General features: G+C 65.0%; 56 protein-coding genes and 1 other RNA gene (1 of these 57 only partly in view). 41 read left to right on the top strand and 16 right to left on the bottom strand.

The window, feature by feature from the left end:
* Window positions 1-39 precede the first annotated feature (39 nt).
* The 3 genes from fumC to ssrA all read right to left on the bottom strand — a co-directional run bounded on the left by fumC (window position 40) and on the right by ssrA (window position 2,661).
* Window positions 40-1,455: a class II fumarate hydratase gene (gene fumC / locus CK489_RS37235; RefSeq protein WP_245350692.1), complete on the bottom strand. Its 1,416-nt coding sequence runs from the start codon at window positions 1,453-1,455 to the stop codon at window positions 40-42.
* Between the two features lie 177 nt (window positions 1,456-1,632).
* Window positions 1,633-2,154: an SspB family protein gene (locus CK489_RS37230; protein WP_050628406.1), complete on the bottom strand. Its 522-nt coding sequence runs from the start codon at window positions 2,152-2,154 to the stop codon at window positions 1,633-1,635.
* 144 nt (window positions 2,155-2,298) lie between these two features.
* Window positions 2,299-2,661: a transfer-messenger RNA gene (gene ssrA, locus CK489_RS37225) on the bottom strand.
* 77 nt (window positions 2,662-2,738) lie between these two features.
* On the opposite strand from ssrA, the gene CK489_RS37220 reads away from it, so the two are divergent.
* The 12 genes from CK489_RS37220 (at window position 2,739) to CK489_RS37165 (ending at window position 13,264) form a co-directional block, all read left to right on the top strand.
* On the top strand, window positions 2,739-3,350 hold the full coding sequence (locus tag CK489_RS37220; protein ID WP_050628407.1) for a chromate transporter: 612 nt from the start codon (window positions 2,739-2,741) through the stop codon (window positions 3,348-3,350).
* A complete protein-coding gene (locus tag CK489_RS37215; RefSeq protein ID WP_095735829.1) occupies window positions 3,347-3,880 on the top strand; it encodes a chromate transporter in 534 nt (177 codons plus the stop codon). The genes CK489_RS37220 and CK489_RS37215 overlap by 4 nt, the downstream gene beginning before the upstream one ends.
* An 88-nt stretch (window positions 3,881-3,968) precedes the next feature.
* Window positions 3,969-4,469 (top strand): tripartite tricarboxylate transporter TctB family protein, encoded by a 501-nt coding sequence (locus CK489_RS37210; RefSeq protein WP_050628409.1) that lies wholly within the window; start codon window positions 3,969-3,971, stop codon window positions 4,467-4,469.
* Window positions 4,470-4,476: 7 nt separating this feature from the next.
* Window positions 4,477-5,991 carry a tripartite tricarboxylate transporter permease gene (locus CK489_RS37205; protein WP_050628410.1) on the top strand — a complete coding sequence of 505 codons (1,515 nt, stop codon included), beginning with the start codon at window positions 4,477-4,479 and terminating at the stop codon, window positions 5,989-5,991.
* A 135-nt stretch (window positions 5,992-6,126) separates the two neighbouring features.
* Window positions 6,127-7,107: a tripartite tricarboxylate transporter substrate binding protein BugD gene (locus tag CK489_RS37200; RefSeq protein ID WP_095735828.1), complete on the top strand. Its 981-nt coding sequence runs from the start codon at window positions 6,127-6,129 to the stop codon at window positions 7,105-7,107.
* Between the two features lie 175 nt (window positions 7,108-7,282).
* Window positions 7,283-8,077, top strand: coding sequence for a thymidylate synthase (locus CK489_RS37195; RefSeq protein WP_095735827.1), 795 nt, complete (start codon window positions 7,283-7,285; stop codon window positions 8,075-8,077).
* Entirely contained in the window at window positions 8,077-8,562 is a 486-nt protein-coding gene (locus CK489_RS37190) for a GNAT family N-acetyltransferase (protein WP_095735826.1), read from the top strand. Before CK489_RS37195 ends, CK489_RS37190 begins: the two co-directional genes overlap by 1 nt.
* Window positions 8,562-9,074 carry a dihydrofolate reductase gene (locus CK489_RS37185; RefSeq protein ID WP_050628414.1) on the top strand — a complete coding sequence of 171 codons (513 nt, stop codon included), beginning with the start codon at window positions 8,562-8,564 and terminating at the stop codon, window positions 9,072-9,074. The genes CK489_RS37190 and CK489_RS37185 overlap by 1 nt, the downstream gene beginning before the upstream one ends.
* Before the next feature lie 144 nt (window positions 9,075-9,218).
* A complete protein-coding gene (gene hflK, locus CK489_RS37180; RefSeq protein ID WP_095735825.1) occupies window positions 9,219-10,358 on the top strand; it encodes an FtsH protease activity modulator HflK in 1,140 nt (379 codons plus the stop codon).
* Window positions 10,355-11,254, top strand: coding sequence for a protease modulator HflC (gene hflC, locus CK489_RS37175; RefSeq protein WP_095735824.1), 900 nt, complete (start codon window positions 10,355-10,357; stop codon window positions 11,252-11,254). The genes hflK and hflC overlap by 4 nt, the downstream gene beginning before the upstream one ends.
* An 81-nt stretch (window positions 11,255-11,335) precedes the next feature.
* Window positions 11,336-11,536: a DUF2065 domain-containing protein gene (locus CK489_RS37170; RefSeq protein ID WP_050628416.1), complete on the top strand. Its 201-nt coding sequence runs from the start codon at window positions 11,336-11,338 to the stop codon at window positions 11,534-11,536.
* 225 nt (window positions 11,537-11,761) lie between these two features.
* Window positions 11,762-13,264 (top strand): Do family serine endopeptidase, encoded by a 1,503-nt coding sequence (locus CK489_RS37165; RefSeq protein WP_050628417.1) that lies wholly within the window; start codon window positions 11,762-11,764, stop codon window positions 13,262-13,264.
* A gap of 225 nt (window positions 13,265-13,489) precedes the next feature.
* On the opposite strand, the gene serB is transcribed toward CK489_RS37165, so the two are convergent.
* Window positions 13,490-14,395: a phosphoserine phosphatase SerB gene (gene serB, locus CK489_RS37160; protein ID WP_095735823.1), complete on the bottom strand. Its 906-nt coding sequence runs from the start codon at window positions 14,393-14,395 to the stop codon at window positions 13,490-13,492.
* Between serB and miaA the strand changes: the two genes are divergently transcribed.
* The 8 genes from miaA to ilvC all read left to right on the top strand — a co-directional run bounded on the left by miaA (window position 14,394) and on the right by ilvC (window position 22,495).
* A complete protein-coding gene (gene miaA / locus CK489_RS37155) occupies window positions 14,394-15,323 on the top strand; it encodes a tRNA (adenosine(37)-N6)-dimethylallyltransferase MiaA (RefSeq protein WP_095735822.1) in 930 nt (309 codons plus the stop codon). The two genes, serB and miaA, sit on opposite strands and share 2 nt — an antisense overlap.
* A 374-nt stretch (window positions 15,324-15,697) precedes the next feature.
* On the top strand, window positions 15,698-17,473 hold the full coding sequence (locus tag CK489_RS37150; protein WP_095735821.1) for an acetolactate synthase 3 large subunit: 1,776 nt from the start codon (window positions 15,698-15,700) through the stop codon (window positions 17,471-17,473).
* A 14-nt stretch (window positions 17,474-17,487) separates the two neighbouring features.
* Window positions 17,488-18,474 carry a threonine dehydratase gene (locus tag CK489_RS37145; protein WP_050628420.1) on the top strand — a complete coding sequence of 329 codons (987 nt, stop codon included), beginning with the start codon at window positions 17,488-17,490 and terminating at the stop codon, window positions 18,472-18,474.
* Window positions 18,475-18,495: 21 nt separating this feature from the next.
* Entirely contained in the window at window positions 18,496-19,038 is a 543-nt protein-coding gene (ilvN, locus tag CK489_RS37140) for an acetolactate synthase small subunit (protein WP_016841057.1), read from the top strand.
* A 3-nt stretch (window positions 19,039-19,041) separates the two neighbouring features.
* Window positions 19,042-19,737, top strand: coding sequence for a class I SAM-dependent methyltransferase (locus tag CK489_RS37135; protein WP_050628421.1), 696 nt, complete (start codon window positions 19,042-19,044; stop codon window positions 19,735-19,737).
* Between the two features lie 97 nt (window positions 19,738-19,834).
* Window positions 19,835-20,710: an EamA family transporter gene (locus tag CK489_RS37130; RefSeq protein WP_050628422.1), complete on the top strand. Its 876-nt coding sequence runs from the start codon at window positions 19,835-19,837 to the stop codon at window positions 20,708-20,710.
* Between the two features lie 6 nt (window positions 20,711-20,716).
* Window positions 20,717-21,325, top strand: a complete 609-nt coding sequence (locus CK489_RS37125; protein ID WP_095735820.1) for a LysE family translocator — start codon at window positions 20,717-20,719, stop codon at window positions 21,323-21,325.
* A gap of 150 nt (window positions 21,326-21,475) precedes the next feature.
* Window positions 21,476-22,495: a ketol-acid reductoisomerase gene (gene ilvC, locus CK489_RS37120; RefSeq protein ID WP_028342350.1), complete on the top strand. Its 1,020-nt coding sequence runs from the start codon at window positions 21,476-21,478 to the stop codon at window positions 22,493-22,495.
* A 121-nt stretch (window positions 22,496-22,616) separates the two neighbouring features.
* On the opposite strand, the gene CK489_RS37115 is transcribed toward ilvC, so the two are convergent.
* Window positions 22,617-23,723: a DUF2336 domain-containing protein gene (locus CK489_RS37115; RefSeq protein ID WP_050628424.1), complete on the bottom strand. Its 1,107-nt coding sequence runs from the start codon at window positions 23,721-23,723 to the stop codon at window positions 22,617-22,619.
* A gap of 58 nt (window positions 23,724-23,781) precedes the next feature.
* Window positions 23,782-24,933, bottom strand: coding sequence for an adenylate/guanylate cyclase domain-containing protein (locus CK489_RS37110; protein WP_245350689.1), 1,152 nt, complete (start codon window positions 24,931-24,933; stop codon window positions 23,782-23,784).
* A 127-nt stretch (window positions 24,934-25,060) separates the two neighbouring features.
* Here CK489_RS37110 and CK489_RS37105 point away from each other — a divergent pair, with 127 nt between their 5' ends.
* Together CK489_RS37105 and CK489_RS37100 are read left to right on the top strand one after the other, a co-directional pair.
* On the top strand, window positions 25,061-25,459 hold the full coding sequence (locus CK489_RS37105) for a lysozyme inhibitor LprI family protein (protein ID WP_244486132.1): 399 nt from the start codon (window positions 25,061-25,063) through the stop codon (window positions 25,457-25,459).
* Between the two features lie 28 nt (window positions 25,460-25,487).
* Window positions 25,488-25,721, top strand: a complete 234-nt coding sequence (locus CK489_RS37100) for a hypothetical protein (protein WP_050628426.1) — start codon at window positions 25,488-25,490, stop codon at window positions 25,719-25,721.
* A 12-nt stretch (window positions 25,722-25,733) separates the two neighbouring features.
* On the opposite strand, the gene CK489_RS37095 is transcribed toward CK489_RS37100, so the two are convergent.
* Complete coding sequence (locus tag CK489_RS37095) at window positions 25,734-26,354, bottom strand: hypothetical protein (RefSeq protein WP_095735819.1); 621 nt, start codon at window positions 26,352-26,354, stop codon at window positions 25,734-25,736.
* 172 nt (window positions 26,355-26,526) lie between these two features.
* On the opposite strand from CK489_RS37095, the gene CK489_RS37090 reads away from it, so the two are divergent.
* Both CK489_RS37090 and CK489_RS37085 read left to right on the top strand, forming a co-directional pair.
* Entirely contained in the window at window positions 26,527-27,228 is a 702-nt protein-coding gene (locus CK489_RS37090) for a TetR/AcrR family transcriptional regulator (RefSeq protein ID WP_095735818.1), read from the top strand.
* Window positions 27,229-27,385: 157 nt separating this feature from the next.
* On the top strand, window positions 27,386-29,098 hold the full coding sequence (locus CK489_RS37085; protein WP_095735817.1) for a sulfatase-like hydrolase/transferase: 1,713 nt from the start codon (window positions 27,386-27,388) through the stop codon (window positions 29,096-29,098).
* Window positions 29,099-29,108: 10 nt separating this feature from the next.
* Here the strand turns inward: CK489_RS37085 and CK489_RS41600 are convergent, their stop codons facing one another.
* Window positions 29,109-29,246 (bottom strand): hypothetical protein, encoded by a 138-nt coding sequence (locus tag CK489_RS41600; protein ID WP_157860913.1) that lies wholly within the window; start codon window positions 29,244-29,246, stop codon window positions 29,109-29,111.
* Window positions 29,247-29,275: 29 nt separating this feature from the next.
* Here CK489_RS41600 and CK489_RS37080 point away from each other — a divergent pair, with 29 nt between their 5' ends.
* Genes CK489_RS37080 through CK489_RS37070 form a run of 3 tightly spaced genes read left to right on the top strand, consistent with a single transcriptional unit; the run spans window position 29,276 to window position 32,389 of the window.
* Entirely contained in the window at window positions 29,276-30,454 is a 1,179-nt protein-coding gene (locus CK489_RS37080; protein WP_050628429.1) for a COG1470 family protein, read from the top strand.
* Complete coding sequence (locus CK489_RS37075) at window positions 30,451-31,437, top strand: ABC transporter ATP-binding protein (protein WP_050628430.1); 987 nt, start codon at window positions 30,451-30,453, stop codon at window positions 31,435-31,437. The genes CK489_RS37080 and CK489_RS37075 overlap by 4 nt, the downstream gene beginning before the upstream one ends.
* Window positions 31,427-32,389 (top strand): ABC transporter permease, encoded by a 963-nt coding sequence (locus CK489_RS37070; RefSeq protein ID WP_050628431.1) that lies wholly within the window; start codon window positions 31,427-31,429, stop codon window positions 32,387-32,389. The genes CK489_RS37075 and CK489_RS37070 overlap by 11 nt, the downstream gene beginning before the upstream one ends.
* Before the next feature lie 13 nt (window positions 32,390-32,402).
* Here the strand turns inward: CK489_RS37070 and CK489_RS37065 are convergent, their stop codons facing one another.
* The 3 genes from CK489_RS37065 to CK489_RS37055 all read right to left on the bottom strand — a co-directional run bounded on the left by CK489_RS37065 (window position 32,403) and on the right by CK489_RS37055 (window position 35,124).
* Window positions 32,403-33,953, bottom strand: coding sequence for an ABC transporter permease/substrate-binding protein (locus CK489_RS37065; RefSeq protein WP_095735816.1), 1,551 nt, complete (start codon window positions 33,951-33,953; stop codon window positions 32,403-32,405).
* Window positions 33,950-34,738 (bottom strand): ATP-binding cassette domain-containing protein, encoded by a 789-nt coding sequence (locus CK489_RS37060; RefSeq protein ID WP_095735815.1) that lies wholly within the window; start codon window positions 34,736-34,738, stop codon window positions 33,950-33,952. The genes CK489_RS37065 and CK489_RS37060 overlap by 4 nt, the downstream gene beginning before the upstream one ends.
* 170 nt (window positions 34,739-34,908) lie before the next feature.
* Window positions 34,909-35,124 (bottom strand): hypothetical protein, encoded by a 216-nt coding sequence (locus CK489_RS37055; RefSeq protein ID WP_021077148.1) that lies wholly within the window; start codon window positions 35,122-35,124, stop codon window positions 34,909-34,911.
* 228 nt (window positions 35,125-35,352) lie between these two features.
* Here CK489_RS37055 and CK489_RS37050 point away from each other — a divergent pair, with 228 nt between their 5' ends.
* The 5 genes from CK489_RS37050 (at window position 35,353) to CK489_RS37030 (ending at window position 41,795) form a co-directional block, all read left to right on the top strand.
* Window positions 35,353-36,189 carry a hypothetical protein gene (locus tag CK489_RS37050; RefSeq protein ID WP_050628434.1) on the top strand — a complete coding sequence of 279 codons (837 nt, stop codon included), beginning with the start codon at window positions 35,353-35,355 and terminating at the stop codon, window positions 36,187-36,189.
* A 165-nt stretch (window positions 36,190-36,354) separates the two neighbouring features.
* Window positions 36,355-37,026, top strand: coding sequence for a hypothetical protein (locus CK489_RS37045; protein ID WP_245350687.1), 672 nt, complete (start codon window positions 36,355-36,357; stop codon window positions 37,024-37,026).
* A gap of 39 nt (window positions 37,027-37,065) precedes the next feature.
* Window positions 37,066-37,338: a DUF3551 domain-containing protein gene (locus tag CK489_RS37040; RefSeq protein WP_050628436.1), complete on the top strand. Its 273-nt coding sequence runs from the start codon at window positions 37,066-37,068 to the stop codon at window positions 37,336-37,338.
* Between the two features lie 114 nt (window positions 37,339-37,452).
* Window positions 37,453-37,722: a DUF3551 domain-containing protein gene (locus tag CK489_RS37035; RefSeq protein ID WP_050628437.1), complete on the top strand. Its 270-nt coding sequence runs from the start codon at window positions 37,453-37,455 to the stop codon at window positions 37,720-37,722.
* 305 nt (window positions 37,723-38,027) lie between these two features.
* A complete protein-coding gene (locus CK489_RS37030; protein WP_095735814.1) occupies window positions 38,028-41,795 on the top strand; it encodes a C2 family cysteine protease in 3,768 nt (1,255 codons plus the stop codon).
* 33 nt (window positions 41,796-41,828) lie between these two features.
* Here the strand turns inward: CK489_RS37030 and CK489_RS37025 are convergent, their stop codons facing one another.
* Window positions 41,829-42,752, bottom strand: a complete 924-nt coding sequence (locus tag CK489_RS37025) for a ketopantoate reductase family protein (protein WP_245350686.1) — start codon at window positions 42,750-42,752, stop codon at window positions 41,829-41,831.
* A 170-nt stretch (window positions 42,753-42,922) separates the two neighbouring features.
* Here CK489_RS37025 and CK489_RS37020 point away from each other — a divergent pair, with 170 nt between their 5' ends.
* Window positions 42,923-43,738 carry an ABC transporter ATP-binding protein gene (locus tag CK489_RS37020; protein WP_050628441.1) on the top strand — a complete coding sequence of 272 codons (816 nt, stop codon included), beginning with the start codon at window positions 42,923-42,925 and terminating at the stop codon, window positions 43,736-43,738.
* Window positions 43,738-44,523, top strand: coding sequence for an ABC transporter permease (locus tag CK489_RS37015; RefSeq protein WP_095735812.1), 786 nt, complete (start codon window positions 43,738-43,740; stop codon window positions 44,521-44,523). The genes CK489_RS37020 and CK489_RS37015 overlap by 1 nt, the downstream gene beginning before the upstream one ends.
* Here CK489_RS37015 and CK489_RS37010 read toward each other — a convergent pair.
* Entirely contained in the window at window positions 44,520-45,362 is an 843-nt protein-coding gene (locus CK489_RS37010; protein ID WP_095735811.1) for a helix-turn-helix transcriptional regulator, read from the bottom strand. The genes CK489_RS37015 and CK489_RS37010 overlap by 4 nt on opposite strands.
* A 92-nt stretch (window positions 45,363-45,454) precedes the next feature.
* Here CK489_RS37010 and CK489_RS37005 point away from each other — a divergent pair, with 92 nt between their 5' ends.
* Window positions 45,455-46,345, top strand: coding sequence for an SDR family oxidoreductase (locus tag CK489_RS37005; RefSeq protein WP_095735810.1), 891 nt, complete (start codon window positions 45,455-45,457; stop codon window positions 46,343-46,345).
* A 19-nt stretch (window positions 46,346-46,364) separates the two neighbouring features.
* Window positions 46,365-47,090: an SDR family oxidoreductase gene (locus CK489_RS37000; RefSeq protein ID WP_095735884.1), complete on the top strand. Its 726-nt coding sequence runs from the start codon at window positions 46,365-46,367 to the stop codon at window positions 47,088-47,090.
* A gap of 9 nt (window positions 47,091-47,099) precedes the next feature.
* Here the strand turns inward: CK489_RS37000 and CK489_RS36995 are convergent, their stop codons facing one another.
* Both CK489_RS36995 and CK489_RS36990 read right to left on the bottom strand, forming a co-directional pair.
* Window positions 47,100-48,425, bottom strand: a complete 1,326-nt coding sequence (locus CK489_RS36995) for a 4Fe-4S binding protein (RefSeq protein WP_095735809.1) — start codon at window positions 48,423-48,425, stop codon at window positions 47,100-47,102.
* A 250-nt stretch (window positions 48,426-48,675) separates the two neighbouring features.
* Window positions 48,676-49,125 (bottom strand): cupin domain-containing protein, encoded by a 450-nt coding sequence (locus CK489_RS36990; protein ID WP_050628446.1) that lies wholly within the window; start codon window positions 49,123-49,125, stop codon window positions 48,676-48,678.
* A 181-nt stretch (window positions 49,126-49,306) separates the two neighbouring features.
* Here CK489_RS36990 and CK489_RS36985 point away from each other — a divergent pair, with 181 nt between their 5' ends.
* The gene (locus tag CK489_RS36985) at window positions 49,307-50,332 is read left to right on the top strand and encodes an ABC transporter substrate-binding protein (protein ID WP_095735808.1); all 1,026 of its coding nucleotides are present in this window, start codon (window positions 49,307-49,309) and stop codon (window positions 50,330-50,332) included.
* A 15-nt stretch (window positions 50,333-50,347) separates the two neighbouring features.
* Entirely contained in the window at window positions 50,348-51,049 is a 702-nt protein-coding gene (locus CK489_RS36980) for an NUDIX hydrolase (protein WP_050628448.1), read from the top strand.
* 43 nt (window positions 51,050-51,092) lie between these two features.
* Here CK489_RS36980 and CK489_RS36975 read toward each other — a convergent pair whose 3' ends face one another.
* Complete coding sequence (locus CK489_RS36975) at window positions 51,093-51,527, bottom strand: hypothetical protein (protein WP_095735807.1); 435 nt, start codon at window positions 51,525-51,527, stop codon at window positions 51,093-51,095.
* 321 nt (window positions 51,528-51,848) lie between these two features.
* Between CK489_RS36975 and CK489_RS36970 the strand changes: the two genes are divergently transcribed.
* From CK489_RS36970 to CK489_RS36960, 3 genes are all read left to right on the top strand, one after another.
* A complete protein-coding gene (locus tag CK489_RS36970; protein WP_050628450.1) occupies window positions 51,849-53,159 on the top strand; it encodes an ABC transporter substrate-binding protein in 1,311 nt (436 codons plus the stop codon).
* A gap of 242 nt (window positions 53,160-53,401) precedes the next feature.
* Complete coding sequence (locus tag CK489_RS36965) at window positions 53,402-54,175, top strand: ABC transporter ATP-binding protein (protein WP_050631584.1); 774 nt, start codon at window positions 53,402-53,404, stop codon at window positions 54,173-54,175.
* A 4-nt stretch (window positions 54,176-54,179) separates the two neighbouring features.
* Window positions 54,180-54,788, top strand: the 5' portion of a protein-coding gene (locus CK489_RS36960) for an ABC transporter ATP-binding protein (protein WP_050631621.1). It continues 96 nt past the right edge of the window; the window shows 609 of its 705 coding nt (coding positions 1-609); the start codon lies at window positions 54,180-54,182; its stop codon lies beyond the right edge, outside the window.

Here is a 54,788-nt window from a genome sequence, read left to right as displayed (position 1 = left end):
GCGCTGACCGTAATTATCCGGACATTGCGCGCGCGTGGCTCAGCCTGGGTGTGTCATTTTGTCCGGCTGCACGAGGCGGTCAAATTCGTCGGCCGTTACGAATCCGAGCCGCAAAGCCTCTTCCTTCAACGTCGTTCCGTGCGCGTGCGCCGACTTCGCGACCTTGGCTGCGTTGTCGTAACCGATCTTCGGCGCGAGCGCCGTCACCAGCATCAGCGAGCGCTGCATCAGCTCGTTGATGCGCTTTTCGTCGGCGCGTATGCCGACAACGCAATGCTCAGTAAATGAGCGGACAACATCAGACAGCAACTGAATGGAATTTATCATACAATATGCCAACATGGGCTTGTACACGTTCAGCTCGAAATGGCCCTGGCTGCCGGCGACGGTGATCGTGGTCTGATTGCCGAACACCTGGCAGCAGACCATCGTCATGGCCTCGCACTGGGTCGGATTGACCTTGCCCGGCATGATCGACGAGCCCGGCTCGTTCTCGGGCAGGATCAATTCGCCGAGGCCAGAGCGCGGGCCCGAGCCGAGGAAGCGGATGTCGTTGGCGATCTTGAACAGGCCGGTCGCCACCGAATTGATCGCGCCGTGCACCAACACATAGGCGTCGTTCGAAGCCAGCGCTTCGAACTTGTTCGCAGCGCTGGTGAACGGCAGCCTGGTGAGCTCGGCGACATGCTTGGCGAAGAGGTTGGCGAATTCCGGCTTCGAGTTGAGGCCGGTGCCGACGGCGGTGCCGCCCTGCGCCAGCGGGAACAGCTCCTTCACCGCGACGCGCAGCCGCGCGACGCCGCTCTCGACCTGCGCGGCGTAGCCGGAGAATTCCTGGCCGAGCGTCAGCGGTGTCGCGTCCTGGGTGTGCGTGCGTCCGATCTTCACGATCTTGGCGAACGCCTCCTGCTTCTGGTGCAACGCCTGATGCAACTCGGTGAGGGCAGGGATCAGGTCGGCGATGATGCGGCCCGCCGCCGCGATGTGCATCGCGGTCGGAAACGAGTCGTTCGACGATTGGCTCATGTTGACGTGGTCATTCGGATGGATCGGCTGCTTGGCGCCGAGTTCGCCGCCGAGCATCTGGTTGGCGCGGTTGGCGATCACCTCGTTGACGTTCATGTTGGTCTGCGTGCCCGAGCCGGTCTGAAACACGACCAGCGGGAAATGATCGTCGAGCTTGCCTTCGATCACTTCCCTCGCGGCGCTGACGATGGCGTCGGCGCGGCGTGCATCGAGCTGGCCGAGTTCGCGATTGGTCTCGGCCGCCGCGAGCTTGACCATGGCGAGCGCGTGGATGATCGCAATCGGCATCCGGTCGTGGCCGATCTTGAAATTCTGCCGCGAGCGTTCGGTCTGCGCGCCCCAGTAGCGGTCGGCGGCAACTTCGATCGGACCGAAGCTGTCGGTCTCGCTGCGGGTAGCGGCGCTGGATGGTGTGGTCGATTGAGCCATGGATGCTCTCCGTTGCGTCATCAGCACGTGATCCGGCATGGCGCCGGGCTCTCCGCCGCGGCAACGCGAAAGCGGCCGCGCGAAGACACGTTCATGCAGAAGATAGTCCGGGATGACGATCTGTCATCCCGACCCTCGCATGCATCCTACAAGGTCGAGGAGTGATCCGTGTTTAGATTATTTCTTGCGGAAGCGATCCAGCCGCACGACCTCGGCGCCCTCGCTGGGCTTCGCCGGTTCTTGGTCGGTCTCGGCCGTCTCGGTCTCGACCGCCGCGCGGGCGGCGGGAGCGGGAACGGGAGCCGCCGGTGCCGTCGCGGGAGGAGCTTCCTCGGACAGCGCGTCCGAGACGTCGAACCGCAGGTCGAACGGTGCGGAGGGATCGAGGAAACGCGTCACCGCGGCAAACGGCACGTGGAGCCGCTCGGGAATCCCGCCGAACGACAGGCCGACCTCGAAGTGATCCTCGGTCACCACCAGATCCCAGAACTGGTGCTGCAGGATGATGGTCATCTCCTCCGGATACTGCGCGAGCAGTCGCGGCGACAGCTTCACGCCGTCGCCGTGCGAGAGGAAGGTGATGTAGAAATGGTGCTCACCCGGCAGGCCATGCTCGGCGGCGTCGGACAACACCCGGCGCAGCACCCCGCGCAGCGCATCGCGCGCCAGCACGTCATATCGGATGTGATCGGTCGCCATGGTGATCCTGTCGCTTCGAAAATAGCCGGTGAGGCTCGCCGGATGATCCGACTCGCCCGCTTTGGCCCCATGCTACCTCGCCGGGAGCCGGAAATCAGCAGGGCCGATGGCTGAAATGCGGGCGGACGCCCGATCGATGAATAAAGTGGAGGCTTCTGTTGCCAGGTGCCTCCGAACCCCGCCTAGCGGAGCTTAACCCGCTAGGACTTTAAGATGGTCTTTCAAACTGCGTTACGCAGCCTGAGCAACCGGAGCAAAGTTGTCGTTGGCAACTATTGCATTAGCCCGATAACGGCGGAACCATACCGAGAAAAAACACGCCCTTTACGCCCTCGTCGATCCTATTTCGCCCCCGCCAAAAGCCACCGAAGCACGGGCTGGATGGGTTTTGGTGGAGGCGCCGGGTACCGCCCCCGGGTCCGAATGGTTTATTGCGACGGCCATTTATTTCCATAGCCGGCGAACCGGCACCCCCAATATAGCGGCAAAGCCGTAGAAAAACAGAGCCGATTCAGGCCCTTTCGGTTGTGAAAACACACCAATTTGGCTTGGCTGGCGTCCTGACGCCGTTCTAGATTTTGGCCATGCCCCCGGAATCCCCGCCGGTAGCCGCCCCGGCGCCGGATGCCTCCGCACCGTCTCCGCCCCACCAGCCCGGGCTGCTCGAGCTGTTCCTGGCCTTTGCCAAGATGTCGCTGGCCGGCTTTGGCGGGGTCCTGGTCTGGGCCCGGCGGGCGATCGTCGAGCAGCACCGCTGGATGACGGCGGAGGAGTTCAACGAGACCTTCGCGCTGTGCCATTTCCTGCCAGGTCCGAACATAGTCAACCTGTCGGTCGTATTCGGTTCGCGCTTTCGCGGCATCGCCGGCGGGTTCGCGGCCTTCGCCGGGCTGGTCGGGCCGCCGATGGTGATCGCGACCATTCTTGCCGCGCTCTACGCCCGCTACGGCGATGTCGACGTGCTGCGCCGGACCCTTGCCGGCGTGGCCTGTGCCGCGGTCGGGCTGCTGTTCGCCGTCGTCTTCAAGATGATGCTGCCGCTGTTGAAGCGGCGTGATGTCACAGGCCTCGTCATCCTCGCCGCGGTTTTCGTCGCGATCGGACTGATCCGCTGGCCGCTGCAGATCGTGCTGCTGGTGGCGATCCCGCTCAGCCTCGCGATCACGATCCTGACCCGCCGCATGGTGAAGGCATGAATTCGGAGTCCAACCCGATCGCGGCGCTGGTCTGGACCTTCGGCCTGATGTCACTGTTTGCAGTCGGCGGGGCCAATTCGGCGATCCCCGAAATCCACCGCGCCGCCGTCGACGTGCACCACTGGTTGACCGACAAGCAGTTCGCCGACGTGTTCGCGATTTCGCAGCTCTCGCCGGGACCGAACGTACTGATCGTGACCCTGATAGGCTATTCTGTCGCAGGCGTCGCCGGGGCGTTGGCCGCGACGGTTGCGATGTGCGGACCGACCGCGCTGCTTGCCTATTATGTCAGCCGTTTCCTCGATCGCTCGCGCGGTGCGCGCTGGCCGGCGATCATTCAGGCGGCATTGGTTCCGCTGTCGATCGGCCTGATGGCTGCCTCCGGCCTGATCGTGGCGCAGACATCAGACCAAAGTTGGATCGCGGTCCTGATCACCATTGTCGCGGCCGCGCTTGCTTTTGCGACGCGGATCAATCCCTTGTGGATGTTGCTTGCCGGAGGTCTCTTGGGTTTTGCTGGCGTTGTCTGACGAAAATCGCTAGCAAGGCTTTCGGTCAACGCACCACAAGCCATTCAATCAATACGGGCGGGACAGCCCTGACGGGGGAAGCGAAGTCATGAGCGATACGCCGAGCGACGCGCCGGTCAAATCGAACTTGCCGAAATGGGTGCGCGGCCCGCAGGACTTTGTCGGCGGGCTCGCCATGATGGCGGTTGCGCTGTTTGCGTTGTGGGCCTCCAGCGATTTGCAGGGCATGCACGGATTTTCGTTCGGCGCCGGAACCGCGCCGCGGATGTTCGCCGTGCTGCTGCTGTTGCTCGGCGCCGCCGTGGCGCTGGTGGGAATTCTGAAGGACGGCCCGCAGATCGCGGCCTATTCCTGGCGCGGACCGTTGTTCGTGTCGGCGGCGATCTTGTTCTTTGCGGTCGCGATCCGTCCGCTCGGGCTCGTCGTCTCCGCCTTTGCCGCCTTCATGATCGCGGCGCTCGGCTCGCATGAGACGAGGTGGCTCGAAGCCGTTATCGTCGGTGCCTGCCTGACGCTCGGCTGCGCGCTGTTGTTTCCTTATGTGCTGGGACTTCCGATGCCGATGTTCCCGCGTTTCCTGATCCAGTGAGGGCGTGATGGAACTGTTTGCCAATCTCGCCCACGGTTTCGCAGTCGCATTCTCGCCGATCAACCTTCTGATGTGCCTGATCGGTGCGCTGGTCGGCACGCTGGTCGGCGTGCTGCCGGGCATCGGCACCATTGCTACCGTCGCGATGCTGCTGCCAATCACCTTCGGCCTGCCGCCGGTCGGCGCGCTGATCATGCTCGCCGGCATCTATTACGGTGCGCAGTACGGCGGCTCGACCACCTCAATCCTGGTCAATATCCCGGGTGAGGCGACGTCTGTCGTCACCGCGCTCGACGGCCACCAGATGGCCAAGCAGGGCCGCGCCGGTCCGGCGCTCGCGATTGCCGCGATCGGCTCGTTCTTTGCCGGCTGCGTCGCCACCGTGCTGATCGCGGTGCTCGGCGCGCCGCTGACCAAGCTCGCCCTGGCGTTCGGTCCGGCAGAGTATTTCTCGTTGATGGTGCTTGGCCTGATCTTCGCGGTGGTGCTCGCCAAAGGCTCGGTGCTGAAGGCGATCGCGATGATCGTGTTCGGCCTGTTGCTGTCGATGGTCGGCTCCGACATCGAGACCGGGGCCTCGCGCATGGCCTTCAACATCCCCGAGCTTGCCGACGGCCTCGGCTTTGCCACCGTCGCGATGGGCGTGTTCGGCTTCGCCGAGATCATCCGCAACCTCGACCATGGCGCGGAGATGGACCGCAACCTGGTGCAGCAGAAGATCACCGGCCTGATGCCGACCAGGAAGGACCTGGTGGACTCCACGCCGGCGATCCTGCGCGGCACCGTGCTCGGCTCGATCCTCGGCATCCTGCCCGGCGGCGGCGCGGTGATCGCCTCGTTCGCGGCCTATACGCTGGAGAAGAAGCTGGCGAAGGATCCGTCGCGGTTCGGCCGCGGCGCGATCGAGGGCGTGGCGTCGCCGGAAAGCGCCAACAACGCCGCGGCGCAGACCTCGTTCATCCCGTTGCTGACGCTCGGCATCCCGCCGAATGCGGTGATGGCGCTGATGGTCGGCGCGATGACCATTCACGGCATCGTGCCGGGCCCGCAGGTGATGCAGAAGCAGCCCGACCTGGTCTGGGGCATGATCGCCTCGATGTGGATCGGCAATCTCATGCTGATCATCATCAACCTGCCGCTGGTCGGCATCTGGGTCCGTCTGCTGCGTGTGCCGTACCGGCTGATGTTCCCCTCGATCGTGGTGTTCTGCGCGATCGGCATCTACTCGGTGAACAACGCACCGGTCGATGTCGTGCTCGCAGGCGTGTTTGGCCTCGTCGGCTACTGGCTGATCAAGCACGATTTCGAGCCGGCGCCGCTGCTGCTCGGCATGGTGCTCGGCCCGCTGATGGAAGAGAACCTGCGTCGTGCACTCTTGATCTCGCGCGGCGACTGGAGCGTGTTCGTCTCGCGGCCGCTGTCGGCGGTGCTGCTGGCGATCGCGGCCGGTCTGCTGGTGCTTGCCGTGCTGCCGACCTTGCGGGCGAAGCGCGACGAAGTGTTCGTGGAGTCGGAGGGCTGATCACTCCTGAGCGCCTGCGTCGGCGCGCCGCAGGCGGAAGTCGAATCGACTCGTGCTGTCGTCTCATGAAATGAAAATGCCGGCCGATTTGGCCGGCATTTTTACTTGGTCAAAACGTTCCCGGGAGGAATTGAGATGATGTCCATTCGCTCGCTTGCGAGCGCATGCCTTTCGGCATGTGTCGCGTTCGGCGCATTCGCCGTGCCGGCGTCGGCGCAAACCTATCCGACCCGCACCATCACCATGATTGTGCCGTTCGCAGCCGGTGGTCCGACCGACGTCATCTCGCGCATCGTCACCGCGCATATGGCGCAGACGCTGGGCCAGAGCATCGTCATCGAGAACGTGGTCGGCGCCGGCGGCACGACAGCGACGACGCGCGCGGCACGCGCCGCCAATGACGGCTACACGCTGATCACCGGACACATGGGCACGCACGCTGCGTCCGTGCCGCTCTATCCGAAGCTTGCCTATCATCCGGAAAAGGATTTCGAACCGGTGGCGCTGCTCGCGGGCACGCCGATCCTGATCCTGGCCCGCAAGGATTTCCCGCCGAAGGATCTGAAGGAGTTCGTCGCCTACGTGAAGGCCAATGCCGAGAAGGTCAACGCCGCCCATGCCGGCATCGGCTCGGTTTCGCACGCCTCCTGCGAGTTGTTGAACTCCATCCTCGACATCAAGCCGGTCGGCGTTCCCTTCAACGGCACCGGCCCCGCCATGAACGCGCTGGTCGCCGGCCAGGTCGACTACATGTGCGACCAGATCGTCAACGCGGTGCCGCAGATCAAGGCCGGCACCATCAAGGCCTATGCAGTCGCGACCCCCGAGCGCAATCCGTCGCTGCCCGAGGTGCCGACCACGACCGAGGCCGGCCTGCCGGCGTTCCAGGCCCAGGCCTGGAACGCGATCTTCGCGCCGAAGGGAACTTCGCCCGCCATCATCGCCACGCTGAACGCTGCCGCGAACAAGGCGCTGGACGACGAGAACGTCCGCAAGCGCCTGCTCGAGCTTGGCAGCGTGATCCCGGCGCCCGCCAACCGGACGACGGAGGCGCTCGCGACCCTCGTCAAGAATGAGATCGCGAAATGGACCCCGGTGCTCAAGCCGGCAAGTTAATCCAGCGCGATCAAGCGGATAGGCGAGGGGCGGAACGCAAGTTCCGCCTCTTGTCGTTTGCCGGGGGAGTGTTCATTTTTCAGGGTATAATCGGTGCGTTCAGCCGAATCAGCGTGTCGACCGGCGGCCCTGGCCGCTACATTCGCCGTTCTCTCGAAGCTCCGAAAAGACCACCATGAACCAGTATCACGACCTGCTCGAACGCATCCTCGCCGACGGCGCCGAGAAGCATGACCGCACCGGCACCGGCACGCTGTCGACCTTCGGCCATCAGATGCGCTTCAACCTTTCGGCCGGCTTCCCGATGCTGACCACCAAGCGGCTGCCGCTGAAGGCGATCGTGCACGAGCTGCTCTGGTTCCTCGCGGGCGACACCAACATCAAATATCTCAACGACAATGGCGTCACGATCTGGGACGAATGGGCCGACGCCAATGGCGATCTCGGCCCGGTCTATGGTTCGCAGTGGCGCTCCTGGCCCGCGCCGGATGGCCGCAGCATCGACCAGATCAGCAACGTGATCGAGATGATCAAGCGCAATCCGGACTCGCGACGCCTGATCGTCAGCGCCTGGAATCCAGCCGAAGTCGACAAGATGGCGCTGCCGCCGTGCCATTGCCTGTTCCAGTTCTATGTCGCGAACGGCAAATTGTCCTGCCAGCTCTATCAGCGCTCCGGCGACGTCTTCCTCGGCGTGCCCTTCAACATCGCCTCCTACGCGCTGCTGACCATGATGGTCGCGCAGGTGACGGGGTTGAAGCCCGGCGATTTCGTGCACTCGCTCGGCGATGCGCATCTCTACTCGAACCATCTCGAGCAGGCGCGGCTGCAACTGACACGGCCGACGCGGCCGTTGCCGACGATGGCGATCAATCCCGACGTGAAGGACATCTTCGCGTTCCGCTACGAGGATTTCAAACTCGAAGGCTACGACCCGCATCCGCACATCAAGGCCGAAGTCGCGGTCTGATGTCCCTGACGATCCGCCGCGCGCGGCCCGATGAGGCCGGACTGGTGTTCTCGCTGGTCCGCGAGCTCGCCGACTACGAAAAGCTCCTGCACGAGGTCCATGCCAGCGAGGCCGAAATCGCCGAGGCGCTGTTCGGCGAAAGCCCGCGGCTGTTTTGCGACATCGCGGAATGGAACGGCGAGCCGGCCGGCTTCGCGGTCTGGTTCGTCAATTTCTCGACCTTCGCCGGCCGCCACGGCATCTATCTCGAAGACCTCTTCGTGCGCCCGGCGCTGCGCGGCAAGGGGATCGGCAAGGCGCTGCTGGTGCATCTGGCGAAGTACTGCCTCGCCAATGGCTGGTCGCGCCTGCAATGGGCGGTGCTCGACTGGAACGCGCCGTCGATCGCATTCTACAAATCACTGGGTGCTGCGATGATGGACGACTGGACGATCTGCCGCGTTTCCGGCGAGGCGCTGTCGGCGCTCGCGCAAGGAACGCGCTGATGGAGATCGTGCTCCTCGTTGCGGTCGCCGAGAACGGCGTGATCGGAAGCGGCAACGCCATTCCGTGGCGGCTGAAATCCGATCAGCAGCGCCTCAAGGCGATGACGATGAACAAGCCCATCGTGATGGGACGCAAGACGTTCGAGTCGCTGCGCCGGCCGCTGCCGGGGCGTACCAACATCGTGGTGACGCGCGATGCGAACTACCGTGCACGCGGGGCCATCGTCACGACGTCGCTCGAAAACGCCCGCGCAATTGCGCTTGGTGACGCGCTGCGGCGTTTCGCCACTGAAATTGCAATCATCGGTGGCGCCGAGATCTACGCGCAGTGGATGGGCATCGCCGATCGTCTCGAGATTACCGAGGTCCACGCCCGGCCGGACGGCGATACACGGTTCGAAAACATCGATGCGAAGGAGTGGGAGGAGGTCGCGCGCGTGCGAAATCCGGCAGGTCCGGACGACAGCGTCGACTTCTCCTATGTGACATATCGTCGGCGCGGCCAACGTTAACCAATGTTTGCATTGACAATTATGGCCCGGCGCATAGCTCGTCCGCTCAGGAAGCTTGCGTTGTAAGGGCCTTGGCGGTCCCCTATAACCGGGCCGGACATTCGAGCCCGGGCGTCCCGTCCGGACTTGTCGAGGAGATGTTTGATGCCGTGGAAAAATCAAGGCGGGGGGCCGTGGGGCTCGGGTCCGAAAGGACCGTGGGGCACCGGTCCGCAGTCGGCCGGGCCGAGGCCGCCGGATCTTGAGGATCTGCTGCGGCGCGGCCAGGACCGGCTGCAGCAGTGGCTGCCCGGCGGGCATTTCAGCGGCATGGGCATCGCGCTGGTGCTGGTCGCTGCGCTGGCGATCTGGTTTGCGACCGGCATCTTCCGCGTCCAGTCCGAAGAGCTCGGCGTCGTCCTGCGCTTCGGCAAGTATGACCGCGATGCGCAGCCGGGCCTGCGCTATCACCTGCCATATCCGATCGAGACGGTGCTGCTGCCGAAGGCGCTGCGCGTCAACACGATCTCGATCGGCATGACCCTGATCGACGATCCCGCGCGGCGCGGCCGCTCGATGCGCGACGTGCCGGAAGAGAGCCTGATGCTGACCGGCGACGAAAACATCGTCGACGTCGATTTCACCGTGTTGTGGCGCATCAAGCAGGGCGGGGCCGGCGCCTATCTGTTCAACATCCAGAATCCCGAGGGCACCGTGAAGGCGGTTGCCGAAAGCGCGATGCGCGAGGTGATCGGCCGCTCGCAGATCCAGCCGATCCTGACCGGGGCGCGCAACGTCACCGAGCAGAACGTGCAGGAGCTGATGCAGAAGACGCTGGATTCCTACAACGCCGGCATTCAGATCACGCAGGTGCAGATGCAGAAGGTCGATCCGCCGGCGCAGGTGATCGACGCGTTCCGCGACGTGCAGGCGGCGCGCGCCGACCTCGAGCGCAAGCAGAACGAGGCGCAGACCTACGCCAACCGGATCGTGCCGGAAGCACGCGGCCGTGCCGCGCAGATCCAGCAGGCCGCCGAAGGCTACAAGGAGCAGGCGGTCGCCGAAGCCAAGGGCCAGAGCGCCCGCTTCCTGAAAGTCTATGAAGAGTACAAGAAGGCACCCGACGTGACGCGCGAGCGCATCTATCTGGAGACCATGGAACGCGTGCTCGGCGGCTCCGAGAAGCTCGTCTTCGACGGCCAGGGCCAGAACATCGTGCCCTACCTTCCGCTCAGCGAGCTGACGCCGCGGCGTCCGCCGGCGGCAGCGCCGGCCACCACCGGCCAGCAGGGAGCCACCCGATGAGGTCCCCTGTCACCGGCATTCTGGCCCTGATCGTTCTCTTCATCGCTCTCGCCGTCGGCTACAGCTCGGTGTTCACCGTGCAGCAGACCGAGCAGACCATCGTGCTGCGGTTCGGCGAGCCGGTCGACATCGTCACCGACCCCGGCCTGCACTTCAAGGCGCCGTGGAATTCGGTGATCAACGTCGACAAGCGCATCCTCGATCTGGAGAACCCGTCGCAGGAAGTGATCGCCTCCGACCAGAAGCGGCTCGTGGTCGATGCGTTCGCGCGCTATCGCATCAAGAATGCGCTGCGCTATTACACCAGCGTCGGCTCGATCCAGGCGGCCAATCTGCAGCTGACCACGCTGCTCAACGCAGCGCTGCGCCGCGTGCTCGGCGAGGTCAACTTCATCACGGTGGTGCGTGACGAGCGCGAGAAGCTGATGTCGCGGATTCGCGAACAGCTCGACAAGGAAGCCGACGGCTACGGCATCGAGGTCGTCGACGTCCGGATCCGCCGCGCCGACCTGCCGGAGCAGAACAGCCAGGCGGTCTACGACCGGATGAAGACCGAGCGTCAGCGCGAGGCGGCTGAGTTCCGTGCCCAGGGCGACCAGAAGGCGCAGGAAATCCGCTCCAGGGCCGATCGCGAAGCGACCGTGATCGTCGCCGAGGCGAACTCGGCTGCGGATCAGACCCGCGGTGCGGGCGATGCCGAGCGCAACCGCCTGTTCGCCGAGGCCTATGGCAAGGACAAGGACTTCTTCGCGTTCTATCGCTCGATGACGGCCTATGAGAACGGCCTCAAGTCCAGCGACACGCGTTTCCTGTTGCGGCCGGACTCGGAATTCTTCAAATACTTCGGCAGTGCCAGCGGCAAGCCGGCTGAGGCGGCGGCTGCGCCGAAACAGTAAATTCACGACAGAACGGCGGCGCGGACAACGCGCCGCCGTCACTTAAAGAACAACAATCATCGAGCGGGAGGTTGCCATCCGATGAGGTCAATAGCGTTCGGCGACTTCCTCATCGGTCTGGGAATCCTGTTCGTGCTCGAAGGCATCCTGTTCGCGGCAAGCCCCGCCTGGATGCGCCGGGCAATGAAGAGCGCGCTGGCGACGCCCGACAACATCCTGCGCATCGTCGGCATCGGCTCTGCGGTCGCGGGACTGATCCTGATCTGGGTGGTGCGGCGCTGAGCGTTGCCTGTTCCATCGCGCAGATCGCGCCGTAATGAACATAATCGTGAGCCTCACGCGGCCGGTTTTTCGCCGAAATGCCCGGCTGAGATGCTTGCGCCAAATGCCCGTTCGGGCGCACTCTGCGACCTCGGGCGCATACCTGCGACCTCGGGCGCAAGCTGCGACCACGGGCGCACACTGCGACCAGCTAATTTGAACCCGTTTGCCTGGAGAAACTCCGACATGATCGCTGCCAGACCAGCCCTGAGCCGTCGCCTCCGCATGATGGGAGCTGCGATCTCGATCGGTGCTGCGAGCATGCTGAGCTCTGCGCCGGCGTTCGCGCGCGGTCCCGAGGGCATCGCCGACATCGCCGAGAAGGTGATCGACGCCGTCGTCAACATCTCGACCTCGCAGACGATCGAGGCGAACAAGGGCGGCGGCGCCATGCCGCAGCTGCCGCCGGGCTCGCCGTTCGAGGAATTCTTCGACGATTTCTTCAAGAACCGCCGCGGACCGGGCGGCAAGGGCGGCGAGAAGGGCGGCGAGTTCCAGCCACGCAAGACCAACTCGCTCGGCTCGGGCTTCATCGTCGACACCGCGGGTATCGTCGTCACCAACAACCACGTCATCGCCGACGCCGATGAGATCAACGTCATTCTCAACGACGGCACCAAGATCAAGGCCGAGGTGGTCGGCGTCGACAAGAAGACCGATCTCGCGGTCCTGAAGTTCAAGCCGCCGAAGCCGCTCACCGCGGTCAAGTTCGGCGACAGCGACAAGATCCGCCTCGGCGACTGGGTGGTCGCGATCGGCAACCCGTTCAGCCTCGGCGGCACGGTGACCGCGGGCATCGTCTCGGCCAAGAACCGCGACATCAGCCAGGGTCCGTATGACAGCTACATCCAGACCGACGCCGCCATCAATCGCGGCAATTCGGGTGGTCCGCTTTTCAACCTCGATGGCGAGGTGATCGGCGTCAACACGCTGATCATCTCCCCGACCGGCGGCTCGATCGGCCTCGGCTTCGCGGTGCCGTCGAAGACAGTCGCCGGTGTCGTCGACCAGTTGCAGAAGTTCGGCGAGCTGCGTCGCGGCTGGCTCGGCGTGCGCATCCAGCAGGTCACCGACGAGATCGCCGACAGCCTCAACATCAAGCCGGCGCGCGGCGCGCTGGTTGCCGGCGTCGACGACAAGGGCCCGGCCAAGCCGGCCGGCATCGAGCCCGGCGACGTCGTCGTCAAGTTCGACGGCAAGGACGTCAAGGACCCCAAGGATCTGTCCCGCATCGTGGCCGATACCGCGGTCGGCAAGGAAGTCGACGTCGTCATCATCCGCAAGGGCAATGAGGAGACCCGCAAGGTCACGCTCGGCCGGCTCGAGGACAACGACAAGGTTCAGCAGGCCAACGCCAAGCCCAAGGACGACACCGCCGAGAAGCCGGTGACCCAGAAGGCGCTCGGGCTCGACCTCGCGGCGCTCAGCAAGGACCTGCGCACCAAGTACAAGATCAAGGACAGCGTGAAGGGTGTCGTCGTCACCGGCGTCGACAACGCCTCTGATGCCGCCGAGAAGCGGCTGTCGGCCGGCGACGTCATCGTCGAGGTCGCGCAGGAGGCGGTGTCCAGCGCCGCCGACATCAAGAAGCGCGTCGACCAGCTCAAGAAGGACGGCAAGAAGTCCGTGCTGCTGCTGGTCTCCAACGGCGACGGCGAACTGCGCTTCGTGGCGCTCGGCGTGCAGTAGGGCGCGGTGGCGCCTCGCTCATAAACTGTCATCCCCCGCGAAAGCGGGGGATGCCGCCGTGTTGCTTGACGTCTTGAATTGCGAACCATCCTCATCGTCGTCCCTGCGAACGCAGGGACCCATAACCACAGATGGTCATTGTTGCGCGATCGTCGAACGACGAGTCCTCGTGACCACATTCGCCACGGAGTATGGGTCCCCGCTTTCGCGGGGACGACAAGCGAGTTATCCCTCGACGAACTCATCCCGCCGATAGCCCTGCGCATACAGCAGTGCGGTGAGATCGCCGTGGTCGATCCGGACCGCGGCAGCGGCCGCGACCGCCGGCTTGGCGTGATAGGCAAACCCGAGGCCGGCGGCCTGGATCATGCCGAGATCATTGGCGCCGTCGCCCACCACCAGCGTGTCGATATCGTCCAAATCGAAGGATTCGGTGAGCTCGATCAGGGTGGCGAGCTTGGTGGCGCGGCCGAGGATCGGCTCGATCACTTCGCCGGTCAGCTTGCCGTTCTCGATCTGCAGCTGGTTGGCGCGGTTCTCCTGGAAGCCGACCTTCTCCGCGACCACCTTGGTGAACAGCGTGAAGCCTCCGGAGATCAGACAGGTGTAGGCGCCCTGCGCGCGCATGGTCATGACCAGCTCGCGGCCGCCCGGCGTCAACGTGATGCGCTTGTCGAGCACCTCGTCGACCACGCTGACCGGCAGGCCCTTGAGCAGCGCCACCCGCTCGCGCAGCGCGGACTCGAACTCGATTTCGCCGCGCATCGCGCGCTCGGTAATCGCGGCGACGTGAGCTTTCAGCCCGGCAAAATCGGCGAGCTCGTCGATGCATTCCTGCCCGATCATGGTGGAATCCATGTCGGCCAGAAAAAGCTTCTTGCGTCGGCCGATCCGAGGTTGCACGACAATGTCGATCGGCAGGTCGCCGCGGGCCTGGCGCAGCTGCAGCTCGATCGCCTTGATGTCGTCCCGGCTGGGGTTCTCACGCTCGAACGGAATGTCGACGGCGACCTCGTTGAACAGCCACTGCGCCGGGCCGGGCGAGGGCAGCACGGCCCGTGCCCCGTCGACGACGGTGGAGTCGAGCGCGGGGCTTGCAGGATTGCAGATCAGCGTGGCAACGAGGGACATGCAGGCGCATTCGGGATTGTTGGACAAGGCAGTGCTTATCGCAGGGCCGACCGCCAGCGGCAAGTCGGCCCTGGCGCTCGCGCTGGCGCAGCGCACCGGCGGGGTCGTGATCAACACCGACTCGATGCAGGTCTATCGCGATCTCCGGATTATCACGGCGCGGCCGACCGTGAGCGAGGAGGCCCTGGTTCCGCACCGACTCTACGGCCATGTCGACGCCGGCGTGAATTTTTCCGCCGGCGCCTGGGTCGCCGATGCGGCCAAGGTGCTCGGCGAGGCCCGTGAGCAGGGACGGCTGCCGATCTTCATCGGCGGCTCGGGCCTCTATTTTAAGGCGCTGACGCGCGGTCTGTCGGCGGTGCCGCCGATCCCCCCTGATGTGCGCGACGCCGTCCGCGCAAGGCTCGAGCAGCACGGCGTCGAGGCACTGCATGCCGAGCTTGCGGCGCGCGATCCGGTGTCGGCCGAACGGCTGAAGCCGCGCGATCGCACCCGCGTCGCGCGCGCGCTCGAGGTCGTCGAGGCCACCGGCCGCCCGCTGCCGGACTGGCATCGCGACGCCCTGCCGCCGCTGCTACCCCAAAGCGAATTCCATGCGTTGTTTCTCGCGCCTGACCGGGAGAGCCTTTATGCGCGGATCGACGCCCGGTTCGGCGCGATGCTCGAGGCCGGCGCGCTCGAGGAGGTCGCCGCGCTCGCGGCGCGCCGGCTCGATCCGTTGCTGCCGGCGATGAAGGCCCATGGCGTGCCGGCGCTGATCCGGCATCTGAAAGGGGAGATCAGCCTCGGCGAGGCCGCCGAGACCGGCCGGGCCGACACCCGCCACTACGCCAAGCGCCAGTTCACCTGGTTTCGCCACCAGCTTCCGGAATTCGAATGGGTGGCGCCGGAGGCGGCGACGGAGTGGCTGGAGCGCCGGATTCCGTAGCCAGGATCGAGCGCAGCGATGCCCTTGCCGCCGTACGCCCGTCAGCCATGCGCGTTGCGCCGCGCAGAAACACTCGCCGAACGGCAGGAACCCCGTTACAGTTCAAAAATCGCGAAAGTGCTTGCCTTGCCTTGACATTCAGGCTTTGGCCGCTATGTTCGCGCAACCTTTGGGAAGACTGGGTCACCTCGTGCGCAACATTATTATCAAACTCCTTATCGCCGTCGTACCCAGGCACACCGCCGGGGATGGCTAGCGGCCATCCAAATTCGGGCGGTGTGCATGGGGCCTCTGGGGCCCCTTTTTATTGCCCGAAACCGAACTGACGAGAACCGACAAAAGCCGCGCAAAAACAAGCGCATCCGGAGCGAACCATGACCGACAAGAGCCACGATCCCAATCAGATGACCGGCGCCGCGATGATCGTGCGCGCGCTCATCGATCACGGCGTGCAGCATGTCTTCGGCTATCCCGGCGGTGCGGTGCTTCCGATCTATGACGAGATTTTCCAGCAGAGCGAAGTCGAGCACATCCTGGTCCGCCACGAGCAGGGCGCCGGCCATGCCGCGGAAGGCTATGCCCGCTCGACCGGCAAGCCCGGCGTGGTGCTGGTGACCTCGGGCCCGGGCGCCACCAACATGGTGACGCCGCTGACCGACGCGCTGATGGATTCGATCCCGCTGGTCTGCATCACCGGCCAGGTGCCGACCCATCTGATCGGCAACGACGCCTTCCAGGAATGCGACACCGTCGGCATCACGCGGCCCGCCACCAAGCACAACTGGCTGGTCCGCGACGTCAACGACCTCGCCAGGGTGCTGCACGAAGCCTTCTATGTCGCGACCACCGGCCGACCCGGTCCGGTGCTGGTCGACGTGCCGAAGGACGTGCAGTTCGCGACCGGCACCTATCATCCGCCGCGCAAGTCGGACGTTCACATCTCCTACACGCCGCGGGTCAAGGGCGATGCGACCCAGATCCGCAAGGCGGTGGCGATGCTCGCCAATGCCAAACGCCCCGTGATCTATTCCGGCGGCGGCGTGATCAATTCCGGTCCGGAGGCCTCCAAGCTGCTGCGCCAGCTGGTGGAGGCGACCGGCTTCCCGATCACCTCGACCCTGATGGGTCTGGGCGCCTATCCGGCGTCCGGGCCGAACTGGCTCGGCATGCTGGGCATGCACGGCACCTATGAGGCCAACATGACGATGCATGATTGCGACGTCATGCTGTGCGTCGGCGCGCGCTTCGACGATCGCATCACCGGCCGCGTCGATGCGTTCTCGCCGGGCTCGAAGAAGATCCACATCGACATCGACCCGTCCTCGATCAACAAGAACATCCGCGTCGACGTGCCGATCATCGGCGACGCCGGCAACGTGCTCGGCGACCTCTTGCAGGTGTTCAAGGCGGAAGCCAAGAAGCCCGACATCAAGGCGTGGTGGCAGCAGATCGCGCAATGGCGCGCGCGCAACTCGCTGTCCTACCGCAAGAACAACGATATCATCCTGCCGCAATACGCGATCCAGCGCCTGTTCGAGCTGACCCGCGGCAAGGACACCTACATCACGACCGAAGTCGGTCAGCACCAGATGTGGGCCGCGCAGTTCTTCGGCTTCGAGGAACCGCACCGCTGGATGACATCGGGCGGTCTCGGCACCATGGGCTACGGCCTGCCGGCCGCGGTCGGCGTGCAGGTCGCGCATCCGGACAGCCTGGTGATCGACATCGCCGGCGATGCTTCGGTGCAGATGACGATCCAGGAGATGTCGACGGCGGTCCAGTTCGAGCTGCCGATCAAGATCTTCATCCTGAACAACCAGTACATGGGCATGGTGCGGCAGTGGCAGCAGCTGCTGCACGGCAACCGCCTGTCGCATTCGTACTCCGAGGCGCTGCCGGACTTCGTCAAGCTCGCCGCCGCCTATGGCTGCGTCGGCTTGCAGGCGACCAAGCCGTCCGATCTCGACGGCGCGATCAAGGAGATGATCGCGATCAAGCGCCCGGTGCTGTTCGACTGCCGCGTCGCCGCGCTCGAAAACTGCTTCCCGATGATCCCGTCGGGCAAGGCGCACAACGAGATGCTGCTTCCGGAAGAAGCCACCGACGAGGCCACCGCGAAGGCCTTCTCCGGCGGCAAGGCGCTGGTGTGAGGTGAGGGTAGATCATGTTTGATCTCGACGAACTCGAGCGCGCGCACAGGATCGTCGGCACCGCGGTGCCGGCGACGCCGGCGTATGCCTGGCCGTTGCTGGCCGAGCGGCTCGGCACCGAGGTCGTGGTCAAGCATGAGAACCACACCCCGACCGGCGCCTTCAAGGTGCGCGGCGGGCTGGTCTATCTCGAGCGGCTGAAGCGCGAGCGACCCGATGTGCCCGGCATCATCTCGGCGACGCGCGGCAATCACGGCCAGAGTCTCGCCTTCGCCGCGGGGCGTCACGGCGTGCCTGCGGTGATCTACGTGCCATCAGGCAACTCGGTCGAGAAGAACCGCGCCATGCATGCGTTCGGCGCCGAGCTCGTCGAGCACGGCGAAGACTTTCAGGCCGCGCGGGAAGAGGCCGGGCGCCGTGCCCAGTTCGCCGGCCTGCACATGGTGCCCTCGTTCCACACCGACCTGGTGCTGGGCGTTGCGACCTATGCGCTCGAGCTGTTCCGGTCAGCGCCCGACCTCGACATTCTCTATGTGCCGATCGGGCAGGGCTCCGGCATCTCCGGCTGCATCATGGCGCGCGACCTGCTCGGGCTGAAGACCGAGATCGTCGGCGTGCAGTCGACCGAAGCGCCGTCCTACGCGCTGTCGTTTGCCGCCGGAAAGATCGTGACCACCGAGACCAGCAACACCCTGGCCGACGGCATGGCGACGCGGATTCCGGACGCGGAAGCGTTCGCGCTGATCCAGAAGGGCGCATCCCGCATCGTGCAGGTTACCGACGATGAAGTCGGCCAGGCGATCCGCGCCTATTGGACCGACACCCACAATCTCGCCGAGGGCGCGGGGGCTGCGGCGCTCGCGGCCGCGCTGCAGGAAAAGAGCAAGCTCGCCGGCAAGCGTGTCGGCCTGATCCTGAGCGGCGGCAATATCGATTTCGATCTGTTCCGGACCTGGATCGGGACGGATGCTGCGCCGGCCGCCCAGCGGGCGGTGGCGTGAAAAGAATGTAAGGGGACGACCATGAACCAGCCCGCATCCGCCTACTTCCTCGAAGAGCGTCACGATCCCAACGAGACGCACACGCTGTCCGTGCTCGTGCAGAACGAGCCCGGCGTGCTCGCGCGCGTGATCGGACTGTTCTCCGGCCGCGGCTACAATATCGAAAGCCTCACCGTCTCGGAGACCGAGAGCCAGAAACATCTCTCGCGGATCACGATCGTCACCACGGGCACGCCGATGGTGATCCAGCAGATCAAGCATCAGCTCGACCGCATGATCCCGGTCTATCGCGTCGTCGACATGACGCTGACCGGGAGCTCGATCGAGCGCGAGCTTGCGATGGTCAAGGTGAGGGGCGGTGGTGACCACCGCGTCGAGGCGCTGCGGCTGGCGGATGCGTTCCGCGCCCGGGTGATCGACGCCACGACCGAGAGCTTCGTATTCGAGATCACGGGCAATTCGTCCAAGATCAGTCAGTTCATCGACCTGATGCGCCCGTTGGGCCTGGTCGAGGTGTCACGAACCGGGGTGGCCGCGATCACGCGTGGGCCGGAAGGGATGTGAGTCATGTTGGCGCGCGACTGGTACTACACGCAACGGCGGCAGGTCGGTCTCGATACCGCGGTTGCCTCGATCTATGACGTCAGCGAGGACAGCGATGTCCGTGCCCGCCAGGCGCTGACCATGCTCGGCGTCAAGCCGGGCTGGCGGATCGCCGATATCGGCTGCGGCAACGGCGTGCTGGCGACCGAGGCGGCGCTGATGGGCGCCGAGGTCGATGCCATCGACATCTCGCCGGCGATGATCGGGCTTGCCGAGATCTATGCGCGCGACCGCAAGGCCAAGATCCGGACCCAGCCGGCCGGCCTGTTGTCGTTCGCCTACCAGCCGAATTCCTACGATCTGATCGTCAGCGAGTTCACGCTGCATCATCTGCCGGACTTCTGGAAGGCGGTGGCGCTGTCGCGGATCTTCAACGCGCTGAAGCCCGGTGCGAATTTCTATCTGCGCGACATGGTGTTCGTCAGCATGCCCGACGGCGTCGACCGCGATGTCGAGGGCTGGGCCGATTTCTCGATCAAGAACCACGATTTCGAGCGCGAGAGCGTGATGACCCATATGCGCGACGAATACTCGACCTTCGGCTGGGTGATGGAGCGCATGCTGACCGAGACCGGCTTCACCCTGGTCGCCGCCGACTATCACGCGCCGTTGCACGGCACCTATCTGCTGCGCAAACCGAAGCCCGACGAACAGATCTAGAGCATGATCCGGAATGGTGGAAACCGGTTTTCCGAACGGATCATGCTCAGATAAAGATCATCCACCACAGCCAGAACGAAACCAAAGAAGAAGAACAATGAAGCCGGCCGATGTTGGCATCGCCGTCATGGTTGCGGTGATCTGGGGGCTTGCGTTCGTCGCAAGCCGGATCGCGCTCAATGAGTTCTCGCCGGAGCTCATGACGACGCTGCGCTTCGCCATCGCCGCGTTGCCCTGCCTGTTCCTGCGCAAGCCCGATGTCCCCTGGCCGCTGTTGATCGCGATCAGCTCCACGCTGTTCCTTGGCCAGTTCCTCGCCCAGGCCTTTGCGATCGCGCATGGCGTCCCGGTCGGACTTTCCAGCGTGGTGGTGCAGAGCCAGGCGCTGTTCACGATCGCGTTCGCCGCGATCGCCTTCGGCGAGATGCCGACGCGGCCGCAGGCGATCGGCGTCGCGATCGCCGCGCTCGGCCTGTTGATGATCTGCGGCACGGTCGGCTACGACTTCAGCGTCGCCGCGTTTAGCATTCTGATGATCTGTCCGATCAGCTTTGCGATCGGCAATCTCCTGCTGCGGCAGGCGCAGGGCGCGCCGATGTTCGACCTGTTCGCCTGGCTGTGCCTGTCGGCCGCGGTGCCGCTGGCGGTGCTGACCCTGATCAGCAACGGGCCGCAGCCGACCTGGCAGGCGCTGAGCCACATGTCGCTGACCGGGCTCGTCTGCGTGCTCTGCCTCGGCGGCATCTCGACCAGCATCGCCTACTGGCTGTGGGGCCGGCTGCTCCGGGATTACCCGGCCGCGCAGGTGGTGCCGTTCGCGCTGCTGGTGCCGTTCGTCGGCTCCGCCGCCTCCAGCATCGTGTTCGGCGAGACGTTCGGGCCGCTGCGGCTCGCCGGCATGCTCACCGTGATCGGCGGCATCGCGGTGATGCTGCTGTCGAAGCGCCCAAAAGCTCTGCCGAAAGTCGCGTGAGGCACCATGTCGAACTCGCTGCTGTTCGCCTTTGTCGTGTTTGCCGTCGTGATGTTCTTCACCCCGGGCCCCAACAACATCATGCTGCTGTCGTCGGGGCTGACCTACGGCTTCCGCCGCACGGTGCCCCACATCGCCGGCATCACGGTCGGTTTCGCCTTCATGGTCGGCGCGGTCGGCGTCGGGCTCGGGGCCGTCTTCATCGCCTATCCGGTGCTGCAGACCATCCTCAAATATGGCGGCGTCGCCTACCTGGTCTATCTCGCCGCGGTCATCGCCATGGCCGAGCCGCTCTCGGCGGACAAGGATGATGGCCCTGGCCGCGGCCCGATGACCTTCTGGGGCGCGGCCATGTTCCAGTGGATCAATGCCAAGGGTTGGGTGATGGTGATCGGCACCATCACGGCCTATGCGGCGATTGCCGCCTTTCCCTGGAACATCGCGATCCAGGTCGGCCTCAGCCTGATCCTGGGGACGGTGTCCTGCATCGTCTGGGCCCTGTTCGGCACCGCGCTGAGGCCGGTCCTGACCTCGCCCCGGGCGATCCGTGCCTTCAATGTCGTCATGGCCATCCTGCTGCTGGCCTCGCTCTACCCGGTCTTCATGGACGCATGATGCCGCACCGCGCCATGCGAGATGAGGGTTTCCCCTGAGGGGAAAAATGCTCTAGACAACGCCGGAAATTCGCGGGCGCCCGGCGGTTCTGACCTTCCGAAAGCCTGATTCATCGGCCGATTTTGGCCCCCTTCAAACGAGGAAACCACGATGCGAGTTTACTACGATCGCGATGCCGACCTGAACCTGATCAAGGGCAAAAAGGTCGCCATCGTCGGCTACGGCAGCCAGGGCCACGCCCACGCGCTCAACCTGAAGGATTCCGGCGTCAAGGAAGTGGCGATCGCGCTGCGCAAGGGTTCGGCCTCGGCCAAGAAGGCCGAGAACGCCGGCTTCAAGGTGATGGAAGTCGCCGAAGCCGCCAAGTGGGCCGACCTCGTCATGATGCTGACCCCCGACGAGCTGCAGGGCGACATCTATCGCGAGCACCTGCACGACAACATGAAGAAGGGCGCGGCGCTCGTGTTCGCCCACGGCCTCAACGTGCACTTCAACCTGCTCGATCCGCGCGCCGACCTCGACGTGCTGATGATCGCGCCGAAGGGCCCCGGCCACACCGTGCGCTCGGAATATCAGCGCGGCGGCGGCGTGCCCTGCCTGATCGCGATCGCCAAGGATTCGTCGGGCAACGCCCATGACCTCGGCCTCAGCTATGCCTCGGCGATCGGCGGCGGCCGTGCCGGCATCATCGAGACCACCTTCAAGGAAGAGTGTGAGACCGACCTGTTCGGCGAGCAGGTGGTGCTCTGCGGCGGCCTGGTCGAGCTGATCAAGGGCGGCTACGAGACCCTGGTCGAGGCCGGCTACGCGCCGGAGATGGCCTATTTCGAGTGCCTGCACGAAGTGAAGCTGATCGTCGACCTGATCTATGAAGGCGGCATCGCCAACATGAACTACTCGATCTCCAACACCGCCGAATACGGCGAGTACGTCACCGGTCCGCGCATCGTCACGGCCGAGACCAAGGCGGAGATGAAGCGCGTGCTCGCCGACATCCAGGGCGGCAAGTTCGCCCGCGACTGGATGCTCGAGAACAAGGTCAACCAGACCTCGTTCAAGGCGACCCGCGCCAAGCTCGCCCAGCACCCGATCGAGGAAGTCGGCGCCAAGCTGCGCGACATGATGCCCTGGATCAAGAAGGGCGCGCTGGTCGACAAGAGCAAGAACTAAGTGCGGTCTTGCGGGGTGGGTTACGCCTGCGGCTAACCCACGCTGCGCATCGACGATAAAAAAGGGTGGGCAGTCAAACTGCACACCCTTTTTCCTTATCTGCGAATAACGCTGGCGGTCGCTAGCCGGCTGCCATCGGCTGCTTCTCGATCCGGTTGTGCAGCTGCCAGAACCGCACCGTGCGCTGGGCGGTTTCCAGCGACAGTCGGCGGTAGTCGCGTTGCGCGATCTCGAGCGTCGCATGGTCGATCGGGTGCGGCAGCGGCCGCTTGCGCAGGATGGTTTCGACTGTCGGCCAGTTCAGCTTTGCCGAACGGCACGGGATCAGGAGCAGGTCGGAGCGCAGCCCGAGCACCAGGCGCTCGATCATCGCGATCGGCATGTCGTTGAGCACGGCGAGCGCGACCGTGACCTCGTCGAACTTGCCGTCCTCGGCGAACTTGTACACCGCCGCATCGTCGAGCTCGTTGAGCTGCTTCATCAGCTTCACCAGCTCTTCGGCGATGCCGTAGTTGCGGCGCGGGGCGGCGGCCTCTTCCTGCGCGATGTCGTTCAGCACCTGGCTGATCTCCTCGCGCGCGCGGGGCGATGCGATCGCGAGCAGGCGGGCGCGCACGGTGTCCTTGGCGCGCTGCAGCAGGTCGCGCAGCAGCTTGGCCGGAATATCGATGCGCAGTCCGAGGATCTCGACCAGCTCGTCGTCGCCTTCGGCGCGGGCGACGATCGCGGAATAGCCGTTGTCGGAGAACTCAGCGCCGGCGTTCTTGGCGAGGCGCCGGATCACCCGGTCCTCGCCGCGGTCGATGATCACGTCGGTGACGAATGCGGGCAGGTTTTCCCGCGCCGAGATCGCGAACAGATGGTCCTGTCCCTTGCTGCTGGCGATCTCGCGCAGTGCGGCGTTTGAGAGGCGGCTGGAGTGGGTCAACACCTCGCCGGCGACGCCGATATCGTCGTCCCAGGCTAGATGGTGAATCACATCAAACGGCGCATAGTCGAGCGGCGCGAGCCGCTTGCTGAGCTCGGCCCGCGCACGCGTCTCGACGCGCGCGACGAGCAGGCAGAGCACGTCGTCGAACACCTTGACCTGTTCATCGTTGAGGCGGTCGCCGTCGTTCAGGAACAGATCGGTGACCTGCCGCAGCGTCTGCACGCGCTTGGCCGATGTCCCGTCCCGGACCGCATCTTCGAGTTCGGCAATAATCGATTGTGACGCCTGTTGCGCCATCGATGGGCAACCTTGTTTTTCTTGGATGACAACGGACTGCACGATATCGCTAGCGATCTTACACCTGCGTTAAGGTGGAACCCGGTGCAAATACGGGTCCATTGCCATCCTTAACGGGCCGCGACCAGACTTGATCAAATTCGTGCTTTCGGCCCAACGGAAGCCGGTGCCGGTGCAGTGTAAGGAATTGTTTAGGATGTTGCGTGCCGCGCGACCGCGAAGACCTCGATCGATGCGGCGCGCCCGCGCAATTGCGTCGAGCCGAGCGGCTCGACGGCAAGATCAAGGTCAGAGGCAGCAGGCGACGCAATTCGCCCGAGATCAGCAGCGGCCTGCCTGCCTCCTTGCAATGCGCTTGCAGCCGCGCCGTGACGTTCACGGTGTCGCCGAAATAGGCGATCTGTCGCCGAGAGTCCCCGCATTCGGCGATGACGACCGGCCCTGCATGCATCCCGGCACGAAACGTCGGCACCACGCCGAACGCCTTGCGATAGTGATCGGCCCGCTTGGCGAGACGTTTTTCGATGGCGAATACGCAATCGAGCGGGCGCCGGGATGGCGCACCGGCACTAGCCGGCCAGGTCACGATCACTTCGTCGCCCACATAGGCATGAACCTCACCGCCGTGCGCCACGATCGGCCCGTCGATGTCGAAGAAGAAGCGCGTCAACAGCTCCTGCACGCGCAGCTCGCCCATCTGTTCCGCCAGCGTCGTCGAGCCGATCAGGTCGAGAAACAGCAGCACGCGGTCCTCGCGCACCGGGTGGCGATAGCGTCCGAGCATGACATTAAGCAGGGTGCGTCCGCCGATCATCCGGACCAGCTCGTAGATTGCGGTGATAGGGATCGAGAGCAGCAGCGCGACGCCGATGATCTTGAAGAAGGTTTCGCGAAACCACTTCGCCTCGAGCCCATGTCCGTTGAGCGCGACCTCCAGCACGATCGCTGCAACCGCGACAGTGATGGCCAGGATCACGGAGCGCGCAATCAGCTCGACAATGAGCGGCCGCTGCCGCAGCCAGCTGCCACGCGCGACGAGATAAAGGTGCGAGCCCCAGAGGATCAGGGTGATGACGGCGCCCTCGACGGCGCTGCGCAGATAGTTCGCGACGGACGCTTCGTTGGGCTGATCGAAGGCATAGCGAAACAGCCCGCCGACGAGCAGGCCGAACGCGGCCAGAACGATCGCAGGCGTCAGGTTGCGCCGCATGGTCCCTCCATGCCCATGAAATATCCTGCGTGGGCCGGGAACGCCAGCGCGCTGCGAATGAACGGGATGCGCCGCGGCTGCACTCATGTAAGGTCCGCCGGCAATATCGAACGAAAGGGAAGACGGCATGAAATCGGCTCTCACGACAGGCGCGTCGAGCCTCGCTCTCCTGATGGCGGCCGCTTTCATCATCGCCGCGTCCTCGGCCCGGGCCGGCGACCAAGGCGATCCCGAACCGTCCTGCGACGGCAGCACTTATCAGATGGTCGAGTGCCTAAAGGCCAAGACCGCGCAATGGGACAAGCGGATGAACGTCGCCTATCAGCAGGCGCTCAAGGATGCCGCCGGCGACAAGCAGCGCGAGCAGTTGCGCACCGCGCAGCGGCTATGGATCCAGTACCGTGACGCCAACTGTCTGTATTACGACCTCGGCGAGGGCACCATTGCCCGGCTCGATGCCGGCGAATGCATGCGCAGCATGACCGAAGCCCGCGCCAAGGAACTGGAGAATCTCGGCCATCAGTGAGCCATCTTCCGGAGTCAGGACCGCGGTCATGACCGATGGAAAGAGCCAGGACGAATTGACCCAGCTTGCGGAGGAGGCGCTGCGCGCCCAGCCCGGCTGCGAGACTGCGCGCGTGCCGGCGGTCACAGCGCTCCCTGATGCGCAGATCGGGCGCAACTGGGAGATTCCGAACGTCGTGCTCGGCGACAGCCTGATCAGCGACGTCGATCGCGCAGTGCTGTCGGTTCACCGCCAACTCGGCCGCAAGTTTCATCTGGTGTGAGCTGGACCGACCTCAGCCCGCTTGCGCCTGATGCGGCGCGGGCCGCGCTGCCGTGCTGATCATCCTGAGCGCGAACACCACGGCGAGCGGCACGAGAAACAGCGCGTAGAGCGGCATCTCCGGGATCCGCTTGCCGAACGAGACCGTGAACTGCAGCAGCAGATAGTAGCCGCCGATCAGATGCAGCCTACGCCAGGCGCGTGTACCGAGCAGCGCGGCCGTGCGATCGAACGATGTCGCGGTCAGCGCGATGATGACGAGATACCCGATGCCGCCGAAGATGTAGGAGACGATGGAGGTCGCGGCCGCGAAACCGGCCGGATCGAGCATCGCGAACGCGGCGATTGCGACCGCATGGATGGCGTGCGAGGCGGCGAAGGTGACGCCGAGATAACGGCGGTTGCGGCGCTGCCAGTGCGTCCAGGCGCCCGGCCAGAGCCGCGCCAGCGCCGCGGCGGAGAAGGCGAGGCAGAACAACAGCAGCGAGGTCCGTGCCGTGAAGCGGATCACCATCCGCACGCCCTCGACCTCGAACTGCCGCATCGCGGCGATCCAGATCGAAAGCCCGATCAGGGTCAGCGTGAGCAGGCCGAACAGCCGCCAGCCCTCGAACCAGTTTCGACGCGTCGTCATGTCGTGCCTCCCGATGTCTATGTAATCACCAGTTACATTTCGCGATCACGCGCGGTCAACCGTTGTAATCGGTGCTTACATTCACGAGTGGGTGATGCTAGAGAGCATGATCCGGAAAAGTGCGAAGCGGTTTTCCGGCAAAGGTCATGCTCAAACAAAAAGCTAAAGCGCCATGCGCCGCCCCGCCAAAACCCCGCCTTCCGGTCGCCGGCCCGCCAAGCCGCGTCCAGCGCGGGCGCCGGCGCCCAGGCCCTACCATCACGGCGACCTGCGCCGGGTGCTGATCGATGCCGCCATGCAACTGGTCGGCGAGGGCGGGCCGGAGGCGGTCAGCGTGCGCGAGGCCGCCCGCCGCGCCGGGGTTTCGCCGGGGGCGCCGTTCCGGCATTTCCCGAGCCGGGATGCCCTGATGAACGCGGTGGCCGAGGAGGCGCAGCGCCGCTTCCGCGCCGAGATCGAGGCCGCGCTGACTGACGCGCCGGCTGGCGATCCGCTCGGCCGCTTCCGCTGCCTCGGGATCGCCTACCTGCGCTGGGCCATGAACAACCCGACCCATTTCGAGATCATCTCCAGCCGCCGCTTCTTCGACCACGACCGCTCGGCTGCAGTGTCCAGCGACAATGCCGAGTTGATCGGCCTGACCGAGCGCCTGCTGGCGGAGGCATCTTCCGCCGGTCAGCTCGGGATGCGTGATCTGAAGCAAGTCCAGATCGCCGGCCGCGCGCTGGTCTATGGTTTCGCGCGGATGCACATCGACGGCCATTTGCCGCGCTGGGGCGTCGGCGAAGCGGATGCCGAGCGGATGGCCGCCGACATCCTCGACCTCTTCATCGCGGGCATCGCAAGGCCCGCGGCGCCTGCGGCCAAGGTCTGAGGCGCGCCGCGGCGGCAGGGCGGGCAAATTCATTGCGCGTTCATGACGATTCAATTACGATTTTATGACACGGCGCAGACACCGGCTGTGCCGTGTGCCTCCTGGCCGTTGCCAGTCAAGGCCGTGGCATTGCGCCGGGTTGTATTGCGTCCCGTCCATGGCGCCCGCGCCTCAGCAAAATTCCTCGGTTGCCGCACTGGCCGGCGGTCTCGCCGCGATCGGCGTCTGGCGGTTGATGGCGGTGGCCGCGCCGCATCTCGGCGCGCTGATCCTGATGCTGCGGACCGAAACCGATTTCGGCTCGCGGCTGTGCTTCCTGCTCACCTGGGGAATCCTCAACTTCCTGTTCATCACGCTGCTGCGCAAGCCGGCGCTGTCGAGCGCGCTGTCACTGACGCTGGTCGTGGTGCTGGTGCTGCTGTCGCGGTTCAAGCACGACGTGGTGCAGATGACCGCGAACTTCGTCGACCTGATGGTGATCGATCGCGACACCGCGGCGTTCCTGCTCACGATCTTTCCGAACCTGCGCTGGTCGATCATCGGCGCCGGCCTGGTCACGCTGCCCTTGATGTACGCGCTGTGGTGGCTCGATCCGTTCCGCATCCGCCGCCTGCCGGCCGCGGCCGCCTGCCTTGCCTGCACCGCGGCGCTCTCGGGCTATGCCTTTGCCTGGCCTGATGAAGCCTGGCGCGGCTATTACGACGATGGCTATCTGTCAAAATTCGCGCGCTCCGCCGTCACCGCGGCGTCCGACTTCGTCGCCTACGGCTTCATGGAGTCGGATCCTTCCGCGAGCGACCAGCTCAAGATACCTCCGGTCGATGCCTGCCATCCCGCCGGGCGGCGGCCGAACATCATCATGATCCATGATGAATCGAGCTTCGACATCCGTACCGCACCCGGCGTCAAGGTCCCGCCCGGCTATGGCAGCCAGTTCAAGTCCTATGACGGCGTCGAGCGCAAATTCCTCGCCGAGAGCAATGGCGGGCCGAGCTGGTTCACCGAGTACAACGTGCTGGCCGGATTGTCGTCGCGCTCGTTCGGCCGGTTCTCCTATTTCGTCACCCGCATCGCCTCGGGCCGGGTCGAACGCGGCCTGCCGCTGGCGCTGCGCCGCTGCGGCTACGACACGCTGTCGCTGTATCCGGCGTTCGGCGCCTTCATGAGTGCGCGCAGCTTCCAGACCACCACCGGCATCCAGCATTTCTACGACGCGCATGATCTGCATGCGAAGGACGTCGAGCCCGACAGCTTCTTCTACGACAAGGCGCTGAAGCTGATGGCCGAGCAGAAGACGCTCAGCGCGCCGCTGTTCACTTTCGTCTATCTCGCCGCCAATCATTTCCCGTGGGAGACAAGATTCCGTCCGGACCTGCTGCCGGGATGGAAGCGGCCGGGCAACGCGCCGTCGGTCGACGAATATCTGCGCCGGCAGGCGATGAGCGCCAACGACTATGCCGGCTTCGTCGCGGCGCTGAAGAAGAAGTTTCCGGCGCAGCCGTTCCTGATCGTGCGCTACGGCGATCATCAGCCGGAGTTCTCCCCGCAGCTGCTCGATCCCGAGCTCGACGAAGCCGGCATCGGCAAGAAGCTGATGGACTACGATCCGCGCTACTACGCGACATATTACGCGATCGATGCCGTCAACTTCGAGCCGGTGAAGAGCCCCGCGGTGATGGACACGATCGATGCCGCCTATCTGCCGCTGGTGATTCAGGAAGCCGCGGGCATTCCGCTCGATCCCTCGTTCGAGGAGCAGAAGGCGATCATGCTTCGCTGCAATGGCCTGTTCTATTCCTGCAGGGATGGCGCAGAGGCGCGCCGCTTCAACCGCCTGTTGATCGACGCGGGGATTATCAAGGGACTCTAGACTAACGTCGTTAGACGAAGGTCGGCTGCGCGAAGTAGCCAGCATTACTCATTTGTAATTGCCTCGCCGAGATTTCGTCACGATTGGATCGATGATCGGTCGCGCCGCTGCCACGGTGTTCATCAGCGCGCAGCGTCAAATCAACCAATCCCGCCCTTCTTGCAGGAGTGTTTGCCCATGCGAGCGCTCGATGTTGCGCGCCTTGTTGCCGCCTTCGGACTTGCTGTTCCCCTTGCCGTTCCCTCAGCCTATGCCGCAGAGCCGCCTCACGATATCAAGGGGCTCTACATGATGACGGACTATCCGGCCGTCACCGTCAGGCCCGGCACCACCTCCAACATCTCGCTGCGTCTGCAGAATTACGATCTCGGTCCGCAGCGCTACAAGCTCTCGGTCGAAGGCGTGCCGAGCGGCTGGACCGCGACGTTGCTCGGCGGTGGCCAGCCCGTTGCGGCCGCGATGCCCGCGCCCGATTCAAGCGTGCCGCTGCAGCTTCGGCTCGATGTGCCCGCCAACGCCTCGCTCGCCGAGCAGACCCTGACGGTGAAGGCCGAAGGGCAGGGCAGCGAAGCAACATTGCCGATCGTGGTCGCGCTCGCCAAGGAATTGCCGGCAAAACTGACGGTGTCCTCGAAGCTTCCCGAATTGCGCGGCAGCCCGAAATCGAACTTCGAATACACGCTGACCATCAAGAACGACTCTGGCCGCAACCTCGTGGCAAGCTTCGCCGCGGCGGCGCCGCAGAACTTCGAGACCTCGTTCACCGAGGCCTACGGCACCCAGGAATTGTCCTCGATTCCGATCGATGCCGGGCAGTCCAAGGACATCAAGCTCAAGGTGCGGCCGCCGAGCGCGATCGATGCCGGGCATTTCCCGGTCAAGGTCAAGGTCAATGCCGAGGATGCGAGCGCGCAGACCGAGGTGGCGCTCGACGTTGCCGGCCAGCCGCAGCTGCAGCTCTCCGGCCGTGACGGCCTGCTCAGTGCGCGTGCGGTCGCCGCCGAGCAGAGCACGATCCCGGTCGTGGTCACCAACAGCGGCACCGCGCCGGCCGACAATATCGATCTCTCCGCGACGGCACCGAGCGGCTGGAAGGTCACGTTCCAGCCCGCCAAGATCGAGCGGCTGGTGCCCGGCAAGGATACCGAGGTGCAGGCGTTGGTGACGCCGAGCGACAAGTCGCTCGCCGGCGACTACCAGCTCGCGATGCGTGCCACCTCGCGCGGCGAGACGGCGTCGAGCCAGTTCCGCGTCACCGTGAGCACGTCCACCGTCTGGGGCATGGCCGGAGCCGGGGTGATCGGCGTCGCGCTGCTGTTGATGCTGGGCGCCGTTGCGAGGTTCGGACGGCGATGAGCGAACAGCAGAACAACAGCGCCGCAAAGCGGCCGGAGGCCGTCATCGCAGCGCGCGACCTCACCAAGCGCTACGGCAAGACCAGTGTCGTCGACGCGATCAACTTCGATATCGCCAAGGGCGAGGTGTTCGGGCTGCTCGGCCCGAACGGCGCCGGCAAGACCACGACCATCCTGATGATGCTCGGCCTCACCGAGATCTCGGCCGGCCGGGTCGCCGTGCTCGGCTTCGATCCCGCGCGACAGCCGCTGCAGGTCAAGCGGCGGGTCGGCTATCTGCCCGACGCCGTCGGCTTCTACGACCATCTGACCGCGGTGGAGAACCTTGCTTACGCCGCCAAGCTGATGGGGCTCGGGATGGCCGAGCGGTCGCGCCGGATCGCGGCGGCGCTCACTCGGGTGCGTCTGCTCGACGTCGCCGACAAGCGGGTTGCGACCTTCTCGCGCGGCATGCGGCAGCGGCTCGGGCTCGCCGAGATCATCGTCAAGCGCGCCGAGATCGCGATCCTCGACGAGCCGACCTCGGGTCTCGACCCGCAGGCGACGATCGAATTCCTCGACCTGATCCGGGAATTGAAGGCCGAAGGCGTCACCGTATTGTTGTCGTCGCACATGCTCGACCAGGTGCAGCGGGTCTGCGACCGTGTCGCGCTGTTCCGCGCCGGGAAGATCGCGATGATGGGCTCGGTGGCCGAGCTCTCGGTCCAGGTGCTGGGCGCGGGCTTCGTCGTCGAGGTCGAGGCCGACGGCGCGGGTATCGCCCGGCGGCTTGCAGCGATCCCGGGCGTCGGCAACGTCGAGACGCTCGCCGACGACCGCTTCCGAATGACCGCCGACCGCGACGTCCGGGCCGACGCCGCGCGCGCGGTGGTCGCGGCCAACGGCGCGCTGCGGCGGCTCTCGGTCGACGAGCCGAGCCTAGAGGCGATCTACGCTCGTTGCTTCCAGGTCCCCCAGTCAGGAGGCGTGCGCGATGCGGCGTGAAGGTTCAGCATTCCAGGGCGTCGGGGCCGTCTTCGTCAAGGAGCTGTCGGACAACATCTCCAGTGTCCGCATGCTGATGCTCGAGCTCTTGATCGTGTTGACCGCGATGGCGGCGCTCTACGAAGCGATCACGGCGCTGCGTCAGAACACGGCGGAGGATCCGTTCCTGCTGCTGCGGCTGTTCACAGTGAGCCAGGCGCCGCTGCCGTCCTTTGTCGCCATCCTCGGCTTCCTGATCCCGCTGATGGCGATCGGGCTCGGCTTCGACCTGATCAACAGCGAGCACAACCGCCGGACGCTGTCGCGGATCCTGGCGCAGCCGATCTATCGCGACGCGCTGCTGCTCGGCAAATATCTCGCCGGGCTCGCCACCATCGCGATCAGCCTGACCGCGCTGTGGCTGTTGGTGATCGGTCTCGGCCTGATCTTCCTCGGGGTGCCGCCGGGCGGCGAGGAGATCGCCCGCTCGCTCGCCTTCCTGGTGATCGCGATCTTCTATGCCGGGGTCTGGCTGTCGCTCGCGATGCTGCTCTCGATCGTGTTCCGCTCACCGGCGACCGCGGCATTGGTGGCGCTCGGCATCTGGCTGTTCCTCACCGTGCTGTGGCCGATGCTGGCGCCGGCGATCGCGCAGGCCATCGTGCCGCCCGATCCGCGCTTTGCCGCGCTCGGCCTCGATACGCCGGGCACCGCGATCTGGACCCAGCTGCTGCAGCGCTTCTCGCCCAACGATCTGTTCGGCGAGGCGATGCTGGCGGTGCTGTCGCCGACCACGCGCACGCTCGGCCCGGTGTTCCTCGACCAGATCCGCGGCGCGGTGATGGGCGCGCCGCTGCCGTTCGGTCAGAGCGTGATGATCGCCTGGCCGCAGACGGTCGGCCTGATCGCCTGCACCATCGTGCTGTTCGTCGCGGGCTACGTCCTGTTCCAGCGGCAGGAGGTGAGGGCATAAGACGCAAGGCCGCTCAGCGCGGCCGGACCTTCTCCCACAGCCAGCGCGCCACGGCGTCGGGCGACGATGATGCATCGTTGCCCGATGCGCTCAGGTTCGCCTCGCGCATTGCGGCGATGTCGATCTTGCCGAGCAGCGGCCGCAGCGCCGCCTTGAGGGCCTCGTCGTCGCGCCGCTTCGGCGACAGCAGCACGATGGCGTCGTAGGGCGGAATGGCGTGCCTGTCGTCCGCGAGCGTCACCAGGCCGTATTTCGCGATCAGCCCGTCGCTGGTGTAGCCGGCGATGACGTCGACCTCGCCGGAGGCGACCGCGGCATACATGAAATCCGGCTGCATCGTGCGCTGGGCGCGGAATGACAGCCCATAGGCTTTCTGGATGCCGGCCCATTCCGGCCGCGAGAAGAATTCGTAGTCGCCGGCGATCGACATCGTCGCGGCGTGTGAGGCGAGGTCGGCGATCGTATGGATGCCGAGCTGATCGGCGCGGCTCTTCGGCATCACCAGCGCATAGGCATTCTCGAAGCCGAGCTCGCCGAACAGCGTGATGTCCTGCTTGCCCAGCGTCGTCTTCAGCTCGCTCAGGAGCTCGGCGCGGGGCCTGATGTCGCTATGGTGGAACTGATTGGCCCACAGCGTGCCGGAATAGTCGACATAGACGTCGATATCGCCGGCTGCGAGCGCATCGAAGATCACGTTGGAGCCGAGCCCGGCGCGCATCGTCGTCGGCAGTCCGGCCGCTTGCAGCCGCTGCGCCAGCAGCGCCGACAGGACGTATTGTTCGGTGAACGTCTTGGCGCCGACCACGTAGCGCGCCTGCTGGCGCGCAAACGCCGGAACCAGCGTCGCCGCGATCAGCGCGGCAATGCCGAGCCCGCCGAGCGCGGTGCGGACGCGGCTGCGATTGCGCAGCCCGTTTTCGATCAGCGCCAGCAACTGGTCGACGACCAGCGCGAGCACGGCGGCGGCAAAGCAGCCGAACAGCACGAACACCCAGTTCTGGGTTTGCAGACCGGCGAAGATGTAGTTGCCGAGGCTGGTCTGGCCGATCGGCGTCGACAGCGTCGCGGTGCCGATCACCCACACCGCGGCGGTGCGGATCCCCGCCATCATCACCGGCAGTGCCAGCGGCAGCTCCACCATCATGAGCGATTGCCGCGGCGTCATGCCGACGCCTTGCGCGGCCTCCAGCACCGCCGGATCGACGCCCGACAGGCCGGTGATGGTGTTGCGCAGCACCGGCAGCATCGAATAGAGCGCGAGCGCCAGCACTGCTGGCAGGAAGCCGAAGGCGGAAAAACTGAAACCGAGCCATGCTGCGGTCAGCGCCGCGAGCGCCAGCAACAGCGGATAGAACAGCGCGAGCAGCGCCAGGCCCGGCACGGTCTGCACGATGCTGGCAAGCCCGAGCAGCGCGCCGCGCAGCACCGGCCGGTTGCGGGCGATGATCGCAAGCGGCAGGCTGATCAGGAGCCCGAGCGCCAGCGCGGCGACGCTCACCCGGACATGGTTGCCAAGATAGTCGGGCAGATGCGCGAGCGCCTCGCTCCAGCGTGGATCACTCATGCGGTGGCGTCCCGCGGCAGCAATGCGCCGAGCCGCTCGGCCTGTCGCCGCGGCGTCCGCAAGAGTTCGCCGACATAGGCGTCGGTGCTGACCGCAAGCTCCGCAGCAGTGCCCAGCGCGAGCAACCTGCCGCCATGCATGACAGCGACGCGATCGGCCAGCAGCAGCGCCTCGGTCATGTCGTGGGTGATCATGACCGTGGTCAGGCCGAGTTCGCGGTGCAGCGTTCGATAGTCGTCGCCGAGCGCGTCGCGGGTCAGCGGATCGAGCGCGCCGAACGGCTCGTCCATCAGCACGATGCGCGGCTTCGCAGCCAGCGCACGCGCGACGCCGACGCGCTGGCGCTGGCCGCCGGAGAGCTCGTGCGGCAGGCGGTCGCGATATTGTGAGCGATCGAGCCGCACGAGATCGAGCAGCTCGTCGACCCGCGCTGCGATCTCCGCCTGCGGCCAGCCGAGCAGTCTTGGCGTGATGCCGATGTTGCCGGCGACGGAAAGATGCGGAAACAGTCCGCCGCTCTGGAAAACATAGCCGATGCGGCGCCGCAGCAGGATCGGATCGATGCGGCTGACGTCTTCGCCCTCGACGGAGATCCGGCCGCGGTCGGCTTCGATCAGGCGGTTGGCCAGCCTGAGCAGCGTCGTCTTGCCGGAGCCCGAGCCGCCGACAACAGCCAGGAATTCACCCTCGGCGACGTCAAGCGAGACGTCGTCAACCGCCACCACGCGACCATTGTCAAAACTCTTGCCGACACGCGCGTAGGCAATCAGCGGCGTTGCGGGCATTCTCTGGCCATTCCTGGGCGACCTCACGTCTCTCACCATCGCGGACGACAGTGATAGCCCATAAAATGGACTTTGACTCGAGGTGCACGCGCCTGCATCACGCGGTTTCGCAGGCCGTTCCAGTTGGGCAGATGAAGCTGGTCAGCCCCTTCGGGGGCTGTGAGCACACATCACACTTCGTTCTTGGGTACGTATTTGCCCATGATGCACTTATAGCTCTGCAAGCGCCAATCGTGATACGGCCCCTTGGCGAGCCAGTCGGCGATGCCGATTTGGGCATTCACGGCGCAGGCGCCCATGGTGATGCCGGACTGGTCGCTGTTGGTGACGACCTTTTCCATGCAGAGCTGAGCATTGCAGAGGATGGCGACGAGCGTAACGAGCATGATGGTGTTTATCCGTAGGATTAACCCGGTCTGAACCGAATCATGCACGGTTCATGCCATTATCAGCGACTTTGGTGCCGCAGCCGGCAAGACCGGGAAAGTACGGCTGAACGAATCACGCGTTCGCCAGCGCGTAGCCGCACGCCCGCAGATACGCTATAATTGCTCCCCAACTACGACGTGAGATCGGGGCGAGTGAGGAACGTTGCGCGGTCGGGGGCTGCATCGATGATGACGTTACCTGAGTTGGCGGCAGGTGCTTTGGAGAAGTTTCTCGCCACCCATGTCAGCCGCACCTTCGGGGCCTCGCAGGCACGCTTTGGCGAACTCCTGCCAGCTGCCGCGCGTATTGCGCTGGAATGCATCGGCAACAGCGATGCGCTCTATCACAATGTCGAGCACACGATGCTGGTCACGCTCGCCGGGCATGACATCATCCGCGGCCGCGCGCTGCACACCCACGTCACCGCGGAAGACTACACCCACACGATCATCGCCTGCCTGACCCACGACATCGGCTATGTGCGCGGCCTGCTGAAGGGCGATGGACCGGATGGCTACGTCATCGATGCCGCGGGCAACAAGGTGGTGCTGCCGCGCGGCTCGTCGGATGCCGGCCTGATGCCGTACCACGTCGACCGCTCGAAGCTGTATGTGCTCGACAGGCTCGAGGCCGTGCTGCCGCTCGATCGCGAGCGCGTCGCGCGCAACATCGAGGGCACGCGGTTTCCATCGCCCGAAGGCCAGCAATATGACGACGAGGCGGCGATCGTCCGGGCCGCCGATTTCATCGGGCAACTCGGCGACCCCAACTACATCAGGAAAGCCAACGCGCTCTATCACGAGTTCGAGGAAGTCGGCATCAACCGCCAGCTCGGCTATGAATCGCCGGCTGATATCGTCGACCGCTACCCGCAATTCTACTGGAATATGGTTGCGCCGCACATCCAGGGCGCCATCAACTGCCTGAACATGACGGCAAGCGGCCGTCAGTGGATCGCAAATCTCTACAGCAACGTGTTCCGCGCGGAGCGCGAGGTCACACTGTCGGGCCCGCAAATCTGACGCAGGGCAGGAGGGCCGCGGCCTTTCAGCACGGCTAGCCCGGCGTTCCCCGATTGATTGCGGGGGCCTCCACATTTAGGCCCGCTTCTTCGTTGCACAGTCCGCGGAAATCGGCGACCTTGCGCCATCGGCCTCTCCAACGAGCGTGTTCTCGACCGTTTCAGCATGATCTCCCGTTTCGCTCAAATGATTGCGGTTGCCGTCGTCTGCTGGCCTGGGCTCGCGGTGGCTGCCGGCCCGGTCTACGACGTCGACCTGTATGCATTGATGTCCGGCACCTGCCGCAATGTCACCGTCGCCGGCCGCAACTACACCTGCAAGGCGGTGGCCTATTTCCACACCCTGCGCGGCCGCTCCGAATTCACCGTGGTGCTCGACGATCCCGCCGACAAGAGCCACATCGTATCGTTCTCCGGGGAGAGCACCGAGCGCACCCAGGACAATCTGTTCGAGCTCGCGGTCGATCGCATGTTGCTGAAGTCGAGCGACCGTCCGCGTGTCGATGGACTGCCGGTGCCGCTGGTCGAGATGTCGACGGGCTCCTGCCGTCAGGTCGGAAGCTTCATCACCCGCCAGGTGTCCACCATCACCTGCGCGGCCACCGACCAGGGCGGCAAGAAGTACGAGCTGAGCTTCGAGTCGGACGGCTCGCCGATGACATTGCGCCGCTTGCGGCAATCAGCACTGCCGTCGGAACGGCAACGGGCTCGCCAGATCGCGCAGCTCGAATGCCGCCTCAAGGCGCGTGCCGCGCAGGTGCTGCCGCGGGACACGACCGCCTTCATGATCCGATGTCTGGGCGAGGACGACGGCAAGCCGGCCGGCGAACAGCGCTAGCCGGCCCCGGCGGTCTGCACCAAGCTTGAGGAGCACGCGATGCGCTTGAAACTCTACCTGTTCGCCGCCATCGGCGTTTGCATCACCGGGCCAGCCGCCGCGCAAATGTACGATCCGAATTATCCGGTATGCTTGGAGGTCTATGGCGGCCGGCTGACGCCCGAGTACATCGATTGCAGCTTCACGTCGCTTCCGCAATGTCAGGCAACGGCCTCGGGACGATCGGCGACGTGCTCGGTCAATCCCTTCTACAAGGGCCCGAGAACGCAGCCCAAGGAGCAGCGCAAGCGACACCGCCAACCTGCGAATTAGCTTGCCATCGGCACTTCGCCTGCCCGTGATGGTCCGTATGGCGGTCGCGCCGCCCGCGATGTTGACTAACTCCGGTGATTGTGAGGAACCTCCCGTCGCGAGAAGGAGACACCGATGCGCCTGAAACTGTTCGCGATCGCCGCAGCAGCGGTCGCCCTGGCCGGACCTGCCGCCGGGCAGGCCTACGATCCGAATTATCCGGTGTGCATGCATGTTTATGAGGGTCGGCTGGGCGGAAACTACATCAGTTGCAGCTTCACCTCGATCCCGCAGTGCCAAGCCACCGCCTCGGGCCGTAGCGCGATCTGCTCGGAGAATCCCTTTTTCGCGCCGCCGCCGCCCCCGACGCGCCGGGCGCACCGCGGCCGGCATCACGCGCGCTGAAGCGAGAGTGCCGGGCACGTCCAACGTCACCGCAAGACCCGCGCCTCGGAGGAGCCGCACCCAGCCGCTGGCCGCGGTGGCGGGCGCCGTATCAGGTGGACGTTAACGAATCTTCACGATGATACGGGTTCCGTTGGTTGACGGCAGCGTTCGGCAAGGTCGACACGCGAGACGAATTCGGTCACAACTAACGCGATAGTTACCTATTCCATTGCTGGATTCGTCCCGACAGGTCGCATGCCATCTCGCCAGGGCCGGCCAGGTCGACGGCAATCTGGTCGCGTCAAGATTTGCGAAGGAATTCCATGACTGCAAGCTGGGTCAATTCCCTGGTCGACAGCGGCGTCAAGTCGGACATGCTGAACTTTGCGGTGGACGGGGTTTTCACCTACGCCGAAGCTTATGACGTGCTGGCTGACGTCGCCAGCCGCGGCAGCGTGACCACGAATGAGCTGAACTCGCTGCAGATGATTGCGGCCAATCTGAACAGCGGTCTGTCCACATCGGACTATGTCTCACATCTTTTCCTCCAGCTCGTTGATGGGAATCCGGCCAACGCCACCTGGACGGGCGGCAGCACGGTACATGTCACGCTGGGCAATCTGCAGGTCGGCACGACCTCGACGCAGATGTCCGAGCTGATCGGAAAGTGGTTCCTGGGAACCGATCTTCCGGATCCGACCTTGCCGCCGGATGCGAACGGCTGGACATTGCAGGGCTACAGCGCGGTTGTCGGACCGTTGTATTCCTCGGCTGGCGCAGCCTCCGTCAACGATATCTGTCAGGGAGCCGATGGCGATTGCGAACTGATGTCGGGATTGATCGGCGCCGTCGTCTTTCATCCCCAGGTCATGAGTTCCATGATCGTGGACAACGGAAACGGCACCTACGGCGTGCGCTTCTATGTCAATGGTCAGGAGACATGGGAAACCGTCAATAGCGTGTTTCCGATCGTCAGTGGGACCGAGCTCGACTATGCCCACAACTACAATGAGCAACCCACTGCAATGTGGGTCGCCTTGGTGGAAAAAGCGTACGCGCAGCTCAGTGCAACCGGGCAGATCGGGCACCCGGCGGTCAACAGCTACAACAACATCTCCGCGGATCCTCCGACCGACGTCCTGGAGAATCTGACCGACGCGACCAGCGTCAACTATTACATGAGCAGCGCGTCCAATTGGTATAGCAACAAGTCCGTCTATATCGCTGCGCTCGCCAGCTACGATGACGTCATCCTCGAGATTCCTTCGACGTCGCCGTACACCTATGACAGCGCCGGAAAGATCCAGCTGGTCCCGGATCATGCCTTCGGAGTCGTGGGCTATGACAGCGCGACGGGCAATTTCATCGTTCGCAATCCATGGGGCAACAGCTATCCCGGCCAAAACTGGGATGTGCAATTCGAAGTATCGCTCACCCAGATCGCCAGCGAGGACGGCGACTTCGTCATCGACAATTCCGGCGCCGTCGATGTCGCGCCGACCGTGGTCGTATCCAACATCACCGGCCGCGTGCAAACCTCGCTTGCAGCATCGTCCATCTTCTATGTGACGAGTGGCGGCCTGCCGGTGACCGAGTATGCGCTTTGGGACTCCACCGGTAACGGCCACTTCACCGTGGGCGGAGTGGCGCAGGCGAGTGGAGTCGAGATCGACGTCGCTGCTTCGCAGTGGTCCAGCATCGCCTATCAGTTCGGTCCCGCGAGCGACCAGCTGTGGGTGCGGGCGTTCAATGGCGTACTCTGGAGCGCCTGGACACAATTCACGGCAACTCCGGAAGGGCCCGTCGAGACGGTCGCAAACGTGGCGGCAGCGCACGGCCAGAGCTTTGCCGGGTCGTCGCTGTTCACCTATTACGACCCGTTCGGCCTCGCAGCCACCGAATACGATGTCTGGAACGCCGGGACCGGAGGCGGCCACTTCGTTCTGAACGGGGTGGCGCTTGCCGCCAATCAGGACAACTACCTCACGGCCGCGCAGCTGTCGTCATTGACCTATCAATCGGGCTCGGGCGCGGACACGCTCTGGGTCCGCGCCAACGATTCGACGGTGTGGGGACAGTGGTCGAATTCCTTCACCGTCACCGCTCCGGTCGACAGTGGTCCGGTCGAGGCGGTGTCGAACATCGTCGCGCCCCACGGCCAGAGCTATGCGGGCTCGTCGCTGTTCACCTACAGCGATCCGTTCAATAGCGCTGCGACCCAATATGACGTCTGGGACACCGGTGCCGGAGGCGGCCACTTCGTTCTGAACGGGGTGGCGCTGTCGGCCAACCAGGACAACTACATCACGGCCGCGCAGCTGGCGTCGCTCAGTTATCAATCCGGCTCCGGCACTGACACGCTCTGGATCCGCGCCAATGACGGCACGGTGTGGGGCGCGTGGTCGAGCGCCTTCACCGTTTATGCGCCCTTCGACAGCGGGCCCGTTGAGACGGTGTCGAACATCATCGCGCCGCACGGCCAGAGCTATGCGGGCTCGTCGCTGTTCACCTACAGCGATCCGTTCAATAGCGCTGCGACCCAGTATGACGTCTGGAACACCGGGACCGGAGGCGGGCACTTCGTTCTGAACGGCGCGGCGCTGTCGGCCAATCAGGACAATTACATCACGGCCGCGCAGCTGGCGTCGCTCAGCTATCAATCCGGCTCCGGCATCGACACGCTCTGGATCCGCGCCAATGACGGCACGGTGTGGGGGGCGTGGTCGAGCCCCTTCACCGTCAATGCTCCGGTCGACAGCGGTCCCGTCGAGACGGTATCGAACATCGTCGCGCCCCACGGCCAGAGCTACGCCGTCTCGTCGCTGTTCACCTACAGTGATCCATTCAACAGCGCCGCGACCCAATACGACGTCTGGAACACCGGCACGGGAGGCGGGCACTTCGTTCTCAACGGGGTGGCGCTGTCGGCCAATCAGGGCGACTACATCACGGCCGCCCAACTGGCGTCGCTCAGCTACCAGTCCGGCTCTGGCGCGGACACGCTGTGGGTTCGTGCGAACGACGGCACCGTCTGGGGGGCATGGTCGAGCGCCTTCACCGTGACCGCGCCGCTCGATAGCGGGCCCGTCGAGACGGTGTCGAACGTCATCGCGCCCCACGGCCAGAGCTATGCGGTCTCGTCGCTGTTCACCTACAGCGATCCGTTCAACAGCGCTGCGACTCAATATGATGTCTGGGACACGGGCGCAGGTGGCGGGCACTTCATTCTGAACGGAGTGTCGCTGTCGACCAACCAGGACAATTACGTCACGGCTGCTCAGCTGGCGTCGCTGAGCTATCAATCCGGTTCGGGAGCGGACACGCTGTGGGTCCGCGCCAATGACGGCACCGTCTGGGGAGCATGGTCGAGTGCCTTCACCGTGACCGCGCCGGTCGATAGCGGTCCGGTCGTGACCCCGACCAATTCAAGCACGCTGTCCGTCCAAGGCCAGACCTTCGCGGTGTCCTCGCTGTTCAGCTATTCGGATCCGTTCGGCAGTTCCGCGACATCGTATGATGTCTGGAACAGCGGCGGCGGCAACGGCTACTTCACGCTGAACGGTGTCACGCTCGGAGCAAATCAGGACAACATGGTCTCGGCCTCGCAGCTCTCCCAGCTTGCGTATCACGTCGGATCAGGCACCGACACGCTGTGGATCAAGGCCAATGACGGGACCGTCTGGGGCGCCTGGTCTAGCGCCTTCACGATAAGCGATCCCTCGATCGTTCCGGCCGGACAGACCCTCGAGCTTCCATCAGCAAGCTCGGCGCAAATCTCCTTTGCGTCGGACTCCGGGACGCTCAGGCTCGACGACCCCGCCGGCTTCTCCGGCACCGTCGCCGGGATGACGGGCGCCGACGCGATCGATTTCGCCAACATCAATTTTGCGGCCGGCCAAACCGTGGGCTTTACCGGCAACAGCGCGGGCGGATCGGTCACGGTCTCGGACGGCGTTCATGCCGCCAGCATCGCCCTGCTCGGAAACTACATGGCATCCACCTTCGTCGCCGCGAGCGATGGACATGGCGGCACCGCCATCATGGTGCATCCCGATCAGGTCGCCACGCTCGCCCCGCCGCAACATGCGTGAGCGGGGCTGCAGCCGTAACCGGCGGCGGCCTGCCTACGTAGGCGTGCCCATCGCATAGGGCTTCAGCACCGCATAAAGGAAATCGTGCGTCGGGGTCGGCACGCCGAGCTTGCGGCCGAGCTCGACCACCTTGCCGTTCAGCCAGGGCAGTTCGAGCCGGTTGCCGCGCTCGAGATCGAGCGCCATCGATGCCTTCATTGCCGGCGGCGCGTGCCCGATAAAATCGAGCACTTTCGCAAGCGCATCCGGCGGCAGCTTGATGCCATTGGCGTGGGCGACGGCGATGGTCTCCTCGCAAGCCGACACGAACAGCGGACGCAGGTCGGGATCGTCGCGCAGCCTGCCGATCGGTAGCCGGGTGACCGCGGTCATGCCGGCATTGGTGGCGAGGCCGACGAACTTCATCCACAACTCGGTATTGATCTGCTCGCTCAGCGTCGCATCGAACCCGGCCTTGAGGCAGAGCTCGAGCAGCGCCCTGCCGCGTGGCGTGATGCGGCCGTCGAGCTCGCCGAAGATCATGCGCATGAAGGTGCCGACCTGGTTGATCACGCCGGGCTTGATGATCGAGGCCGAGATCTGCGCCACGCCGCCCATCACGGCGTTGCGGCCGAGGATCGGGATCAGCCGGTCGGGCGCGTCGATGCCGTTCTGCAGCGGGATCACCGCGGTGTCGAGGCCAACCATGGGCTTGATGTGCTGCCCTGCGCTTTCGACGTCCCACAGCTTGACGCAGAACAGCACGATATCGACCGGGCCGACGCTTGCGGGGTCGTCGGTCGCCTGGGTCGGGACCAGATGGGTCTCGCCGCGGCCGCCCTGAACCTTTAGCCCTTCGCTGCGCATGGCGGCGAGGTGGGTGCCGCGCGCGATGAAGGTGACGTCGGCGCCGGCATGCGCCAGCGCCGCGCCAAAGCCGCCGCCGACGCCTCCGGCGCCTACCACTGCGATCCGCATGATTGTCTCCTTGTCTACCGCGTTGGCCCGCAGCCTCGACGATGTTGTTGCAATGCGCAACCCGATTTGCCTGAAAACCGCGTGACCACGGCCTGCGCCATCTTCCTGCGTTGAACTTGCCGGCCCGAACCGGTAAGCCATCTCCGAAATTTTCGGGAGGAATCGTGGCGATGACGGAGCCGACGGCGGTCGCGCTTGACGGTGCGACGGTGGCGTTTCGGTTGGCGGATGGACGCGTCTATACCGCGGTCGAGCAGGCCAATCTTGCAGTTGATCACGGCGAATTCGTCGCCATTGTCGGGCCCACCGGATGCGGGAAGTCGACGCTGCTCAACGTCACTGCGGGGCTGTTGAAGCCCGCCGCAGGAACGGCGCGGATCTTCGACAAGCCGCTGAACGGCCTCAACCGCGACGCCGGCTACCTGTTCCAGGCCGATGCACTGTTCCCCTGGAAGACCGCGATCGACAATGTCGCGATCGGGCTCGAGATCCGGGGCACGCCGCGCGCTGATGCGCTCGCACGCGCGCAGAAGTGGCTGACCTCGGTCGGGCTCGGCGCCTTCGCGGGCCGCTATCCGCACATGCTGTCGGGCGGCCAGCGCAAGCGCGTCGCGCTGGCGCAAGTGCTGATCCGCGATCCGAAGATCCTCTTGATGGACGAGCCATTCGGCCCGCTTGACGCCCAGACACGGCAGATCATGGGCAATCTGCTGCTCGAATTGTGGACCGCCGATCGCAAGGCGGTTCTGTTCGTCACCCACGATCTCGAGGAGGCGATCGCGCTGGCCGACCGCGTCGTGATCATGTCGGCGGGCCCGTCCGCCCGCATCATCGGCGACTGGCGCATTACGCTGCCGCGGCCGCGCGACATCGCCGAGATCAGGATGGAGAAGGATTTCCATGCCCTGCACCGCGAGATCTGGGGTGTGCTGAAGGACGAGGTGATGAAAGGCTATGTGCAGTCGACGCAGGCAGGGGCCGCCTGATGTCGCGGATCACATTGCTGTCGCTGCAGGTCCTGGTCGCCGTCGTCACGCTGGCGTTGTGGCAGTTCTTCTCCACCGTGCCGGTGTTCGGCAAGGTGCTGCTGCCGCCGTTCTTCTTCTCCAATCCGGTCGACGTCTTCAGCCAGATTGTCAAATGGTTCTCGACCGGGGTGATCTGGAAGCATCTTGCGATCACGCTGTGGGAATCCATCCTCGCCTTCGTGATCGGCTCGGCCGGCGGCATCCTGGTCGGCTTCTGGTTCGCGCGGCAGCCGCGCGTCGCCGCGGTGTTCGATCCCTATGTGAAGATGGTCAACGCACTGCCGCGCGTGGTGCTGGCGCCGATCTTCGCGCTGTGGTTCGGGCTCGGCGTCTGGTCCAAGGTCGCGCTCGGCGTGACCCTGGTGTTCTTCATCGTGTTCTTCAACGTCTATCAGGGCGTCAAGGAAGTGCCGACCACGGTGCTCGACAACGGCCGCATGCTCGGCATGAACGAGCGGCAGCTGATGCGCCACGTCTACTGGCCGTCGGCATTGTCATGGATGTTCTCCTCGCTGCACACCTCGGTCGGCTTTGCCGTGGTCGGCGCGGTGGTCGGCGAATATCTCGGCTCCGCGGCCGGTCTCGGCTACCTGATCCAGCAGGCCGAAGGCGTGTTCGATGTCGCCGGCGTGTTCGCCGGCATGTTCGTGCTGTCCGCGTTCGTCATCCTGATCGACATGGCGGTGACGGTCGTGGAGAAGCGGCTCCTGGTGTGGCGCCCGACGCCGGCGACGCGGGATTAGATCGCTGCCGACGTCGCGTCCATCAACGCGCGGATCTTCTCCTTCACCTCGGGGTCGACAGGATTGTAAACGATCATGCTGAGGTCGAGCCGGCCATCGACGGCGAATGCCGAATACTCGAACCTGATCGGGCCCAGGATCGGGTGCCGGAGCTGCTTGACGGCCTCGCCATGGGCGCGCACGTCGTTGTCGCGCCACAGCGCCGCAAATTCCGGGCTGAGCCGGCAAAGCTCGTCGACGAACGGCTGCACCTCGGCGGCAGCTCCTGCGCGCGCCGCGTCGACCCTGAAGGCGCCGACGACGAAGCGCGCCACGCTGGCCCAGTCGGGTTGCGCGGCGCGGACGCGCGGGTCGAGGAACATGAAGCGCAACACATTGCGCTGGTTCGGCGGCAGCGATCCGTAGTCGGTCAGCATCACGGTCGCGGCCCGATTCCAGGCGACGACGTCCCACGTCGCGGTCCTGATGATGGCAGGCTGCGGCTCCAGCGCATCGAGCACGCGTTGCAGCCGCGGCGTGACGCCTTCGCTTCGCTGATAGCGCACCTCGGGTGTGCGGCCGAGGCCGAGCAGGAACAGATGCTCGCGCTCGACATCGGTCAGCAACAGCGCACGCGCGATGCGGTCGAGCACATCGGCCGACGGCGCGCCGCCGCGGCCCTGTTCGAGCCATGTGTACCAGGTCGCGCTGATATTGGCGCGCTGCGCCACTTCCTCGCGGCGCAGCCCCGGCGTCCGCCGCCGCTCGGGCGGAAAGCCGAACGTCGCCGGATCGAGCTTGCTGCGGCGGTCCTTCAGGTAGGTGCCAAGCAGGTTCTCTTGCGCGAGCGGTTCGCTCATCCTGTTAGCCATTATACCATGATAAGGTCACTACTTTAACATGATAGCGCGGTGCTCCAGATTTGTCTGCAACGAAACCTGGAGACTTGCTCATGCGCGTGTTCGTCACTGGAGCCACCGGTTGGGTCGGCTCGGCCGTCACCAATGATCTGATTGCCGCCGGCCACAAGGTGCTCGGCATGACCCGTTCCGACAGCGGTGCGGAAGCGCTCGCCGCCGCCGGCGCCGAGGTGCACTACGGAACGCTGGAGGATCTCGACAGCTTGCGGAGCGGTGCCGCGCAGGCGGACGCGGTGATCCACTGCGCCTTCAATCATGACTTCTCGAGGTTCGCCCAGAACTGCGCGGATGACCGCCGCGCCATCGAGACATTGGGCGCCGTGCTCGAGGGCACGAAGCGTCCGCTGATTACCACCTCGGGCGTCGCGCGGGTGGCGCAGGGGCGGGTTGCGACCGAGGACGATCCGCCGATTCCCGTTTCCGAGGCCTATCCGCGTGCGTCCGAGGCGACGACGATGGCCGTGGCAGCGCGCGGCGTGCGTGCCGCCGTGGTGCGGTTGCCGCCGTCGGTGCACGGTCATGGCGACCATGGCTTCGTGCCGCGGCTCATCGCCTTCGCGCGCGAGACGGGCGTCTCCGCCTATATCGGCGAGGGACAGAACCGCTGGCCCGGCGTGCACCGGCTGGATGCGGCGCGCCTCTACCGGCTCGCGCTCGAGCGCGGCGTCGAAGGCGGCCCATTCCATGCGGTGGCCGACGAGGGCGTCCCGTTCAAGGCGATCGCCGAGGTCATCGCGCGCCGGCTCGACGTGCCGCTGGTGTCGAAGTCTCCCGAGGAGGCGGCCGAGCATTTCGGCATGTTCGGCCGGTTCGTCGCCTTCGACGTGCCGACCTCGAGCGCGCGGACGCGGTCGCGGCTCGACTGGCAGCCGCAGCAGGCGGGGCTGCTCGCCGACATCGATCATCCCGCTTATTTCGCGTGAAGTGCGGCGGAGCACGGCCATGACAGACGCCATGATGTCGCTTGCGGGCAAGCGCGTGATCGCAATCGGAGGATCGTCGGGGATCGGCTTCGCCGTCGCCGCGCTCGCGCGGGAGCAGGGCGCGGAGGTGGTGATTGCCTCCAGCAACGTTGCCAATGTCGAGGCTGCGGTCGCGCGGTTGCCGGGATCGTCGGGCCGCGCCGTCGATCTGCGCGACGAAGCCGGCGTGTCGCGCTTCTTCGAACAGGTCGGCAGCTTCGATCACCTTGCGATCACGGCGGGCGATCAGGGCTTGCCTGCGTTTGGCTCGGTGCGCGATCTCGATCTCGGTGTTGCGCGCGAAGCGCTCACCCTCCGCTTCTGGGGCTCGCTTGCGGCGGTCAAGTACGCCAGCCGCGCGATTGCTCCGCACGGATCGATCACGCTGACCGGCGGGCTGCTGGCCCATCGCCCGCAGAAAGGCATGCCGTTCGTGACCGCGGCTGCGGGCGCCATGGAGAGCCTGGCCCGCGGCCTTGCCGTCGATCTCGCGCCGGTCCGCGTCAATGCGGTGTGCCCCGGGCTCATTCTCACCGAACGCGTCGGGCAGATGCCGGAAGAGCGGGTGCGCGGTTACGTGGCAGGCCTGCCGCTGCCGCGCGCGGCATCACCGGAGGAGGCGGCGACCGCCTATGTCTATCTGATGCTGAACGGCTACGTCACCGGGCAGACGCTTGCGGTGGATGGCGGTGGCCTGCTGGTGTGAGCAGTTCGCTCAGAGCGGGAAGCACCGCATATAGGCCGCGAACAGTTTTTCATCGCTATGGCTCACCAGCCCCGCGTCGATCGCCTCGGCAAGATCGAGGTCGCGGTTCTGCACGCGCAGCCATGCCTGGGTGTCGGCGGTGATGTCTAGGTTCGCCTCGCCGACGTGACGCCCCGGCACCACCTGCAGATCCCGGCCCTTGATTGCGACCGTCATGTCGAGCGCGCTCGCCCCGGTGAAGCGCAGATGCGTCACGAAATCGAGGCCGCGCGCCCGGCCGCGCTGGAATCCGAGCGACAGCGAGAAGATGTAGGCCTGGATGCTGCCGGTATGGCGGCCGGAGGTGACGTGCTGGACCTTCTTGTGCGGAAAGCGCCGCGTCACCGTATCCTCGGCGTCGGTATCCGGGATCACGTAGACGAATTCGTCCTTGTCGATCAGCGGCTGCACCACGTCGGAATAATGCGCGTCGCGGTCTTGCAGGAAAGGGCCGATCACGTCTTCGCCGGCCGGGCACGCCGAGATGCAGTAGGCCGCCTTGTAGCCCGGCTTGAACGACAGCGATTGCCAGATGTTCAGCGTCTCGGTGCGGGGCACGCGGGCGCGATAATCCCTGGCGTCCTTTGCATCCGCGACCTTCTCGACCCACTGCGTGAAGTTGCCGAGGAAGTCGTGGTAATTGTGGGTGTGGCAGGACAGGAAATCGAATCCGCCATCCGGCTTGATGGCGCCGACCGGGCAGGCGGCGACGCACAGCTTGCATTCCAGGCAGGGATTGTAGTCGATCGGATGATCGTGGGCGTCCACCTCGCAGCCAAGCAGGACGGTGCCGAGCAGGACGAAGCTGCCGAACTTCGGGTGGATCACGCTGCGATGGATGCCCATCCGGCCGAGCCCGGCTTCGACCGCGATCGGTTTGTGCTGCACCATCATGATCCTCGGCAGGTCCATCTCCATCGGGAAGGCGGCGACTGAATTGCAGGCCGGAATGCCGTGCTCGTCGAGCGCGCGAACGATGGCGCGGGCGGTCTCGTTGACGTGATCGTAGGTGCCGTGGAATTCCTCGTTGGCGACCGAACGCGACGGCGAGCGCACCGGCTCGCGGTTCATGTGGCAGGCGATCGCGAGCAGGGAACGCGTCCGGCCATAGACCTTGCGGATGAAGTCGCGCTGCGGCGCGATGGCGGCGCGGTCGAACTCGATGATGCCGACATCGTCGGCGCCGCATTCCCGCGCGATCCGCTTGAGCAGTTCCGAGGACACCGGGGCGTCGTGGACCGGTTGGCTGCTGCGCGCACGCACGGCCCTGACCGTGGGGTGATCATCCAGGCTCATGGGTCACGCTCCATTAAATGACTATTGTCATATTATGGAGCGACCGAAGCCGAGGCAAGTGAATTATCTGTCGATTGTCATATAATGGAACCCGGCGCGCGCTGATCGCGCCTCATCGTCATCGCGAGCGAAGCGGAGCAATCCATCTTTCGGCACATGCGGATCGATGGTTTGCTTCGTCGCTTCAGCGCAAAATTGCTTTGCAATTTTGTCGCGAGCTCCTCGCAATGACGAAGAAAGACCGCCGTTCTCAATCCAGCAGCTTGGTATCGTCAGGCGCCTGCGGCGGCGTCTTGATCGCGATCGCCTTGAACGGGCGGCCGTTCGGCTTGGTGCCGCCATGCGGCGTGCCTTTCGGGATCACGATCAGGTCGCCCGCCTTCACCGGCACTTCCTTGTCGCCGAGCCAGACCGTGCCGGTGCCCTCGAGGATGAACTGCATCTCGTTGGTGTTGGGATGCATGTGCTTCGGCACATTGCCGTCCTGGATCGAGACGGTGGCGCCGTCGGCAGAGACGAATGTCTTGGAGCGGAAGCCGACCTTGTTCGCGTCGCCGAGCTTGTCGCCCTCCATCTCGCCGGTGTGGATCACCTGCGCCGTGATGCTCTCGGCCGCGAGCGCCGGCCGCAGCAGATGGGTGGCGCCACAGCCGGCGGCGAAGGCGGTGGCGAGCGACAGCGCGGTTGCAAAGCGATTCATGAAGGCCTCCCTTGGTGTTTCCTTTGAAGTATTCTTGATGGTTCTATTCTTGGTGCCTGTTCGGCGTTTTCTGCATCCGCGATGCTATGCCGCCGCCGCAGGCTTGACCAGCTACCGGAAAGTCGCCTTCTCAAGGCGCGCCCGCTCCTCTATCTTGCCGGCCAGTCGAACGGAGGACGTCATGAACAAATGGCTTGGCAAGCTTGCCGGAACGCTGCTGGCGCTGACCCTGTCCACGGGCCTTGCGGCGGCGCAAAGCAAGATCACCATCGCGGTCGGGGGCGGCGCCTGCCTGTGCTATCTGCCCACCGTGCTGGCCAAGCAGCTCGGCGAATATGACAAGGCCGGGCTTGCGGTCGAGCTGGTCGACCTGAAGGGCGGCTCGGATGCGCTGAAGGCCGTGCTCGGCGGCAGCGCCGACGTCGTCTCCGGCTATTTTGACCACTGCGTCAACCTCGCGGCCAAGAAGCAGGAGCTGCAGGCCTTCGTGGTCTATGACCGCTATCCCGGCCTGGTGCTGGTGGTGTCGCCGAAGCACACCGGCGAGATCAACTCGATCAAGGATCTCGCCGGCAAGAAGGTCGGCGTCAGCGCCCCGGGTTCCTCGACCGACTTCTTCCTGAAATATCTGTTGAAGAAGAACGGCCTCGATCCGGCGGGCACCGCCGTGATCGGCGTCGGCCTCGGCGCCACCGCGGTGGCCGCGATGGAGCAGGGCCAGATCGATGCCGCCGTGATGCTCGATCCCTCCGTCACCGTGCTGCAGGGCAGCTACAAGGACCTCAAGATCCTCAGCGACACCCGCACCCAGCACGACACGCTTGCGGTGTTCGGCGGCGAATATCCGGGCGGCGCGCTCTATTCGACCACGGCCTGGGTCAACGGCCATGAGAAGGAGGTGCAGGCGCTGACCAATGCGATCATGGCGACCTTGACCTGGATCCATTCGCATTCCGCCGAGGAGGTCATGGCCAAGATGCCGGAGGAGCTCGTCGGCAAGAACAAGGACCTCTATCTCGCCGCATTGAAGAACACGATCCCGATGTTCTCGGAAACCGGCAAGATGGATCCCAAGGGCGCGGAGGCCGTGCTCGCGGTGTTCAGCGAAGGCTCGCCTGAGGTCGCGAAGGCCGGTATCGACGTCACCAAGACCTACACCAACAAATTCGTCGATCAGGTCAAGAAGACGACCGGGAACGCGAAGTAGGCGCGCACGGGCGACATGGAGGCTCCACTCATTTGCCGCGTCACCGCGCTCGACCTCGCGTTGCAGCAGCGTCCCTGGCCGTTCGCGGACGAGCGGCGCGCCGAGATCGACGCGTATTTCGTCGAGCAGCAGCGGCTGAACCCGAACCTGTGGAACGGCCGGGTCCTGCTCGGGCGCGATCCGGTGTTTGCCGGCGAGCGGCTCAGCGCGAGCTATTTCGAGACCGACTTCGCAAGCTTCCTGGCCTGGCGTGATTGGGGCTTTCCGGACAAGGAAGTCTTCAACGGCTTTGGCATGGGTGCGCTGCTCTCGAACGACGGCGCCTTCGTGTGCGGCGTGATGGGCGAGCGGACGGCGAATGCCGGACGGATCTATTTCCCCTCCGGTACGCCCGATCTCGACGACATCAGGGGCGACACGGTCGATATCGCCGGCAGCGTGATGCGCGAGCTCGAGGAGGAGACCGGGCTCAAGCCGTCGGATTGCCGCGGCGACGCCGACTGGCACTGCATCTACACAGGCGTTGCGCTCGCGATGATGCAGATCCTGCGCGTGGACATGGCGGGAGACGTGCTGCGCGCCAGGATCGAGTCCAATCTTTCGCGCCAGCAAGATCCGGAGCTCGCCGGCATCCATCTGGTGCGCAGCCGCGCCGATCTCACGGCGGCAATGCCGCGCTTCGTCACCGCGTTCATCGAGACGCAGCTGCCGGCGTAGGGGTGTACTCGCAAGACCGCGGAAGGCGTCATCGATGACGGAGTTAAGCACCTGATGCGAGGCGCTTTCGGGCAAACCACTCCCGGGCATCACCGCGGAAAAGTAGCATCACGGAGATCAGCGATACTGCGAATGCCGCGTAGTAAAAGATAGCAGCGAGCGGATTGAGCCGGAAGCGCTCCTCGGCATCCCACATCGCAGTCGGAATACCCAGTAATATCACGATAAGACTGATCCATCGCGCCCAGTTTTGTCGCTTACGGGCAACCAGCCAGATCCACAACATCTGCCCCAGAACGGCAGCGACGAACATAATCGGATAGCCGATCGGGGATCGATCGTAGAACTTTGCGAGCGTTGCGAGGTTCGCTGCCGCTGACGCCAAACCAACTGCGATTGCCGCCCAGGCGAGCCGCTCGTACCAGATGACGCTCTCCGGGCGGAGTACGCCCGGTTGCTTCAAAGATTCGCTTGTCATGCTCCCACGTCCCCCGCTGCCGTGTGGCAATCGTAGCCTGATACAACAAGCGCTGAGATATACAACCCCACGTAGAAGAAGTCACAGTGTGTGCTCCACTCAGGGGCAAGCCGGCCGAGCGACCGCGCGCGCTTCATCGGAGCCGACATCGATGAACGCACTGAGCCCTCGGTTTCGCGCGTCTCCGTCGCTCCGCCGAAACTTTGCGCAAGCCTGCGCCGTGGCGACGCAGCCATCGCGCTTGACATCACCGGCCGCTCCCCCTGTGATAGGGCGGCACGATAACAAAAAATGCAGTGCACAATCTCCGGGGAGGGATTCATGCCGGTCAGGAGGGGTGCCCGCTGGCTCGCGGGTCTGTCAGTCGCGCTCGCCGCGCTGGGCGTGGTTGGTGCCGCGCAGGCGCAGGACAAGAAGATCAAGATCGGCGTGATCTTCGATCTGACCGGCCCGCTGGCCGGCGGCGGCTCCGAGCTGCAATATACCGGCGTCAAGATCATGCTCGACCATTACGCCAAGACCGGCGTCGAGGGTTACAAGGTCGAGGCGGTCTATGCCGACGCGCAGAGCAAGCCCGATATCGCCATCAACGAGGCCGTCCGCCTGCTCGAGCAGGAGAAGGTCGACATGGTGATGGGCTTCTTCTCCTCGGCGCAATGCGTGCCGGTGGCGGCCCGGGTCGACCAGATGAAGAAGTTCATGTGGATCACGACCTGCATCTCCTCGGGCGTGTTCGACGGCAAGAACTACAAATACGTGTTCCGCCCGCAGGCCGCCGGCAACCAATACGGCATGATGACGACCGACTTCATCGCGCAATATTCGCTGTCCAAGTTCGGCAAGGAGCCGAAGGACCTGCGGGTCGCCATCATCCATGAGGACGGCGCCTACGGCGTCGACGTCGCCAAGGGCAACGAGGCCGGCGCGAAGAAGGCCGGCTTCAACATCGTGCTCAAGGAAGGCTATTCGGCGACCGCGCCCGATCTGTCGGCGCTGGTGACCAAGCTGAAGCGTGCCAAGCCCGACGTGATCTTTCACACCGGCTACAATCCGGACATCACCCTGCTGTTCCGCCAGGCCCGCGAGCAGGGCTTGAAGTTCGGCGCCATCGTCGGCCACGGCGCCGGCTATGGCGTCTACGAGAAGCTGAAGGAAGGCCTCGGCGCCGATGCCAACTATCTGTTCAACACCGATCCGATCTCGATCTGGCTCGCCAATCAGAAGACCATGGACCCGAAACTGCCGCCCATCATCAAGATGGTCGGCGAGGAATTCGACAAGCTCAAGCCCGGCGTGTCGATCCGCTCCGCCCATGTCGGCATCGGCGCGGCCAACGCCTATGTGTTCCTCGACGACGTGCTGCCGCGCGCGATCAAGAAATATGGCGGCGTCGATCCCGACGCGCTGCGCAAGGCCGCGCTCGACACCGACATTCCCGAGGGCGGCACCATGCTCGGTTATGGCGTGAAGTTCTACGGCGAGGGCGAGCAGTACGCCGGGCAGAATGCGCGCTCGTTCCCGGTGGTGCTGCAATATATCGACGACAAATCCTATGTGGTGTGGCCGAAGAGCCAGATGCAGCGCGAGACCGAGCTGCCGCTGCCGGCCGGCACCACCTACAGCTACAAATAGCTCAAGCAAGATGAGATCAGGTCGAACAGCAGCCGCGCAGGAACCGCGCTCCCTCTCCCGCTTGCGGGGGAGGGTTGGGGTGGGGGCTCTCTCCACGAATCGTATCGTGAAGAGAGCCCCCACCCGGATCGCATCTTCGATGCGCTCCGACCTCCCCCGCAAGCGGGAGAGATGCAGCGAGTCCGCGGCCAAGCTGATTTCAACTGACTTCGTCCTGCTCTAGCGCCGCGAAGGGGACCGCCGTGCTCGCCGTTGAAGGTCTGGTCAAGCGGTTTGGCGGCTTTCGCGCCGTCAACAACGTGTCGTTCCGCGTCGAGCAGGGCGAGATCCTCGGCCTGATCGGCCCGAACGGCTCGGGCAAGAGCACGATTTTCAATATGCTCTCCGGCACCTTGCCGCCGACCGAGGGCTCGATCCTGTTCGACGGCCGCGAGATCGCGGGGCTCGCGCCGCACCGGATCATCGTCGGCGGCATCGGCCGCACCTTCCAGATCCCGCGGCCGTTCCATCGCCTCAGCATTTTCGAGAATGTCGTGCTCGCCGGCTTCTATGGCCAGGGCCGTCACAGCCGCGCCAAGGCGGAGGAGGCGGCTGAACGCGCGCTGGCGATGGTTGGGCTACCGACCGATCGCTACAGCAGCGTCGAGGGTCTGGGGGCCGCCGGCCTCAAGAAGCTCGAGCTGGCCAAGGCGCTCGCCACCGGGCCGAAGCTGCTGCTCGCGGATGAAAGCCTCGGCGGGCTCGACGAGGCCGAGATGGACCAGGCGGCCGACATGTTGCGCCGGATCCGCGACGAGCTCGGCATCACCATCATCTGGGTCGAGCACATCATGGGCGTCTTGATGCGCGTGGTGGATCGCGTGATGGTGCTCGATCATGGCGAGAAGATCGCCGAGGGGCTGCCGGCCGATGTCGCCGGCGACGCCCGCGTGATCGAGGTCTATCTCGGCACCGATGCGGATGCGAGCCTCGCAGCCGCGGCCGCCGCGCAGGCGCGCCGCCGGATCGGGGCATAACGGCATGCTGGAGCTGAAATCGATCGATGCGGGTTATGGCAGCTTCCAGGCATTGTTCGACGTCAGCCTCGACGTCAGGGCGGGCGAGGCGGTAGGCGTGATCGGCCCGAATGGTGCCGGCAAGACCACCCTGATGCGCGTGATCTCCGGCCTGATCCGCCCGATCAAGGGCACCATCGCTATGGAGGGCACCGACGTCGTCGCGACGCCTGCGCACCGCATCGTCAGCCTCGGGATTGCGCATGTGCCGGAAAACCGCCGGCTGTTTCCGCGGCTCACCGTGGCGGACAATCTGAAGATGGGCGCCTACATGCCGGGCGCCCGCGCGCACTATGCCGAACGGCTGGAGTTCGTGTTCGAGCTGTTCCCGCGGCTCAAGGAGCGCCTGCAGCAGATGGCCGGCACCATGTCGGGTGGCGAGCAGCAGATGTGCGCGATCGGCCGCGCGCTGATGTCGAATCCGAAACTGCTGCTGCTCGACGAGCCCTCGGCCGGACTCGCGCCGGTCGTGGTGCAGCAGGTGTTCGAGCTGGTCAAGCGTATCCGCGCCTCAGGGCTCACGGTGCTGATCGTCGAGCAGAACGTGCAGCAGGTGCTGCGCGTGGTCGACCGT

It is taken from the genome of Bradyrhizobium sp. UFLA03-84 (assembly GCF_002289535.1).
Lineage (GTDB): Bacteria > Pseudomonadota > Alphaproteobacteria > Rhizobiales > Xanthobacteraceae > Bradyrhizobium > Bradyrhizobium viridifuturi.
The sequence above is the reverse complement of the archived record's forward strand: the minus strand, read 5'-3'. Positions and strand labels throughout refer to the sequence as shown.

What these genes read in the sequence shown, in the direction of transcription:
- CK489_RS37020 (WP_050628441.1), top strand. Translation starts at nt 42,923, where the DNA reads ATGACGGAGCCGACGGCGGTCGCGCTTGACGGTGCGACGGTGGCGTTT.
- CK489_RS36990 (WP_050628446.1), bottom strand. Translation starts at nt 49,125, where the DNA reads ATGAATCGCTTTGCAACCGCGCTGTCGCTCGCCACCGCCTTCGCCGCC.
- CK489_RS37095 (WP_095735819.1), bottom strand. Translation starts at nt 26,354, where the DNA reads ATGACGACGCGTCGAAACTGGTTCGAGGGCTGGCGGCTGTTCGGCCTG.
- CK489_RS37085 (WP_095735817.1), top strand. Translation starts at nt 27,386, where the DNA reads ATGGCGCCCGCGCCTCAGCAAAATTCCTCGGTTGCCGCACTGGCCGGC.
- CK489_RS37100 (WP_050628426.1), top strand. Translation starts at nt 25,488, where the DNA reads ATGACCGATGGAAAGAGCCAGGACGAATTGACCCAGCTTGCGGAGGAG.
- CK489_RS37170 (WP_050628416.1), top strand. Translation starts at nt 11,336, where the DNA reads ATGAGGTCAATAGCGTTCGGCGACTTCCTCATCGGTCTGGGAATCCTG.
- CK489_RS36985 (WP_095735808.1), top strand. Translation starts at nt 49,307, where the DNA reads ATGAACAAATGGCTTGGCAAGCTTGCCGGAACGCTGCTGGCGCTGACC.
- CK489_RS37105 (WP_244486132.1), top strand. Translation starts at nt 25,061, where the DNA reads ATGAAATCGGCTCTCACGACAGGCGCGTCGAGCCTCGCTCTCCTGATG.
- CK489_RS37080 (WP_050628429.1), top strand. Translation starts at nt 29,276, where the DNA reads ATGCGAGCGCTCGATGTTGCGCGCCTTGTTGCCGCCTTCGGACTTGCT.
- CK489_RS37070 (WP_050628431.1), top strand. Translation starts at nt 31,427, where the DNA reads ATGCGGCGTGAAGGTTCAGCATTCCAGGGCGTCGGGGCCGTCTTCGTC.
- CK489_RS37005 (WP_095735810.1), top strand. Translation starts at nt 45,455, where the DNA reads ATGCGCGTGTTCGTCACTGGAGCCACCGGTTGGGTCGGCTCGGCCGTC.
- CK489_RS37145 (WP_050628420.1), top strand. Translation starts at nt 17,488, where the DNA reads ATGTTTGATCTCGACGAACTCGAGCGCGCGCACAGGATCGTCGGCACC.
- CK489_RS37030 (WP_095735814.1), top strand. Translation starts at nt 38,028, where the DNA reads ATGACTGCAAGCTGGGTCAATTCCCTGGTCGACAGCGGCGTCAAGTCG.
- hflK (WP_095735825.1), top strand. Translation starts at nt 9,219, where the DNA reads ATGCCGTGGAAAAATCAAGGCGGGGGGCCGTGGGGCTCGGGTCCGAAA.
- CK489_RS37110 (WP_245350689.1), bottom strand. Translation starts at nt 24,933, where the DNA reads ATGCGGCGCAACCTGACGCCTGCGATCGTTCTGGCCGCGTTCGGCCTG.
- CK489_RS37210 (WP_050628409.1), top strand. Translation starts at nt 3,969, where the DNA reads ATGAGCGATACGCCGAGCGACGCGCCGGTCAAATCGAACTTGCCGAAA.
- ilvC (WP_028342350.1), top strand. Translation starts at nt 21,476, where the DNA reads ATGCGAGTTTACTACGATCGCGATGCCGACCTGAACCTGATCAAGGGC.
- miaA (WP_095735822.1), top strand. Translation starts at nt 14,394, where the DNA reads ATGCAGGCGCATTCGGGATTGTTGGACAAGGCAGTGCTTATCGCAGGG.
- CK489_RS37065 (WP_095735816.1), bottom strand. Translation starts at nt 33,953, where the DNA reads ATGAGTGATCCACGCTGGAGCGAGGCGCTCGCGCATCTGCCCGACTAT.
- ilvN (WP_016841057.1), top strand. Translation starts at nt 18,496, where the DNA reads ATGAACCAGCCCGCATCCGCCTACTTCCTCGAAGAGCGTCACGATCCC.
- CK489_RS37090 (WP_095735818.1), top strand. Translation starts at nt 26,527, where the DNA reads ATGCGCCGCCCCGCCAAAACCCCGCCTTCCGGTCGCCGGCCCGCCAAG.
- CK489_RS37230 (WP_050628406.1), bottom strand. Translation starts at nt 2,154, where the DNA reads ATGGCGACCGATCACATCCGATATGACGTGCTGGCGCGCGATGCGCTG.
- CK489_RS37190 (WP_095735826.1), top strand. Translation starts at nt 8,077, where the DNA reads ATGTCCCTGACGATCCGCCGCGCGCGGCCCGATGAGGCCGGACTGGTG.
- CK489_RS36970 (WP_050628450.1), top strand. Translation starts at nt 51,849, where the DNA reads ATGCCGGTCAGGAGGGGTGCCCGCTGGCTCGCGGGTCTGTCAGTCGCG.
- CK489_RS36995 (WP_095735809.1), bottom strand. Translation starts at nt 48,425, where the DNA reads ATGAGCCTGGATGATCACCCCACGGTCAGGGCCGTGCGTGCGCGCAGC.
- CK489_RS37045 (WP_245350687.1), top strand. Translation starts at nt 36,355, where the DNA reads ATGATCTCCCGTTTCGCTCAAATGATTGCGGTTGCCGTCGTCTGCTGG.
- CK489_RS37205 (WP_050628410.1), top strand. Translation starts at nt 4,477, where the DNA reads ATGGAACTGTTTGCCAATCTCGCCCACGGTTTCGCAGTCGCATTCTCG.
- CK489_RS37040 (WP_050628436.1), top strand. Translation starts at nt 37,066, where the DNA reads ATGCGCTTGAAACTCTACCTGTTCGCCGCCATCGGCGTTTGCATCACC.
- CK489_RS37195 (WP_095735827.1), top strand. Translation starts at nt 7,283, where the DNA reads ATGAACCAGTATCACGACCTGCTCGAACGCATCCTCGCCGACGGCGCC.
- CK489_RS37055 (WP_021077148.1), bottom strand. Translation starts at nt 35,124, where the DNA reads ATGCTCGTTACGCTCGTCGCCATCCTCTGCAATGCTCAGCTCTGCATG.
- CK489_RS37025 (WP_245350686.1), bottom strand. Translation starts at nt 42,752, where the DNA reads ATGCGGATCGCAGTGGTAGGCGCCGGAGGCGTCGGCGGCGGCTTTGGC.
- CK489_RS37050 (WP_050628434.1), top strand. Translation starts at nt 35,353, where the DNA reads ATGATGACGTTACCTGAGTTGGCGGCAGGTGCTTTGGAGAAGTTTCTC.
- CK489_RS37010 (WP_095735811.1), bottom strand. Translation starts at nt 45,362, where the DNA reads ATGAGCGAACCGCTCGCGCAAGAGAACCTGCTTGGCACCTACCTGAAG.
- CK489_RS37075 (WP_050628430.1), top strand. Translation starts at nt 30,451, where the DNA reads ATGAGCGAACAGCAGAACAACAGCGCCGCAAAGCGGCCGGAGGCCGTC.
- serB (WP_095735823.1), bottom strand. Translation starts at nt 14,395, where the DNA reads ATGTCCCTCGTTGCCACGCTGATCTGCAATCCTGCAAGCCCCGCGCTC.
- CK489_RS37130 (WP_050628422.1), top strand. Translation starts at nt 19,835, where the DNA reads ATGAAGCCGGCCGATGTTGGCATCGCCGTCATGGTTGCGGTGATCTGG.
- CK489_RS37165 (WP_050628417.1), top strand. Translation starts at nt 11,762, where the DNA reads ATGATCGCTGCCAGACCAGCCCTGAGCCGTCGCCTCCGCATGATGGGA.
- CK489_RS36980 (WP_050628448.1), top strand. Translation starts at nt 50,348, where the DNA reads ATGGAGGCTCCACTCATTTGCCGCGTCACCGCGCTCGACCTCGCGTTG.
- CK489_RS37115 (WP_050628424.1), bottom strand. Translation starts at nt 23,723, where the DNA reads ATGGCGCAACAGGCGTCACAATCGATTATTGCCGAACTCGAAGATGCG.
- CK489_RS37150 (WP_095735821.1), top strand. Translation starts at nt 15,698, where the DNA reads ATGACCGACAAGAGCCACGATCCCAATCAGATGACCGGCGCCGCGATG.
- CK489_RS37015 (WP_095735812.1), top strand. Translation starts at nt 43,738, where the DNA reads ATGTCGCGGATCACATTGCTGTCGCTGCAGGTCCTGGTCGCCGTCGTC.
- CK489_RS37215 (WP_095735829.1), top strand. Translation starts at nt 3,347, where the DNA reads ATGAATTCGGAGTCCAACCCGATCGCGGCGCTGGTCTGGACCTTCGGC.
- CK489_RS37035 (WP_050628437.1), top strand. Translation starts at nt 37,453, where the DNA reads ATGCGCCTGAAACTGTTCGCGATCGCCGCAGCAGCGGTCGCCCTGGCC.
- CK489_RS37125 (WP_095735820.1), top strand. Translation starts at nt 20,717, where the DNA reads ATGTCGAACTCGCTGCTGTTCGCCTTTGTCGTGTTTGCCGTCGTGATG.
- CK489_RS37220 (WP_050628407.1), top strand. Translation starts at nt 2,739, where the DNA reads ATGCCCCCGGAATCCCCGCCGGTAGCCGCCCCGGCGCCGGATGCCTCC.
- CK489_RS37185 (WP_050628414.1), top strand. Translation starts at nt 8,562, where the DNA reads ATGGAGATCGTGCTCCTCGTTGCGGTCGCCGAGAACGGCGTGATCGGA.
- fumC (WP_245350692.1), bottom strand. Translation starts at nt 1,455, where the DNA reads ATGGCTCAATCGACCACACCATCCAGCGCCGCTACCCGCAGCGAGACC.
- CK489_RS37135 (WP_050628421.1), top strand. Translation starts at nt 19,042, where the DNA reads ATGTTGGCGCGCGACTGGTACTACACGCAACGGCGGCAGGTCGGTCTC.
- CK489_RS37200 (WP_095735828.1), top strand. Translation starts at nt 6,127, where the DNA reads ATGATGTCCATTCGCTCGCTTGCGAGCGCATGCCTTTCGGCATGTGTC.
- CK489_RS37000 (WP_095735884.1), top strand. Translation starts at nt 46,365, where the DNA reads ATGACAGACGCCATGATGTCGCTTGCGGGCAAGCGCGTGATCGCAATC.
- CK489_RS36975 (WP_095735807.1), bottom strand. Translation starts at nt 51,527, where the DNA reads ATGACAAGCGAATCTTTGAAGCAACCGGGCGTACTCCGCCCGGAGAGC.
- hflC (WP_095735824.1), top strand. Translation starts at nt 10,355, where the DNA reads ATGAGGTCCCCTGTCACCGGCATTCTGGCCCTGATCGTTCTCTTCATC.
- CK489_RS37060 (WP_095735815.1), bottom strand. Translation starts at nt 34,738, where the DNA reads ATGCCCGCAACGCCGCTGATTGCCTACGCGCGTGTCGGCAAGAGTTTT.